Genomic DNA, 43,498 nt, shown 5'->3' with positions numbered 1-43,498 from the left:
GTCCTTCCAGGTGCCGGCGACGCCCTCCACGCGGGCCTGGCCACCGAGCTTGCCCTCGGTGCCGACTTCGCGGGCCACGCGGGTCACTTCCGAGGCAAACGAGCCGAGCTGGTCCACCATGGTGTTGATGGTGTTCTTGAGCTGAAGGATTTCGCCCTTCACGTCCACGGTGATCTTTTTGGACAGATCGCCCTTCGCCACCGCGGTGGTGACCTCGGCGATGTTACGCACCTGGCCGGTCAGGTTGGCGGCCATCAAGTTGACGTTGTCGGTGAGATCCTTCCAGGTGCCGGCGACGCCACGCACGCGGGCCTGGCCGCCGAGCTTGCCCTCGGTGCCGACCTCGCGCGCCACACGGGTCACTTCCGAGGCGAAGGAGCTGAGCTGCCCCACCATCGTATTCACAGTTTTGCCAATGCGCAGGAATTCGCCGCGAAGCGGGCGGCCATCGATTTCCAGCTGCATGGTTTGCGACAGATCGCCGCGCGCCACGCCACCGATCACGCGCGAGACTTCGACAGTGGGCTGTACCAGGTCGCCGATCATCGAATTGACTGAGGAGACGCAGGAATGCCAGCCACCGGTGGCGCCCGGCAGATCGCCACGCTGACTGATCTTTCCGTCCTTGCCGACTGCGGTGCCCAGCCGTTCAAACTCGCTTGCCATCATGGCATTCATCTGGACGACGTCGTTGAAGGCCGCGGCAATCTCGCCGTCGATCCCGGTCAGATCCTCGGCCAGGCGCACGGAGAAATCTCCGCGGCGAAAGGCGCGCAGGGCTGCCAGAAGGTTGCGCGCTTGCGGGTTGGGCAGGGTTGCTGTTTGCGACATGTCAGTCATCCAGGTGGGATCGGGCGGTGGAATCCCGAACACAGGAAACACAAGCGTCGAAGGCGTTGCATACAGTCACAGACGCTGTCGCGGCTAAGCAAGAAAGATTTCTCATTCGAGGGGCCATGCAACTTTCAATCCTGGTGATCGTCGCGGATATAAGCGCGGCGCTTGTGCGTCATGACAAAGAAACCCAGGCGGTCATGGTTGGCGTTTTTGTGCACACAGTATGCGGCCGGTGGAGGAGAATTCGATTGATAGCGGTCAATAATCGGCAGATTGTCCTGTCGGAGCGCGAGCTCACTGCGAATGCGCATAACCGAGGTACGCGCCATGGCTCTTAAACGCATTCTTTTCATCGATGATGAAATGCTCCTCCGCATGGCCTTGGTGCCAGGCCTGGAAGAGGCGGGATACGTGGTCGACGAGGCGAGTACCGGAAAGCGCGCCTTGGAAATCTTCCGTGATCGGTACACGGAGGTTTTCTGTGCGGTCATCGATATCGGCCTGCCCGATATGAAAGGCGACAGCCTGGTTGCGCAATTTCGTGCTCTGTCGCCCGGGCTGGGCGTGGTGCTGGCAACCGGATATGGCGATGTTGAACTGCGCAAAATTTTCGGCAGTGATCCGGGCGTGCATGTGATCGCCAAGCCGTATTTTACGGAAGAGTTGATTGCGGCGATCGAAGCTGTGGGGGCAATGCCGGGTCCGCCGCTGACCGCGGATGCCGAGGAAGCGGTCATCCGTCCGGCATGATGGCAGCGACGCGTGGCTGCCTGGCCGGCCATGCCAGTCCCGCGCTTTTCTTTAGCCCGCCTGTCTCTGGCCGGATATGCCATCCAAGCCTTCCCCCAAAAATCCGCGGAACTAGGAACGAGACTTGGCCGTAAGGGTTCCCAGGAAATTGGGAATTATTTTATGTATGTGATTCACATGAGAAATTCCGGCTCGGCCGGTCGGGTTACCGCGGTGGAATGGGGCTCGGCTGTTGAGCCGCGCGGGACAGCGGCCGGTCCGGCTAGGCACATCTGACCGGCCTTAACGTCTCCTGTCTCAAGATGCAAAAAAACCCGCCGGCGAGAGCCTGGCGGGCTTTGTTGCGATCAATGATACGGCGCGTATCAGCCGATCTTGTCTTTCAGGAAGGCCAGCGTGCGGCTGCGCGCCAAATCCGCAGCAGCGGCGTTATAGGAGCCGCGTTCGTCACAGTTGAAGCCGTGGCCGGCCTCGTAGACATGCACCGGCACGCCCGGATGAGCGGCCTTGAACTTCTCGACGGTTTCCATCGGGATCGACTGATCCTGATTGCCGAAATGCGCGAGCACGGGGCAGCGCGGCTTCTCGTCGAGCATGTTGCCGACGCCACCGCCATAATAGGCAACGGACGCCGAGAACAGATCAGTGCGGCAGGCCGCAGCCCAGGCCAGCGTGCCGCCCCAGCAGAAGCCGATGATGGCGACCTTGCCGGCGCTTTTGACATGCGTGGCGGCGGCGCCGATATCGAGCAGCGCCGTATCGATGCTTGACTGCTTCATCAGGGCGATGCCGGCGGTCATGCCGGCTTGGTCATAGGCCAGTTCGACATTCTTCTCGACGCGGTCGAACAGGGCCGGCGCAATGGCGAGATAGCCTTCGGCGGCGTAGCTGTCGGTAATATTACGGATGTGGTGGTTGACCCCGAAAATCTCCTGGCAGACCACGACGGCGCCCCGCGGCGTTCCGGCCGGCTTCGCGATATAGGCGGGAATTGTAGCGTTGTCGGCAGTCTTCAGGGAAACGAAATCGGTCATACGCGGGTCTCCTTAACCTTGCAGGACTTTGAGTGGGGTATCGGACTTGTGCTTTGCGCGCAGCACCGTGAGCGCCGAAGTCGCGGCATTCTCGATATGCTCCTTGCAGATCTTCCATGCGGCATCCGGATCGCGCGCCTTCAGGGCCGTGAGCAGGTTGCGGATTTCCACGATGGAATCCTTCGCCCGCTGCGGCAGCGACAGTGAAGTGGCGCGCAACTGCGACACGCGGATATGGATATTGCGCAGCATCTGGCCGGCGATCTCGTTGCCGGCGCCTTCGAGCAGGATGCGGTAGAAATCCGCCTTCGCGACCAGGAAGGCATTGGCGTCGAAATTCTCATAGACCTTGGCCAGGACCTCTACCGAGGCCTCCAGCGCGCGTAGCTGCGCATCGGTGGCGTTGGCGGCAAAGAGCCGCACCGCCAGTCCCTCCAGCACGGCACGCACCTGGTAGATCGATTCAGCCTGCTCGATGCTGACCACGGAAATGATCGGCCCCCGGTTGGGCACCACGGTGACGAGGCCTTCGGATTCGAGTTCGCGCAGCGCCTCACGGATCGATGTGCGGGACACGCCCATCAAGTCGCAGAGCTGACGCTCGATCAGGCGTTCGCCCGGGGCAAACCGTCCGGCGGCGATGGCTTCCCGCAGCCGCGCCGAGGTCATTTCACGGATGCTGGGGGAGGTCACTACTTTGAGGGATGTATCCACGGAGCGCTTCACTCTTCGATTGAGTTTTGTCGGCGGTGGCGTTGATAGATTGGGCGAGAAGTCTTTGCCATGACAAATTGGTTGACTCAGGAATAAAGATTGTATGACAGTATGTCAAGATTACAGTCATATGAAAGACAAGAGCGCCATGTCGAAATCCCCCCCGGATGCCCCGCGTGATCCCCTCTTCGAGCAGGGTTTACAACTACGCCGAGAAGTTCTTGGGGCTGAATACGTGGACGGATCGATGGCTGCGGCCAACGACTTCATGATGGCCTTCCAGGAGATCACCACGAAATGGTGCTGGGGCTACACTTGGGGGCGCGACGGGCTGGAGCGGAAGACCCGCAGCATGCTGAACCTGGCCATGCTGACGGCGCTGAACCGTCCGGCCGAGATCAGACTGCATGTCAGAGGGGCGATCGCCAATGGCGTGACGGTGGAAGAGATCAAGGAAATCCTCCTACACGCCACGGTCTATTGCGGCATTCCGGCCGGCCTGGATGCGTTCAAGGTCGCCAACCAGGTGCTGCAGGAAATGGGCGCGGTTCCCGCCGCGCCGAAGGCGTGATGGCCGTGCAGCGGCATGTCGAGATCGCCGGCGGCGGCATCGCCGGCTTGGCCGCCGGCATGATGCTGGCGCGCGCAGGCTGGAGCGTGCGCGTACATGAGCGCTCGTCCGAAATCCGTGAATCGGGCGCCGGCATCTATCTGCGCAACAACAGCCTGAATGTGCTGGACGAGTATAACCTGTTCGACCGCCTGGCCGTGCAGGGCACGCGACTGGAACGCAGCCTGTCGATCGACCGGGATGGCACGGTGCGCCAGAACGTGCCGGTGCCGAAGACGCAGCGCCTCTATGTCACACCGCGCCAAGCACTGGTGGATGTGCTGGCCTATGGCGCGCGTGAAGCCGGCGTCGAGGTTGTGCTGAATTCCGAGGCCGTCGCCGCCACGTCGGACGGCGAACTGGTCCTGAGCGATGGCAAACGCCTGCGTGCCGACCTGATCGTTGCCGCTGACGGCTTCAACTCGAAAATTCGCGATGGCCTGAATCTCGGAGCGCGACACCGGGAGCTGGATACGGCGGTTAATCGCCACTTCATTCCCAACCGCATCATCGCAGCGCGGCCGGAATCGATTCAGTACTGGTCGGGCAACCGGCGTATCGGCGTGTCGCCATCGGGCCCGGACCACACCTATGTCTTCACGGCCTTCCCGAACCGCAACCGTGCCGCCAAGGTACTGCCGATCGACTTGAATGACTGGGGGCGCGCCTTTCCACTGCTGCGCGACCAACTGCCGGTCATCGCGGCGGCACCGGTGACGCAATACCGCTATGTGCTGGTCGACTGCCCGCGCTGGTCCAGCGGCCTCGTCGCCATCATCGGCGATGCCGCCCATGGCCTGCCGCCCACGCTGGGGCAGGGCGCGGGCCTCGCCATCATGAATGCCAAGGCGCTGACCATCGCGCTGAGCGAAGAGGCAGATCCGCGCAGGGCGCTGCCTCATTGGGAACACAGCGTACGCTTCATCAGTGACCAGACGCAGAAATGGTCCTGCCGCTATGACTGGTTCACGCGCGGCTGGCCGACGCAGTTGGAGTTCCTGCGTCCGGCGATCTTCTGGGCGTTCAACAATTTTCCATCCTTGACCGAGCGCATGCGGGTGGCTGATCGCGGCCTCTCGCTGACGTCGCTCGATCCGAATGCGCGACTGGCCGGGTAAGGTATCATCGACATAAATATTGCCATCACTGAAGGGGACAGATCATGAGCAGGCTTGCATCCTTGTTATCGGCCGTATGTGCGGTCGCGATTACATTTACTGGCGTGGCGGCGGCCGCACAGGAGAAATCGACCTGGACCACCGTGCGTGAGCGCGGCACGCTGCGCATCGGCGTCGCCCAGGCCGAGCCCTATGCCTTCAAGGACCCGCTGACCAAGGAATGGGCCGGCATGGCTGTTTCCTATGGCCACAGCGTCGCCAAGGCGCTCAACGTCAAGCCTGAATTCGTCGAGGTGACCTGGGGCACCGCGGTTGCAGCGCTGCAATCGAACAAGATCGACATCATGCCGAACCTGAGCGTGACGCCCGAGCGCGCCGTCACCATCGAATACACCAACCAGCCGATCTCCTATTCGGCACTGTCAGTGCTGCTGCCCAAGGCTTCGAAGATCGAGAGCTGGGAAGAGCTGAACGACTCGAAGATCTCCATCGGCGTCAACCAGGGCTCCAGCCAAGACGGCTTTGTCAGTGAGCGCCTGCCCAAGGCCAAGATCCTACGTTTCGGTAGCTATGCCGAAGTGATCGCGGCCTACCAGAACGGCAACATCAATGCGGCGGCGATGTATTTCCCCACCCTGATCCTGCTGGCCGAGAAAGCTGGCGATGCCAAGGTGGTGATGCCCAAGCCGATCCAGAACCAGTTCTCCGACATCGGTCTGCGTCGCGAACCGGACAAGACGTTCCGTGACTGGTTGGCCACGGCGAACCTCTACTACTACAACTTGGGCAAGCCGCAGGAGTGGTATGAGGAATTCCTCAAGAGCCGTGGCGTGGATCCGAAAATCAGCCCGCCGATCCTGCGCGAACAGTGGAAGTAAGCTTGTCGCCAGGCGCCGCTCAATCGGCGGCGCCTGGCCGCAATACCTGCTAGTCTTGAGACAGATGCAATGAACTTCGTCTGGGATTTCTCTTCGGTCGTTCGGTACCAGGATCTGTTGTGGGTCGGGTTGGCCAATACGCTGCAGCTGACTGCGCTGGCTTATATTTTCGGCCTGCCGATCGGCGTCGCCCTGGCGCTCGCGCGTCTCTCTCGCATCCGCGTCGTCTCCATCGGTTTCGGCTTTATTATCGATTTCTTCCGCTGCACGCCGTCGTTGGTACAGCTCTTCTGGTTCTTTTTTGCCCTGCCGCGCATCATCGGCGTGCGGCTCGATCCCTTCGGCGCCGCACTGATCTGTCTGACCATCCTGTCCAGCGCCTTCGTGGCTGAAATCTTTCGCGGCGGCATCGCCTCGATCGAGCGCGGTCAATGGGAAGGCGCCCGCGCGCTCGGCATGAATTACGTGCAGATCATGGGACGGGTGATCCTGCCCCAGGCGGTCAAGCGCATGATCCCGGTTTTCCTGGAACGCGCCATCGAGCTGCTCAAGACCTCGACCATCGCAGCGGCGATCTCCTATCCCGATCTGCTGTTCCAGGCCAACGAGATTTCGCACCGCAGCTACCGGCCGCTGGAAGTCTTTACCACGGTTGCTCTGATCTTCCTCGTGGTGGTGACCATCGGCAGTCAGCTCACCCGCATGCTGGAGCGCCGCCTGGCGCGCAGCGGCGAATCGACAGTGCACTGAGGCGGCTATGAACGACCTTCTCCGCTACGCACCTGTATTCGCCGAAGGCCTCTGGGGCACGGTGCGCATCGCACTAGTCTGCCTTTGTGCCAGCCTGCCGGTCGGCCTCGTTATCGGCATGGGGCGCTATTCCCAGAAATGGTACTGGGCCATCCCCACGCGCATCTATGTCGAGGTCTTCCGCAATACGCCGGTTCTCGTCCTGATTATGTGGTTCTTCTTTGCCTTCCCGACGATCGCGCCCTTCGACGTGGATGCCTATACGGCGGCAACCCTGGCGCTGACTCTCAATTCCAGCGCCTTTTTCGCCGAAGTCTTCCGCGCCGGCATCCAGTCGATCTCACGCGGCCAATGGGATGCCGCGAAAGCGCTGGGCATGAGCTATCGCGGACAGATGCAGCGCATCATCCTACCGCAAGCAATCAAGCGCATGATCCCCGCCATCACCAATCGCTGGATCGAGTTGTTCAAGTTGACGTCGCTGGCTTCCGTGATCGCCTATCCAGACCTGATCCATACGGCCAAGTGGATTTCTAGCGCCTATTTCAATCCGGTGCAGATGTTCACCGTCGCGGCGCTGATCTATTTCGCGTTGATCTACCCGATGGTGCGCATGTTGTATTTTATCGAGCTGAAGCTCAAACGCAGCGAGTGAAAGAGATACCCGTATGAGCGAAGCGATCCGCATCGAAGGCCTGTCCAAGTCGTTCGGCGACCTTCAGGTCCTGAAGAATATCGACCTGACCGTGCAGAAGGGCGAGACCGTTGTCATTCTGGGTGCCAGCGGTTCGGGCAAGAGCACCATGCTCCGCTGCATCAACTTTCTGGAAATGCCTACCGGCGGACGGATCTACCTGAATGGCGGGCTGATTGGTACGCCGGCGAGCAAGGATGGTCAGGAGATGCTAACTTATCGGGATGCGGACCTGCAGAAGGTGCGTACATCAGTCGGTATGGTCTTCCAGCAGTTCAACCTGTTCCCTCATATGACCGTTCTGCAGAACGTCATGGAAGGTCAGGTCACGGTACTGAAGCGCGACAAGGCGCAGGCCGCTGAACGCGCCCAGACCCTGCTGGCCAAGGTTGGCCTCGCCGAGAAGGCAAAGGAATATCCGGCGCGCCTGTCCGGCGGCCAGCAGCAGCGTGTCGCCATCGCGCGCGCCCTGGCGATGGACCCGGATGCCATGCTGTTCGATGAAGTCACTTCGGCGCTCGATCCTGAGTTAGTGGGCGAAGTGCTGCGCGTAATGCGCTCACTGCGCGACGACGGTATGACCATGGTGATCGTCACCCATGAGCTGGGCTTTGCCTATCATGTCGCGGACCGGGTGATTTTCCTCAACCAGGGTGAAATCTACGAGCAGGGCCCGCCAGCCGAGGTGCTGGGCAAGCCGCAGCGCGAGAAGACCATCCAGTTCCTGCACGGCCATAACCAGTTCCGGCTGCCCTGATGGATCGGCGGTTGACGATTGGCGGTCTCGATTTTCGCTGCCGTGTCGAGGGGCAGGGCGAGCCTGTCCTGCTGCTGCACGGCGTCGGCAGTCATCTGGATGCCTGGGACGGTGTGGTGGTGGCACTGCCGGGCTGGCGGTTCGTCCGTTTTGACCAGCGAGGCCATGGTGAAAGCGACAAGCCGGAAGGCCCTTACAGTCTGGGCGATTTCGTCAATGATGCCCTCGGTGTCGTGGACCGGCTGGGTATTGGCCGTTTCCATCTGGCCGGCTTTTCGCTGGGCGGCCTGATCGCCCAGGCGATTGCGCTGCGCCACCCGGAACGCCTGCTCAGCCTTTCCCTGATCAGCACCGTGACCGGCCGCACGGAAGACGAGCGCCGGCGCGTCATGGAGCGGTTGGCCCTGGTCGAGCAGGGCATTCCCGGGGCGCATTTTCGGGAGTCGGTTATCCGCTGGTTCACTGATGAATTCGTCCGCGCCAATCCGGCGCTGATCGACGCCTATGCTACGCGCAATGCGCAGAACGATCCGCGCGCCTATGCCGCGGCCTATCGCGTGCTGGCGGAATCCGACCTGGCCGACGAACTGCACACCATCACGCTGCCGACCCTGGTAATGACCGGCGAGCAGGATCTTGGCTCGAATCCGCGCATGTCCCGCCTGATGCACGAACGGATCGCCGGCTCGGAGCTGCAGATTCTGCCGGGTCTGCGCCATTCGATTCTGGTCGAGGCTCCCGGCCAGGTGGCGGCGCATCTGAAAACCTTCCTCAGCAAACATGGATTGACGTCATGACCTTCCGGATCAAGAAGATCGCTATTTACAAGGAACGCCTCCATGTCGAGGGTGGTCGTGACCTGCCGAAGCCGATCACCCTGGTCGGTGCCGCCGCCGTGATCGAAAACCCCTGGTTCGGCAGCTTTGTGGACGATCTGCGTCCGCATCAGCTCGATGGCTGTGCTCATATCGGCCGTGTGTTGTCCGAGGAAGTGCTGCGTGAAACCGACGGTGAGCCGCTGGAAGCCTATGGCAAGGCGGCCGTGGTCGGCCTGTCGGGTGAGATCGAGCATGCCGCGGCTATCATCCACAACCTGCGTTTCGGCAACGAATATCGCAAGGCTGCGAATGCCCTGAGCTTTTTGTCATTCGCCAACAAGCGCGGGCCAGCCGGATGCTCGATCCAGATCCCGATGAAGCATCTGCACGAGATTGGCACTCGCTCGCATTTCATCACGCTGGAGATGTTCATTCCGGATGCGCCTAATGCCGATGAGATTGTCGTCGCCCTTGGCGGCTCGACCGGCGGGCGGCCGCATGCCCGCATCGGCGATCGCGAGCAGGATCGCAAGGAGCTGGGCAGCGACGCTCTGGTCTGACCGGGCGAAGCTGTCGAAACCACCTCGGTCTTGTGGAGCGGCGAACGCTCTACGAGATCGAGCCCTCGGACCATCCGGATGATTTCGTGGTCAGGTCGGAAATTCCTGACGTGACCGTGGGGCGTCCTGCCGGGGCTTACCGCATGAAGGGATGCTGGCTTCAGGCAGCTTGCCAAAGACAGAGTGTTGGCACTGGGCGAGACTCTTTCCGATAAGGCATTGTATTTCAATAATAAATAGCACAGTGGAGTGCATCGAGCGGGCCGGGTTCGGGCCCCAATCTGAAGAACGGGGAGGCAGAATCCCCTGTAGCCAAATGCAGAAACCTGCCGGCGGAATCCTGGCATCTTTTTTCGTTCAGGGCGTGAACGAAGACTGTGATTTTCCCCTCAATTTTGTTATAGCTGCACCCCATTGCATGGCAGTCCTGCCAGCATGGTTTAGATGCGCTTGGCGGTGGTTTTCACCCCGGCTGTGGTAACGTTGGCTGCGGCTGCATACCCATCGGACAACTTGGTCCATCATCTGCTGCGCGGATGAGATGCGAACGCTGCCGCGACCTCCCGCCATACAGGCATCCAACCCATGCTCCCCGAACGGTCTGCGCGCCCTGGGGCGTATACGACCTAATGTCGGGAGGCAGCCATGTACGATCCGCGTGCGAGTGCAGAGTCTGGGGGATGTAGGGTATGAGGGCCGTGGCGCTAACTGTGGTTTATATGGGGGACTCGATCACCGAAGGACAGTATGTGGACCCTGCTCTGCGGTGGACGGACATCCTGTCGGCCCGGCTGACGAGGGAGTACCTGGAAACACCGGTCAATCTCCTGCTGGTCAACAGGGGGATTTCTGGCGAGACCACCCGCCAGGGGCTGGAGCGCTACAGCATGTCGGTGCAGGGCTTCACGCCCGAGGTGATGACGCTGCAGTTCGGTCTGAACGACTGCAACTGCTGGGTCAGCGATCGCGGTTTGCCGCGGGTGTCGCCCGATGCCTATCGGGCCAATCTTGTCGAGATGATCGACCGTGCACGGCGGTTCGACGCGAAACACATCATTCTTTCCACCAATCATCCAACCCTGCGCGAGAAAATCCTGCTCTCGGGCGATTCGCTCGAGGATCGGCGCAAGCGCTACAACGATATCGTGCGCGACGTTGCGCGTGGGACCGACGTGACGCTTTGTGACATCGAGGCAGGGTTTTCGCATCTCGCGCGCCCGGAACTGGAAGCCATGCTTCTGCCCTATCCCGACCACCTGCATCTCAGTCCGGCGGGCCATGAGCTGTATGCCGAATTGATGTATCCCCATTTGCGCGATGCGATCCGCGCCGTAATCAACTGATCTGCGAAAGATGGAACGATGACGAAATCAAATACCGACCTGCATTGGGATGACCGCGCTGTCCAGGAGCGCGACGACGCAAAGGTTAATATTGGCGATACGGCCCAGCGCGAGGTTGAGCTGCATTATATCCTGCCGCATTTGCGGCCCGAAGACCGGTTGCTTGAGGTCGGTTGCGGCAACGGCTATATCACCGACCGTCTGCGGCGCTTGGTCCGTCATGTCGATGCCTTCGATTATGCCGGAAACATGATCGAGCGTGCCAAACGGCTGTATGGCGAGACCAACAATCGTTTTTTCCATGACAACATCCTTCAGCCCGGGCAATTCGCCGGACCGTATGACGCCATCCTGTGCGTACGTGTCCTGATCAACCTGCGGAACCTTGCCGAGCAGCAACAGGCCGTGCGTAACATGGCCGCGGCACTACGGCCCGGTGGGCGTCTGATCCTGGCGGAAGGCTATCAGGATGGCTTCGAGGCCCTGAATACGCTGCGTAGCGGTGCCGGTCTGCCGGCGCTGGAACCGGCGGCGATCAACTATTACAGCCGCAAGGCCGAGTTGATGCCGGCGATCGAAGCGTTGTTCGCGGTAGAGGCGACGTTCCATAGCGGCATGTTTGACGTGCTGACCCGTGTGGCTTATCCGGCAGCGGTCGGGCATCAGAATGCGCAGACATCGGATTTCCATGATCGTATCCTTGCGCTTGCGACCAAGCTGAACACAGTCGATTTCCAGCCTTATGGCCGGATCCAGGGACTGGTCCTGGTCAAGCGGTGACGCCGCAGGCGCCAGGCAGCCAAGTGGTTCGGCGGGCGCGCGTCCGAAAATGATGTCAGACCTGTTCGTCCGGCCGTTCCGGAAAATCTATCAGAGTCGGCATCTGCTCGGCGGCACGACGTTGACTGAACTCCGTTCCCTGTACGCCGGCTCCGTTCTGGGCATCGCCTGGGTCTTTCTCGGGCCGCTGTTCCTGCTCGCCCTCTATGCCATCGTTTACGGGGCGATTTTTCAGGTGCGGCCACCATCCATGTCGATCGGACAGTACATCCTCTACGTTCTGTCCGGTCTGGTATCCTTCATGGCCTTCGCGGCGAGCCTGACAGCAGGGTCGACCGCGCTGATCCGCAACCGGCAGGTTCTGCTCAATACGGCATATCCGCCAGAGCTGGTGGCAATTCGCACGACGCTGGTCCAGTCCTTTCCCATCGCGACCGGACTGCTCTGCACGATTGTCGCGTTGATCTTTGTCGGCACCGCGAGATGGACTTTGGCACTGGTGCCGCTGGTGGTGATCTTCCAGGTGATGTTCACCTGCGGCCTGGTCCTGATCCTCTCGCTGGTTACCCTGGTGCTGCGCGACATTCAGCATGTCTTGCAGTATGTGACCTTCGCCCTGCTGATCGTCACGCCGATCGGCTATGACCGTGCCATGGTTCCGGCGGCGATCGAATGGGTGATGTATGTCAATCCGCTGTACTATTACGTCACCGCCTATCAGGACCTGATTGTCTTCGGCCAGCTTCCGTCGGTGCCTGTCATGGTCATCGGGTCTGTCGGCAGCGTGCTTTGCTATGTTTTGGCCTTCGGACTGTTCGAGCGTGTCAAACAGGTCTTTTTCGAATATGCCTGACCGCCGTCTGGCCATTCAATGCACGGATGTCCGCAAGGACTACAAGCTTTATTCCGGGCCCGGCGAGATGGCGCTGGAGCGCCTGGGTCTCGGTTCTCTGCTGCGCTGGCGTCGTGGCGGGTCGATCCCGGTCTACGAAGCTCTGCGTGGTGTCGATCTGGAAATCCACCGTGGCGAGCGCGTCGGCATCGTCGGGCAGAATGGCGCCGGCAAGACCACGTTGCTCAACCTGATAACCGGCCGCGCCACGGGGAATTTTTCACCCACCAGCGGGCGCATTCAGATCAATGGCCATGTGCAGGCGCTGATGCATGCCGGGCTGGGATTCCATCAGGAGGCCACGGGCCTGGAGAATGCCCGCGCCGCTCTGGCCTATAACGGCCTCGCGGCGGCCGACCTGCAGCGGGCGCTGGAAGATGTGGTGGAGTTTGCCGAGCTTGGCGACTTCCTCACGCAGCCATTCTCCACCTATTCGGCTGGTATGGCCGCCCGGCTCCAGTTCGCGGTGTCGACGGCGGTGCAGCCGGATATCCTGGTGATCGACGAGATTCTGGGGGCGGGAGATGCGTATTTCTCCATCAAATCCGCGCATCGTTTGCGCAAACTGGCTGACAGCGGCTGCACGCTCATGCTGGTTTCGCATTCCCTCACGCATATCCTGCAATTCTGTGAACGGGCGATCTGGCTGAAGGATGGCGCGGTCAAGATGGATGGCCCGGCTGCCGATGTCATGACGGCCTACGAGGCCGCCATGGAGCATGCCGCTCATAGCGGCAATGCAGCGGATGATGCGGACTATCAAGAGAGCGTGCTCGACGATGGCCGCCGGGTGCATCGCTGGCCCGGCCAGACCGGTGTGAAAATCCGCCGTATCGACCTGTTGTCCGATGGAAAGCCGCAAACCCGGTTCAACATGGGCGCGTCGCTCGAAATCACTTTCGAACTCGAAGTGGAAAAGGCGGCCGTCTTCGGCTGTCGCTACATGATTACCGCGTGGACAGAAAAAGGTCGCCGCGTGGCGCGGATAGAATGTGAACCGGACAGATTCGAGGGGCAGGTGGGAGGACGGCGCACAATTAGACTCGTGCTGCCGGAACTGCTGCTGGGAGGCGGAACATATCTCCTCACCTTTTCGGTCTATGATCAGTTGAACTATTCGACGACCAGCGGCGGACATGAATGCCGATACGACGTCATATCCAAGGGTGTAGAACTGGAGGTGCTGTCAGCAGGCGATCAGACACCGGTCATATTCAGGCAGCCTGCGTCGTGGTCGATTCTCAGTGAGGCTTAGCGTGTTTTGGGTGATCGTAGATAGACTGGCAAGTCGTCCTGCTTGGCATGGCCTTCTGATTAGGGCGGCGGCCTGCCTGAATGGCGTTGGCATAGGGCTGATTGCACGAGCCAGAATGATCGTGCAGACGATCAACCGCCGGCTCACCGACGAAAATTCGGATCGGTTTATCAGTGAGCTACCGGCGCTGCACGGGAGAATTGCCGATATTCTCAAGCGGCAGCAACGGGAGTATCCGCATCATGCCTATTTCCACGGATATCCGTACCAGTCTCTCGGAATTCTCGGCATTTTCGGCGAGCGTGCGACCGAAGAACGCTTCGATCATTACGGTCTCTCCGACCTGATCGGGGCGAATGACACGGTTCTTGATGTCGGCTGCAATTGCGGCTTCATGGCGATCCTGACGGCATACCGCACGGGATGCAAAGCTGTCGGGATAGATATCAATCCGTATATGATCGAGATCGGCCATGAAGCGGCGGCTTTTCTGCGCCTGAGTGACCGTATTGATCTGGTTGCCGCGCGTTTCCAGGATTTTGGCGCTGGTCGGAAATTTTCTGTTGTATTTTCTTTTGCCACGCACTGGACAGACGACGGAAATTATCGCGTCGCTCTTTCGGAGCATTTTGAGCGTATCGCGGCACTTCTTTCCGATAACGGCTTGCTTGTATTCGAGACTCATTGCGCGGATGTTGGGCAGGAAAGCTTTTACAGAGCCATGGATGAAGCGCGTAGCATCTTCGATTTTGACGGCTACAGACAGACTGATAACGGCACGCGCGAACTGTATCTCATGCGCAAGCGGTCATCTTGAAGCGCGCTGTATTTGTTGATGGCATTCAACGTTTGCGCAGCCTCGGCACGCCCTGGTTTCGGCGTCGCCGGTTCGACATCCTGTTCTACGCACAGTCCTGGATCGATGAGACCTGGATGCGGTCAACGATTCTGGAATGCCGTCAGCGCGGACTTGCTTGCGGGATCGTTTCCGACGGGCCGGCGGATCGTCATGGCGGTCAGCTGCTGACGGATGCCGGCGTGTCGGTCATCGAAAGTGCCGATGGCGGAATGCGTCAGTGGCTGCGGGCTCCGGTCATGGTCTCGGCATCCAGCGGCGTACGGCGGGACGCGTTTTCGGATGAAGTCGGCCTGCGGGTCCATATGCCGCATTCGATCGTCAGTCTGCACATGATTTATGCCGAAGACAGTTTCGATGGCTTCGACGTGCTCTTTGCCGTCGGCCCGCATCATGTCCGAGAGTTCGACGCGCTGTCGGCGCAGCGCGGACTGGTCGGCCGCCACAGTTACGCGATTGGTTACGGTAAAGCGGATCTGCTGCCCGATGGCGATGGCGCCGCGACAGCAGGCGCCGACCCGCATGTTCTGGTGGCGCCGTCATGGGGGCCAAACGGCCTTCTGCCGCAGGTCGGCCGTGCGTTGATCGCCGCTTTGCTGGGGGCAGGCATGCGTGTCACCTTGCGCCCGCATCCGCTTCATATCCTGGGCGGCGATCCGGCATTTGCCGATATCCGGGACGCCTATGGCGGGCATCCGTCCTTCACGGAAGAATCCCCTGACGTCGCCCCGGAATCGATGCGGACGGCCGACATCCTGATCACGGACTATTCCGGAACGGCATTCGAATTCGCGCTGTCCCGACACCGTCCGGTGATCTTCGTTGACGTTCCCAAGAAAGTTATGAACCCGGCATGGGAAAGCCTGGGCGTGACCCCTGTCGAAGTCGGTTTGCGCGACCGCATCGGGATGATCGTACCGCCCGAAGCAGATGCCGTCGTGGCCGCCGTCAGGCAGGCCTGCATGGAGGCAGGGCCCTGGCGCCAGCGTATTGCCGATGTCATCGGTCAGTTCCTGTTCCGCCGGCAGGGATGCGCGGTGGTTGCGGCAGACGCCCTTGAAGGGTTTCTGCGGGACGCGCAGCGTCAGGCGGTGGGCCGTTGAGCGAGGTGTGTGCCATTGTCCTGGCTGCCGGTTTCGGATCTCGTCTGCAGCCGATGACCACGGATCGTCCGAAATCGATGGTCCCGCTGGTTGGACGCACCCTGCTTGACCGGCAGATCGAGGTTTTCCAGGCCTGCGGTGTGCGGGATATGGCCATTGTGGTTGGCCACGGTGCCACTGCGGTGACCGACAACCGCCTGCGCCGATTCCATAATCCCGACTATCACGCGACAAATATGGTGGCCTCACTGATGTGTGCCCGGGAGCTGTTTGACGGGAGCCGGGATATCGTCGTCAGTTACGGGGACATCGCTTATGAGCGCCGCGTGCTGAATGCGGTGCTCGACGGCAGGTATGCGATCTCTGTGGCCGTCGACCGGGGCTGGCGCCGCCTCTGGGATCTCCGGATGGAAGACCCGCTTGCCGATGCCGAGACCATGCGGCTTTCTGTCGACGGCCATATTCTTGAGCTTGGCAAAAAGCCGACGTCGTTGGCTGAGATCGAGGGCCAGTATATGGGACTATTCCGTATCGGCGCGGCGGTGGCCCCGGCGGTGCGTGCATTTCACGACTCCCTGGATCGCGACCGCCTCTACGATGGCCGCGATGTGCCAAACATGTTCATGACGTCCTTCCTCCAGGCCCTGATCGACGCCCGTTTCGATGTTGGCGCCGCCCTGGTGGGGAATGGCTGGCTTGAAATCGATACCCTCTCCGATCTCGAGCGCTATGAGGCCCTGGCGGCGGACGGGCGATTGGCTGAGTATTATGACGATCGCCTTTGATTCTGACGGCCTTGCCGGCTGGCGCGCCGATCTGCCGGCACCGCGGAGTCTCGATGGTACATTTTCCGTCGAGCCATACCTGGCTGCGCTCGATCCGGCCCGGCTTGGCGACCCTGCCGTCAGGCAGGTGCTGGAGGTCCTGCGCCGCAAGGTTGAGATTGCGCGGCGTCTGGCTGCGCATTACCAGCCCGATATGCGCCGGCCCCATGGCGACGCAGTCATTGCTCCGGCTTATGCTAGGTATCTGTGCATGCTGTATCTGGCGATTGCCGAACAGGACCGTGACTGGCGATCCCTGAATACGGCACTGAAAATGCTGGGTGGAATTCTTCCGGAGCCATTACCTGCCAGCGCGCCGCTGGAAGTTTGGGCTGAACGGCTCCTCGAGACGATGCGGCTCCCCGATGCGTGATCTTGCCCTCACGGTGGTGGCGGCCCGGCATTGCTCGACCAGCCGCACCTATCTCACATATTTGAGACAGGCCGGCCTGCGGCCAAAGAAGGTCATCCTTGTCGATTTTGTCTGGAACGATGGCCGCTTTTCCAGATTGCAAAAATGGCTGGGGCGTGATTTCGCGTGGCGGCTCACCCGTCGCGGGCGCGCATCCTGGCCGCCCTACTCGGCACGGTTCGCGGCCTTGTGCACGCTGGTGCAACGAGACGTGCCGTTGCCCATAGATTACTTTGCAGCCTTCGATTACGCCGCGCATGCGGAGGCGGTCGAGAGCTTTGTGGCAAACGATTATGACGATCCGGGCCTGCATGCGCTGCTGCGCCGGCAGAACAACCGGGTCTTCCTTTATACCGACGGCGGTCGCGTACCGGCTGCACTGCTGGACGATCCACGGCTTGTTTTCCTGCATATTCATCCCGGCGTCGTCCCCTATGTGCGGGGATCCGATGGCCTGCTGTGGTCTCTGTTGCTTCGCGGTCGGCCAGGCGCCAGCTGTTTTTACATGGACGCCGGTATCGACACCGGCCGGCTGATCCGGACGCGCGAATTCGAGCGTCCGCGGTTTCCAGGTCTCGCGGCGGCCCTGGACGAGGATTTCGCAGCGGCTTATCGAGCCCTGCTATACGCCTATGACCCCCATCTGCGGGCACAGCTTTTTACAGATGTCATGCGCGACAGCGTGAATGACGATTTAAGCCGGCTGCGGGCAACAGTGCAGCCTGCGGAAGGAGCTTTGTCCTTCACGGCCATGCATCCGCGCCTTCAGGCCCGCGTCATGCGAAAGCTCGATCCGTGAGTGCGGTGTCAAAGATTTCCACCGGCGTCGCCGGCACTGGCGGGGTGCAGCGCCACCGTCTGGTGGTGCTGGGTGCAGGCAAGCCGCTGGCGGGGACTGCGCCGAGCGCTCTACGGCTTGTCGATCGCGGGCGCAAGGTTCTGGATTGGATCCTGAGTGCTTTCTCGCAGACCACCACGGATGTCACCTTCGTCGGCGGCTACGACATGAATGACGTTGTCGCGACCTACCCGGATATCCGGTTCGTTGTGAATGCGGCCTGGGCGCAAACGGGAGCGACGGGATCCCTGATGGCGTCAGCGCCGGAACCCGACGGCGACCTGTATGTCTGCTACAGCGATATCGTATTCCGGCCGGAACTGGTGGCACGCATGGCGGATCAGCCCGGCGATACGGTTCTCATTGCTGTCGACCGACACCAGGCCGCGGATGCAGCCGAGCGAAAGCGTATGCAGCGTTCCGGTCGCGAAACCGTGACTGTAGCCGATGATCGGGTGGCAGTTGCGAATGCCGATGGAGTGGTTGCTGAGTTCATCGGCCTGATCCGTATGCCGGCTTCGGTGGTCGCGTTGCTGCCCGAGCTGATGGCGACGGGGGGTACAGAGTTGCGCCGGCAGCATCTGTCCGGTCTTGTCGTAGCACTCGTGCGCCGTGGTATTGCGGTGGTGACGGTGGATGCTCATGGGCAGTGGTCGGACCTTGAGGATGACCGGGCGTTGACCCATTTCGCATTCGGCAGCAAGGCCGATACGCTGGACCGTCTCAGCGGACGTCTGAAGCACGCCTTGGTACCGAAGCAGGTGAGTTTTACGGTGCATCGCTGGCGGGATGAACCGGAAAGGGTTGTCGCAGAACTTCTGCCGGCCCTTGGCGAGGGTCTGCTGGCGGTTCGTTCCAGCGCTATGACGGAGGATGGCTTCACGCAAAGCAATGCCGGCCGGTTTGAAACAGCGCTGAACGTGAAGCCCGGGCTGGCTGAAGTGCAGCGGGCAGTCGACCAGGTCATCGCATCCTATGGTGATGATCGTGGCGATCACCAGGTTTTCGTTCAGCCGATGATCCCCGATATCGCCTGGAGCGGTGTGCTGCTGACGCGCACCGGCCAGGTTGGCGGGCCATATATCACGGTGGCATGGTCTGCCGACGGGACAGATGGGGTGACGGCCGGCAAGGCAGGGGACCAGCGGACCTTTGTCATTCATCGCGACCGCCGTCACGTTCCGGCATCTGCACCGGCTGGCTTGATCGCCCTGCTGGATGCGGCCAGCGAAATCGAATACCTCAGCGACAATGACGCTCTCGATATCGAGTTTGCTGTCGATATTGCGCAGCGGGTTCATATCCTGCAGGTGCGGCCGCTGGTGCTGCAGCATGAGCGGACCGGAGCCACCGATGGCGAAGTCGCGACGGCCCTTGAGAATGCGCAGGTGCGGTTGCGTGCCCTGTCAGTCTCATCTGGTGCCTTGCTGGGACAGCGCGCTATCTGGGGGCAGATGCCAGACTGGAATCCGGCCGAGATTGTCGGCGCGCGCCCCAGCCGCTTGGCCTGCAGTCTTTACTCCCATCTGATTTGCGATGAAGTATGGGCGACCCAGCGTGCCGAATACGGGTATCGGGATCTGCGCCCTTATCCGCTATTGAGGGTGTTTGCCGGGCATGCCTATGTCGATGTCAGGGCGAGTTTCAATTCCTTCGTGCCAGCTGCGCTAGATCGCACCGCAGCTACATGGCTGGTTGATGCCTATCTGGAACGCCTGGCAGCAAGCCCCGAGTTGCACGACAAAGTGGAGTTTGAAGTTGCGCTGACCTGTTGGTCTTTCGACCTGGATGATCGTTTTGCTGCCTTGAATGGACCGGGACAGCATGGCGGTGCGATCCTGGATGCTTTACGCCCATGTTTGGCCGAGATCACGCGAAACGGCATTGCGCGGCTTTCCGGTGATCTCGAACAGTCGGCACGGTTCGAACGGGAGATGCAGCCACTGCTGAGGACTGAACGACCGTCTCTCGATGTCGCGATCCGATTGATCGAATTGTGCCGCCGGAACGGTACCCTGCCGTTTGCGCATCTCGCCCGCGGCGCCTTTGTGGCAATGAGCTTGCTGCGGTCCGCGGTGCGGACTGGGCTGGTGCGGGCGGGAAGCGCCGAGGCTTTCCTGCGGTCCATTCGCACGGTCAGCCATGACTTCGTCGACGATGCGTGCGCCGTGCGGGATGGCAGGCTGTCTTTCGACACCCTGGTGGCGCGCTACGGCCATCTGCGACCGGGAACCTATGACGTGACGTCGTTACGTTATGCCGATCAGCCAGAGCTTTTCCTGCGGCCGATGGTCGAGCGGGCGACTCCGGCCGCAGAGGAGCTGTTTGACTGGAGCGACGACGAAATGCGGGGGCTTCTCAAGGGCCTCGAAGCGGCCGGCATCGAGCTGGATGCCGGCGCCCTGGACAGCTTCCTGCGTGGCGCCATCGAGGGGCGCGAATGGGCGAAATTCGTCTTCACCCGGTCGCTGTCGCGGGCACTGGACGGCATGGTGGAATGGGGTCGCGGTATCGGCCTGTCGCGCACCAATCTTGCGCATCTGACTTTTTCGGACCTGGTCGCAATTGCGCAGGGCACTTTGCCGGGCACGCTGTCCGGGCTGCGAGCGCGGCTGGACGAGGGGGCGGCGGCGGCCCATCTGTCTGAGATGATCGCACTGCCACCGCTGCTTCTGCAGGACAGCGACATTTACGGGTTCGAGCATCCTGTAACGGAACCAAATTACATTACGCAGCATGCCGTCATTGCTCCACCAGTCGTTGTTGATAATCCCGTTGGCAATGAAAGCCTCGCGGGCCGCATTGTTCTGATTCCACGGGCTGATCCGGGCTTCGACTGGTTGTTCAGCCAGTCGATTGCGGGTCTGGTGACCGCTTACGGGGGAGCCAACTCGCATATGGCCATACGTGCTGCCGAGTTCGGCCTCCCGGCGGCCATCGGAGTCGGTGAACAGCGGTTCCGCTTGCTGCAGACCGCGCGGTTGATCGATCTGGATTGCCGGGAGCGGCGCCTGCGCGCGCTGGAAGTGACGTGAGCCGCAGGCTTCGCATCGGACTGACCCAGCGGGTTGACGAGATCGCCGGGTATCACGAGCGTCGCGATGCGTTAGACCAGAACTGGGGGCGGTTGATCGCGGCACTGGGTCATATACCGATGCCGCTGTGCAATGCACTGGACGATCCGCAAGGCTATGTCAGTGCCATGGCGCCCGATGCATTCGTGTTGACCGGAGGAAACGACGTGGCTCGCCTGCCTGACGCGGTCAAGGCGGCGCCCGAACGTGATCGCCTGGAGGAGGCGGTCATTGACCATGCCCGCCGTAATCGCCTGCCGCTCATGGCGACCTGTCGCGGCCTGCAGATGCTCAACCTGGCCTTGGGCGGCCGCCTCGTACGGGTATCCGGTCATGTGGGGGAGGAACATGGCCTGACCCGCATGGTGAATGGTATAGCTGAAGTGAACAGCTTTCATGACTGGGCCATACCGGCCGATGGGCTGGCTCCAGAACTTGCAGTTGTTGCTGCGGCACCGGATGGAACAATCGAGGCCGTGCACCACCGACAGCTCCCCTGGATGGGAGTCATGTGGCACCCCGAGCGCCGAATCGCAGAGCCGGCGCGGCAGGTGGCTCTTGTTGCCGCCGTGATTGAAGGGCGCTGGCAGAATGAGGGGGGCGTATGACCGCCGCACCCGCTATCTGGTGCGAGAATGTTCGCAAGGTCTATCGGCTTTACAACAGTGCTCTAGACATGATGCTTGATCGCATTGGCCTCGGACGGATCGTGCGCTGGCGGCGCGGTGGGTGGCCGCGGGAATTCGAGGCCTTACAGGGTATCAACCTGGAGATCCGGCGCGGAGAGCGCGTCGGCATTATTGGCCGGAATGGGGCAGGCAAGACGACGCTGCTTAAACTGCTGGTCGGTTCGGCGACCGGTAACCTGCGGCCGAATGCCGGTTCCATCAAGGTCGATGGCACCATTCAGCCGCTGATGCAGATCGGGGCCGGATTCCATCCGGACCTGAGCGGTTTCGAGAATGCCCGGGCCGCATTGATGCAGAGCGGCCTCTATGGTCGGGCGCTGCAGGTAGCCCTCGATGGTGTGACGGCGTTTGTCGAACTCGGTGATTTCCTCGGCCGGCCTGTGAAAACCTACTCTCTCGGCATGGAAATGCGGTTGCAGTTCGCCGTTGCGACCGCAGTCAGCCCGGAGATTCTCATTATCGACGAAATTCTTGGCGCCGGGGATGCCTATTTTCTGGCGAAGTCGGCGGAACGCATGCAGCAGTTGGCGTTTTCTGGCTGCACCCTGCTACTGGTATCCCACTCTGCCGAGCAGATCCTCCAGTATTGCGAACGGGCAATCTGGCTGCGAGATGGTATGGTTGCCATGGATGGCAAAGCTGAACTGGTTGTGGCGGCGTATAACAGTTTCTCTTCTGCTCTGGCGGGAGCTGAGGATGGTGCCATGCCGTCGGTGGGTGCCGGACGGGTTGCGGTTGTTCCACAGGTGCGACGTTTCACGCCCGAGCCGCCAGCGCATACAAGAACTGCATTTATCGACGGCATTCTGGCGCATGCCGAAGGCGTCGAGACCGATTCCACAGTGTCGGTCACTTTACCATCCGGACGCCACGCCCTGCGGCGCAGCGTGCGCGGCGGCGCAAAGGTGACCGATGTGCGGATATCCGCATGCAGTGATGTTCAGGATATTCTGCGGGTTGGCGATCCGGTGCGCCTGGAGGTGGATATTGCCTTCGAGGTTCAGGGCCCCGCTAAACTATGCTGCGTGGTGGAATTGTATACGCTGGCAGCAGACAGGGTGACGCGCCTGACAAGCCCGGCCATCAGCCGCCCTGTCAAAGGCGAGACAGTCTGTGCCATACTCGACATTCCGTTGCCCCTGCTAGGTGGTCGCGAATATCTGGGGACGGTCTCGCTTGTACCGGCGGAGACTGTCGGCGACAAATCTGCGGCTTATGACATGCTTTCACAGGTCGTCTATCTGCCAGTTGCTTCTGCCAACGATGCTGACCCGCCGCTATTCCATCATTCCGGGGACTGGTTCTTCGGCGATGCCCGGGCATCGGTCCCGGCGAGAATCAGTTCAGTCCAGTAGTGCGCGGAAAGGGCAATACGACGTGAACGATAATAGTTTTACCTGTGTCGAATGCGATTGCGGGGATCTGCGGAATATCAAAACCTATAAGCGCATCTGGCATATCTGTCCTGAATGCGGCGCAGCCTTTCCCCGACAACGGGACCGGTACCCGTTGTCATTTCTGCCGGTTCCAGAGTTCAAGCGTCAACCGCAGGACGAGCAATCGATATATGATTACTTCGTGCAGCCGGCCAATATTGCGCTTTCCACGTCCCTGGTTCAGGGATTCATCGACCAATACATCGTTCCGCATGGGATCTCATTCGCTGGACAGCGAGTGCTTGACGTGTCCGGTGGGAACGGGCATTTCGCGAAGGGGATCGAGGCGCTGGGGGCGTCGGTCGTCCTGACGGAAATCAATCGCCTTGCCATCGAATATGCCCGCAAAACACACGGCTTCGACGTGCATGAGTTCAACTTCAATCGCGATCGCCTTCCCGAGATTGTCGACGGTGATTTCGATATTGTGATGCTGCGTGCCGCAATCATGTTCTGCCGTAACCTTCCGCAGCTGGCGGCTGATCTGGCTCGGGTCACGAAACCGTCCGGCCTGGTGATCGTCAACCATAGCGTCATTCCGACACTTGGGGTCATGCTGCGTGTTCAGCTTGACGAGTATAGCTATTATGCGTTGCGACAGCCCGAGAGCGTTATCCGGCATTTCGAGAAGCACGGATTTTCCCTGGTCGCTCGCAATGACGAGATCGATCCAACGCTTTATATCTGCGACTACGATCTGAAGGACTCCTGGCTGCTGGCCAGGGTTCTGTATGAGTTACCGGCGGCGCGTAAAATGCGTGCATTACGTCAGTTTGCTTTTCCCGCGCGCGACCGGCGTCGCTCTACCATGATATTCCGCAAGATCTGACGCATCCATTATGTGTGGCATCGTTGGTATTCTGACGCCTGTCCCCGATCTGGACCGCCATATCGTGGATACGATGCGGGACCGGCTGGCACATCGCGGTCCAGACGGTCGTGGTTCCTGGCAGGAGGCGACGCCGACGCAGGGTAGCATCGCGCTCGGCCACAGGCGGTTGTCGATCATCGACCTCAGTACTGCGGCCGATCAGCCGATGTTCAGTGACGATGGCCGCTATGTGATCGTCTATAACGGAGAAATCTACAACTACGTTGAACTCCGTGAGGAGTTGCGGCAGTACGGGGCGACCTTCCGCACAGGCAGCGATACGGAAGTCCTGCTGGCGGCCTATGCCCGATGGGGCGTTGAATGTCTGGACCGACTGAATGGCATGTTTGCCTTCCTGCTGTGGGACCGGCGCACTGGCACCCTGTTTGTGGCCCGGGATCGCTTCGGCGAGAAGCCGCTCTACATGGCCCAGTTGCCTCGGGGTGGATTGGCCTTTGCCTCGGAGGCCAAGGCGCTGTTCGCCTATCCTGGTATGGGAGCCGACGCGAATCAGACGATGTTGGGCCATTTTGTCGCCGGTGGCGCATTGGGGCATGGTGAAGAGACGCTTTTTGCCAATGTCCAGCGGCTTCCTGCAGCGACCGCGCTGACGCTCGATGCGACGGGGCGTGAGTTGCGCCGCTGGCGCTACTGGACGCCGGACTACACCAAAATCCGCAAAGGTGTCCGCCCGGCCGTTGCCGCCGAAGAATTTGCCGAGCGCCTGCAGGCCAGCTTGCGCCTGCGTCTGCGGTCGGATGTGCGGGTTGGTGCCTGCCTGTCCGGTGGCCTTGATTCTTCGACGCTGGTTGGCTTTCTGTCGCGGTTGCAGGTGGCCGGTGAGCAAATGCCTGCGATCACCTATTCGGCGCGATTTGACGACGATCCTACCGTTTCGGAAGGCGACTATATTGATCAGGTTCTCGCCCATGTCGGTGCGGAATCGCACTCGGTGTCGCCGCGTGGCGACGAATTCGCCGCCGACGCGCGCCAGCTATACTGGCATCAGGAAATCCCATTCCTGTCGATGTCGATATATTTAGAATGGCGGGTCTTGAAACGAGCCCGGGAAACCGGCGTTACGGTCATGATCGATGGCCAGGGGGCGGACGAACTGTTGGGTGGGTACCCTTCCTTCTTCGCTTTGCGACAGCGCGACCTGGCGGAGCGGGGGCGACTCCTGCGATTGTGGCAGGATACCACGGCGTTGAATGAGCGACTGGAAGCGGCGAGCCGGCGCTATGTCGACAGCGATAGACGGTTCAATGCGCATATTGCGCTTGGTGCGCAGACGCTTGGTGCGATGGCGATCGCTCACCTGCGACAGCGAATATTTATGACTGGTGTCGGAAGGAATATTGCAGTTCAAACGCCTCTCCGTGCCGGAGAGGCGTTTGGGTTAAGCCATTTCCGTCGACAACTGGCGGGATATCTGCTGCACGATAGCCTGCCGGATCAGCTGCATTCGGCGGATCGTAGCGGTATGGCGTTTGGTGTGGAGACGCGCTTCCCGTTTCTGGATCACGAGCTGGTGGACTGGTGTATCGGGCTGCCCGATGATGTCATGATTCGGGATGGTTGGCAGAAATGGATATTGCGCGAAGCGGCCGGCGATGCCATTCCCCAGGATGTACGCTGGCGTGCAGACAAGGTGGGGTATCGGGCGCCGCAGGACCGCTGGATGAGAGAGGGCGTGAAAGATTGGATCGCAGAGCGCCTGTTCGACAGTCGTAGTTGCCGCCTGCCGAATTTCGACAGGTCTCTGGCCGAAACCACCTGGCAAGAGCATATGGATGGCCGCGTCGATCATTCCTGGCAGCTGTTCCGTTGGGCCAGCGCCGTGGAATGGTGCGGTTTTACTGATGACGGCATCTGGTCCAACGGGTTGACCGGCAGCCCTGATACCGCGCGGGATGCTCGAATCTCCGATCCTTTGGAGAGGGTCTGATGGTTGTGGTTGTCGACTATGGCATGGGCAACCTGGGTTCCATTATGAACATGATGCGCCGCCTGGATATCCCTGCGCAGCTGACGCGCGATGCGGCATCGATTGAAAGCGCTGATCGCATTATTCTTCCTGGCGTTGGTTCTTTCGATCAGGGCATGCGTGCGATCGACGGGTTCGGTTTGCGGAAATCGCTGGATCGTGTTGCTCTTGAGCGCCGCCGCCCCGTTCTGGGGGTATGCCTTGGCATGCAGTTAATTACGGTGGACAGCGAAGAAGGTCGCGAAAGCGGGTTGGGATGGATCGATGCGCGCGTGCGGCGATTCTCCCCTTTGCCCGAAGCGGATGGGCGGCTGGCTAAAGTGCCGCATATGGGCTGGAACTACGTCAGATCGTCGTCGCATCACCCGCTATTCTCAGGTGCAGGCGAGGATACCCGCTTTTACTTCGTGCATTCCTACTACGTGGAAAGTAGACGCACAGACGATGTCGTCGCAGTGTCGTGGTATGGCGGTGCCTTCTTTGCGGCGGGCATCGCTTCTGCGAATATTGCCGGCGTGCAGTTTCATCCTGAAAAAAGTCATCATTTTGGTATGCAGCTGTACAGGAATTTTGCGGCCTGGCAACCGGAGGCATCCGGCTGATGCAACCGATGCGGAAGATGCGGCCGCGGGTTATCGTGGCCCTATTGCTTCGTGATGGCCAGCTTTACAAGACTGTCCGCTTTGGAAGTCCGAAATATGTGGGCGATCCGCGCGTGGCTGTGAAGATCCTCAATGATAAGGGATGTGACGAGCTTGTGCTGCTGGACATTTCAGCGACGCCGCAGGGGCGTGAGCCGGATTTCCGACTGCTGGAGGAAATCGTAAGTGAGAGTTTCATGCCGGTTGCATATGGTGGTGGAGTTTCGTCTGTGGAGCAGGCGCGGACTGTTATTTCCCTAGGTGTCGAGAAAGTTATTCTCAATACCGGCGCAATCACTGATCCCACATTGATCAGTCGGGTCGCCGATCTGGCCGGATCCTCAAGCACAACAATCTCCATGGATGTCGCAAAGGATTGGCTGGGGCGTAACCGGGTCGTCACAGCCTGCGGTCGGCGTCGCACCAGCTATGCTCCGGTAGAGTGGGCCCGCAAGGTCGAAAGTCTCGGCGCCGGTGAAATCATTGCCTGTTCCATCGACCACGATGGCATGATGATGGGGTATAACCTGGCCTTGGTGCGGGATGTGGCTGCGGCCGTCAATGTGCCCGTGGTGGCGCTTGGTGGTGCGGGAACGGAACAGCATCTGCGCGACGCCATCGATGCTGGTGCCGCGGCGGCTGCGGCAGGATCGCTGTTCGTTTTTCAGGGACCGCATCGTGCCGTCCTGATCACCTATCCCGACGATGCTCGACTCAATGCCCTCATGTGAATCAGTGACTTGTTCCGTGACCCCATCTTTACCCCCTGTGCTTACCCTCCGAGCCGTTGGTGCCTACCGCATCTGTACACGCTGTGTCATGGACACAACGGATCCGGAACTGACTTTCGACGATCACGGCGTTTGTCACCGATGCCGGACCTATGACCAGGTCATCGCGCAGTATGTGATGGAACCAGTGGAGGGGTGGCGCTATCTGGAGGCCTTGGCGGAACGCATCCGCGAGGAAGGCCGCGACAAGCGGTATGACTGCATTATCGGGCTGTCTGGAGGAGTGGATTCCACTTATGTAGCTTATCTGGTGAAGATGCTGGGCTTGCGGCCTCTCGCTGTCCATGTCGATAACGGTTGGAACACAGAGATAGCGGTCCGGAACATTGAGAGCGTCGTCAAGACGCTGGGCATCGATCTTTACACTGTAGTGATAGACTGGGAAGAATTCCGCGATTTGCAGAAGGCATTTCTGCGAGCCTCTACACCGGATAGCGAAATTCCGTCAGATCATGCCATTGTATCGGCGCTGCATCACGCGGCGGTGCGCCAAGGCGTTCGTTACGTGATCAGTGGCAGTAATTATCAGACCGAGCAGATGGTGCCGCGCACGTGGTCGTATGGACACAGCGACTGGAAGTACATCCGTGGTATAAACGAGCGATTTGGCGGGCGCAGGCTGAAAACCTATCCGCACGATACGCTGTTCCAGCGCAAGTGGTGGTATCCTCGTGTCAAAAAACTGGAAACGATAGCGGTTCTGAATTACGTCGCTTATGACAAGAAGGCCGCAATCGAACTCATGAAAGAGAAGCTGGGCTGGGTCAGTTATGGCGACAAGCATCACGAGTCGCTTTATACCCGCTTCTATCAGATCTACATTCTTCCAAGGAAATTCGGAGCAGATAAGCGACGTCCGCATTTGTCCAGCCTGATCAATAATGGCGAGATCAGCCGTGACGAGGCTGTCGCGCTTCTGCAGCAACCACCTCTTGGCGATGATCAGGTGGAGCAGGATCGCCGGTTTGTCCTGAAAAAGCTCGGTTTCAGTGATTCCGATTTTGAGCAGATCATGAACGCAGAGCCACGATCCTATTGGCAGTACCCAAACTACGACAACAGTCCACCGCTGTATGATAGCTTGCTGACGGCGGCGGCGCGTTTGCCCAGCCGGGCATACGGATATTCGCTGCATGGCATTTATCGCGCAGTACAAGCTGCGCGCGCTGTGGCGGTTGCGATTCGCCGCGCAGTCCTGCGCAGGTGACGCTGGAAATCCTCGTGACATCAGTGGAAACCATGTCTTCCGGTATCGACTCTGTTTATTTTCTGGCTTTCGATGGCTGGCGCACCGAATTGCGCGGCAACCGCTGGCATTTTGCGACGCGCTGGGCTCGTGAAGTGCCGGTGGTTATCGTTCAGCCCAAATCCGATCTCGGCGGCACGTCAGCCTGGGCCGAACCGGATGATCGAATGCCGGGCATCGAGTGCCTGCATCTGCCTGCTCATTGGGAGGATGCACCGTTTCTGCGTGCGACCCGGCAGGCCCACGATATTGCAGGCCATATGGAGCGCCGTGGTCACAAGAAGCCGCTCATATGGATTTATGATCCCCGGCTTTTCGATGCGTCAGCTTTCCTGCCTGCGGCCAGCCGGGTTTTCCATGCTACGGAGAACTATTTTGATTTTAACGGGCTGGATAACGAGTTCTATCAGCACCTGAGGTCGACGCTGCGGTTCTCGGATGCAGTGATTGCCGCAAGCAGTGGTGTTGCGGCAGCCTATACTCCATTCGCGTCGAAACGCGTCATCGTATCCAGTAACGGATGTGACTGCGCGGCGTTTTCTGATGGGGAAGCCGATGCGGAACTGACGGCGCTGGCGAAACAGTGGAGCCGTCTGTCCGTGTATGCCGGCAATATCAACGGACGCATCGATTTTGGCCTGCTGGAAGCGGTGGCCCGTGAAAATCCTGACACCTTGCTTGCCCTGTTTGGTCCGGTCTCCGGGCTTACAGTTGACCAGGAGGCAGAGTGGAACACTCTGCTGACGCGCAGCAATGTCCGGGCCTTTGGCGCTGTTTCTCCTGATCGCCTGCCAGGGATTTACAGGGCGGCACAAGTTGGGATCATTCCATATCGACAGGATCGCTTGATCGCGGCTAACGGGTTTCCATTAAAGACTTTTGAAATGATAACTACCGGCCTGCCTGTGGTTTCCACATTCATGCAGCCGCTATTATCGCATGTCGCGTCTTGGCTTGCTGTGACGGCGACGCGGGGAGATTTCCTGAAGGCTTTCAGACAGATGGCGCGCAACCAGCTGGATGCCCAGGACAAGGTGGATATGCAGGGAGCGGCAAGGCAGCAGGATTACAACGAAAAGTTTTCGGCGATGCGGGCTCTGGTGCTCGAGAGCGTGGAGCACCGTGCCAAAAATCCGTTTTCAATGACGGCCTTTGCTGAGGTAATGGCCAGCGATTGGGAACGTTCCATTATCACCCGCTTTGTGCCGCTTAGCGTTCCGGATCGCATCAGAGGGCGTTTGAATTCCTGGCTGGACCAGATCGGCCGGGTCACGGAAGCGGCTATTGCGACGTTTGCAAAAGAGCGGTCGGCAGCTTTTAAGGCAGAGCCGGAGGCGGAGCCGCAGAGGAACGAGCCGAGTGGACAGGACGGCGAGAAAGTAGACAGACCGCTTAACCTGCTTCTGATCTGCGATTATCATTCTGGCACCGCCTCTACGATCATCGATCATATCTACGGTATTCGCGACCTGTCCCGGCACAATATCACGGTGTTATCATCGGTCGGGGATTTGCCGAGCCGCCTTGACCTCAGCCGGTTTGACGGCATCATCATCCATTACTCTTTGGTTGCGTGCATTGAGCACTTTATCAGCCAGAGTGCCAGAAGCATGATCAGGAGCTTTCGGGGGCTCAAGATCGCATTTGTCCAGGACGATTACCGTTTTATCGACAAGACCGTCGCCGCTTATCGCGACCTTGGCATCCATGTTCTGTTCGGTTTGGCGCCTGAGGATATCATTGATGATGTTTATTCGCCCGAGGCGCTACCGGGTGTGCTGCGCGAAACTGTACTGGCCGGTTATGTGCCCGAGCACCTGACCCGGATTCCTGTGCCACCCTATGCAGGTCGACCGCTTGATATCGGATATCGGGCCCGCCACCTGCCGGCATGGCTGGGCAGTCATGCGCAGGAGAAATGGATCATTGCAGAGCGCGTGATGGCGGATGCTCCGAAATACAATCTGCGCTGCGACATCTCCACTCGCGAGGCGGATCGCATATACGGGGATCGATGGATTGAGTTCATCACCAGCTGCAAAGCCATGTTGGGTGCCGAAAGCGGTTCCAGCGTCTGCGACTTTACCGGAGAGATACAAGAGAGGGTCGAGGCACATGTTGCCCGGGATCCGACCGCGTCTTTCGAGGTCCTGAGAGAGCTCTACTTCAAAGACGCGGATGGCCGGCTGATGATGAATGTTATATCGCCGCGCTGCTTTGAAGCGGCGGCGCTGCGAACGTTGATGATTCTTTACGAAGGACACTACTCGGGCCGGCTGCAGCCCTGGCGGCATTATGTGCCGTTGCGCAAGGATCATTCGAACATGGAGGAGGTCGTCGCTGTACTCCGAGATCCGGTTCGGGCGCAGGAAATTATTGACCGCGCTTATCAGGAAGTTGCGCTGAACCAAGAGAATTGGTTTGCCGCTATGGTGCGGCAGATGGATCGTGCGATCGACCGCCGGTTCGAAGTTGGCATGCTGGCGGCTCAAGAGCCTTATAACGCCGCCGCTTTCGATGCGGTGTTGCGCCAGGCAGCCAGAAGGGCGCGCTGGATGCGCCTCCTTCATTCTCTCGCCCCGCGCCTCGGGCTGATATTCGACAGCGCGATCCAGCTTGTCCCTGAACGTATGCAGGGGGGGATGAGGTCCGGCATTCGGGTCCTGTGGAGGTCGGCGCTGGGCGTTGAGACCAATTGGCTGAGGCGGATGCGGACATATCACAGGCTGCTGCGGCATCGAGGCCCGGTTCATGCGCTGCGGGCAGCCCGCCTGCATCGAAAACACCCGGATGTTCTGGTGGCCGATCTTCACGTTCTGAGCGCTCTGATCGCGTCTGGCGCCCATGGTCTGTCGGTTAGTTACGATCCGGCCGAGCAGGCACTGGAGATCACCTTCGGCCGTCGCCGCGGAGGCCCTGACAGTATTGGTGCTCTCTGGCTGAAAGAGCTCGTTCGGAGTGGAGTCCTTAAATCGATCCGATGGACTGCCGGTGATATCCAAGTTATTGGCATGCCTGGCGTATTTCACGGGACTCTTACAGGACTAACAGCATTGAGCCGGCAGGGCACCCACGATATTCTGACCATTCTCTCATGGATTTTCTCTGATTTAAGGGCAGTGCGCAGCACCCCCGCCAAAGGAGTTGTCTGATGTGTGGCATTGCCGGCGCGGTGAGCCGGGTTGGACACAGAATTGCGGGATTGGACCGCCATCTGGCGGTCATGAACGATCTGTTGCGGCACAGGGGACCGGATGGTGACGGCGTCTGGACCAGCGCTCGCGGCGATGTCGGACTGGCTCACCTTCGCCTTGCCATTATCGACTTGAGCGAGGCTGGCCGGCAGCCGATGGCCGGGCCGAATGGCAGCGTCATCAGCTATAACGGTGAAATCTACAATTTTGTCGAATTGCGTAATGCACTGTCAGCCCATTGGTCCTTCGTATCGTCGTCCGACACCGAAGTGATTCTGGCCGCCCATAGCCGATGGGGCGATGCTTGCCTGGATCACTTGCGCGGGATGTATGCGTTCGCGCTATGGGATGAGTCGCAGAAACGCCTGTTCTGTGCTCGCGACCGGTTCGGCATCAAGCCCTTTTATTATACGATTGTAGACGGAGTCTTGTATTTTGCGTCGGAGGCGAAGGCGCTGTTGCCCTTCCTGCCGGATATTTCCACGGATGCCTCCGCCCTCGCGGAGTATCTGACATTCCAGTATACGCTCGGCGAACAAACCCTATTCAAGGGCATCAAGCAGTTGATGCCTGGACATGCCCTAAGCTTCCAGGATGGCGAGCTGAAGGTCTGGCGATACTGGGATGTGCGCTACGAGATCGACTTCAGTCACAGCCCGCATTATTTCGAACAGCGCTTGGCCGAGCTGATCGAGGATTCCCTGAGCCTGCATTTGCGTAGTGACGTGCAGGTCGGGGCTTACGTATCTGGCGGTATCGATTCAAGCCTGATCGCCTTGCTGGCGAATCGTTCGACCAAGGGCGGGCAGCCGAGTTTTCATGGCAGATTTACCGATTATCCCGGCTATGACGAGAGCCGCTACGCCCAGATTGTGGCGGACCGGATGGGTAGTGATCTGCATGTTGTCGACATAACGTCGCAGGACTTCCGCGACCATATCCGCGATGTGATTTACCATTTGGATTTTCCGGCGGGTGGGCCCGGCGCATTTTCGCAGTTCATGGTGAGCAAGCTCGCCGCTGAACATGTGAAGGTCGTGCTTGGTGGGCAGGGCGGTGATGAGGTCTTCGGCGGGTATGCGCGCTACCTGCTTGCGTATTTCGAGCAGTGCATCAAGGCGTCGATGAATGGGACGTCAAAAAACGGGCATTACGTTGTCACAATAGAATCGATCGTTCCCAATCTCGGTCTGCTGAGGGAGTATCAGCCCCTCATGCAGGAGTTCTGGCGCGAGGGTTTGTTTGGCCCTCTCGATGAGCGCTATTTCCGCCTGATCGATCGTTCGACCGATATGCAGGACGAAATCGCCTGGGATGCGCTTGACCGGAGAAAGGTCGTAGAGGATTTCAAGGCAATTTTCAACAACAGGGCGAATGTCCACAAGGAAGCGTATTTTGACAGCATGACGCATTTCGATTTCAAATGCTTGCTGCCCGCGCTGCTCCAAGTGGAGGATCGCATGAGTATGGCGCACGGTCTGGAAAGCCGTGTTCCGTTGCTCGATCACCCTGTGATCGAATTCGCGGCAACGGTTCCCGCCGACGTGAAATTCGAGGGCGGCAAGATGAAGCGGCTTCTGAAGACCGCCTTTTCTAACATTCTGCCGGACGAGATTGCCCATCGCCGGGACAAGATGGGTTTCCCGGTGCCATTGAAAGAATGGTTTGCGGGAAGCCTGCATGATGATGTTGCGGGCATATTCAGGAACCTGAAGGATCGGCGCCGCGAGTTCATCAATGCGGATGCGGTCTTGCGCAATTTTGACAGCGCGGGCCGTTTCTCGCGTAAAACCTGGGGCTTGCTCAGTCTCGAATTGTGGCACCAGGCCTTCCACGACCGCGCCGGCGATTACCGCGCGTTGCTATCAAAACCAGTCTCTCCCAAAGCTGAGGTTATTCGAGTATGAAGGCGTTTATCACCGGGGGCTGCGGCCAGGTTGGCTCGCATGTCGCTGAGTTTTTACTGGAGCGCGGCGATAGCGTTCTTGCGATCGATAACATGGCGACCGGCCGTCGGGAGCATCTGTCGAAACATGATCGCCTGCAATTTGTTGAAGGGTCGATTGCCGACAGGGACTTGATCGATCAGCTGGTTGGGGACTTCAAGCCTGACGTCCTGATTCATACAGCAGCGTCCTACAAGGACCCGGACGACTGGTATGGCGATACGCTAACCAACGCTGTCGGCGGAGCAAACCTGATTAAGGCTGCGAAGGTGAATGGGGTCGGCCGCTTTATTTATTTCCAGACGGCGCTCTGCTACGGAGTAAGGCCTCTGCAAAGCCCGATCCGGCTGGACCATCCGAAGAATCCTGCCAACTCCAGTTACGCGATATCGAAGACCGTGACCGAGGATTACCTGACGATCTCGGGACTCGATTACGTGACCTTCCGGCTGGCGAATGTCATTGGCCCGCGCAACGTTTCCGGTCCTCTGCCGATCTTTTTCCAGCGATTGTCTGAAGGAAAGAAGTGTTTCGTGACCACGGCGCGCCGTGATTTCGTTTTTGTTAAGGATCTGGCTCGCACGGTACTTAAGGCGGCGGATGGGCGCGGAAGTGGCGCATATCATTTCTCATCCGGCGGCGACGTTGCAATCAAGGAGCTTTATGACGCGGTTGTGGATGCCATGCAGCTGAATGTCTATCCCGATCCCGATATCCGGCCGCTTGGTCCGGACGACGCTCCGTCTATTCTGCTCGATCCGTCCCGTACTTTTGCCGATTTTGGCGACATTGCATTCACGCCCCTTCAGGAAACAGTCAAAGCCGCTATTGATTATTACAGGACCTTTGGGGTTGTAGGTGGATACACCCATCTTAAAGTCGAAAACAGGTAGTACGACACGTGCGCATACTCATTACGGGGGGAGCGGGGTGTCTTGGCTCGAATTTGGTTGAGCGCTACGTCCCGGCCGGCCATGATGTTCTGGTTATCGACAATTTTGCGACCGGGAAACGGGAGGTCTTGCCGCCGGTTGCCGGTTTGCGGCTGGTCGAGGGCAGCATTGCCGATCGGTCACTTGTCGATCGGTGTTTCGACGAGTTCAAGCCGACGCATGTGATACACAGTGCCGCATCCTATAAGGATCCGGAGAATTGGCGGGAAGATGTTGCATCGAACATCGATGGCAGCATTAACGTGGCCAATGCAGCGCAACGGCATGCGGTTGAGAGGTTTGTGAATTTCCAGACGGCCTTGTGTTACGGCCGCCCGCGGGAACTGCCGATCCCGGTCGACCATCCGGTGCAACCGTTCACCAGCTATGGCATATCGAAAACGGCCGGCGAGGCATACTTGATGATGACCGGTCTTCCGGTTGTCTCGTTGCGTCTGGCCAACGTAACCGGACCCAGGTTGGCCGTTGGTCCAATTCCGACGTTTTACAAGCGTTTGAAGGCTGGCCAGAAATGCTTCTGCTCTGACACGCGGCGCGATTTTCTCGACATGGAGGATTTTTTGAGCGCCATGGATCTGGTGATGAAGGCGGGAGCTCCCACGGGGCTTTTTAACCTCTCTACGGGTGAGAGCCGCAGCATCAAGGATATATTCGACGTGGTGGTCAGTCATCTCCGCGTGGAATTGACTGAACCGGCCCCCGTTGTGCCGCCAGGTCCGGACGATGTGCCGGCTGTCGTGCTCGACCCGTCTCGGACGGAGGCCGCTTTCGGATGGAAAGCCAGATATGGTTTCGACGAGACAATGCGCCGGATGCTGGCATGGTATGACATGCACGGCGTTACCGACATATACAGTCATCTGACAAGCCAGAAATCGTAGAATAGCCGGTATCAAGAGGCAGTCATGAACGATCTTTCACTCGACGGGCGTAAACTGCTTGTTGTTGGTGGTGCAGGCTTTGTCGGTAGCAACCTCGTTCTGCAGATCCTGGAGCATGGGCCCCGCGAAGTGATTATTGTCGACAATCTGCTGTCGTCGGATGTGAGCAATCTTCCGGCTGATCCGCGCATCAGGTTTGTGTTCGGCTCGATCACCGAAGACAGGGTGTTGAGAGAGTTGCCGGATGATCTGGATTTTGCTTGGCATTTGGCCTGCTATCATGGCAACCAGAGCTCGATCCAGGATCCACTAGCTGACCATGAAAATAACACGCTGACCAGCCTCAAGCTGTTTAACAGGCTCAAAGACATCAAGTCGCTGAAGAAGGTTGTTTACGCCGCCGCCGGTTGCGCCGTTGCTGAGAAGACGTTTGATGCAGCTTCAGCAACGCAGGAAGATGCCCCGGTTTCGTTGTACCATGACAGTCCTTATTCCATCAGCAAGTTGATCGGCGAGCTTTACGGAAATTATTTCTGGGGGCGGTATCAGATGCCTCTGGTGAAGGCGCGGTTTCAGAATGTATACGGCCCTCGCGAGATTCTGGGGGCGGGTCGTTGGCGCGGAACCGAGCACACAGTGTGGCGCAATGTGACGCCGACTTTCATTTGGAAGGCGCTGCATCAGCAGGCATTGCCCCTGGATAATGGCGGGCAGGCGAGCCGTGATTTCATCTATGTTGAAGACATGGCGAGGGGATTGATCCGTTGCGCTGTCGCCGGTCAGCCCGGAGAGGTATATAACCTTGCCTCCGGTGTAGAGACATCAATTCTTGACTTGGCCGGTTTTATTAACGATCTCACTCAAAACCCCACACCGGTCGATTTGCGGCCGGCACGCGACTGGGATCATTCTGGAAGGCGGTTTGGCGCCACTGAGAAATCAAAACGGCATCTCGGTTTTGAAGCAAAAATGTCGCTGCGGGACGGTGTTGCTAAGACGATTGCTTGGACGCGGGACAACAAAGCCGTTATTGAGCGATGCATCGGCCAGCACGCTTATTTCATGGCGCCGAAATAACTCGCTCACTCTCATGAGAAACCATCCTAGCTTTGCAGCCGATCACGGCAGTCTCTGCGTGGTTGATAAAGATATCTGTTATTATTGCTTGTCTCCGACTATTCTGCAGACTGACGAGTGTGGCTTGATTGCATTGTGTAAAGATCGGGTCGTAGCTCAGAATGCTGGGCTATGCTGTCATATCCGACGGCCGCGAACCCTGAATGAGGAAAGTGCGCGGAGCCTGGCAATGATTCTGGGCGAGACAGAGTGATGCGGAGTGCTGCAAAAACAGTAGTGCTATACGCGCATTATACAACGCGTCTGAGTTACTATGACGACTGGCTGGATGCCTTCCGCACATCCCGCCACTTCGATGTCACTGCAATTAATATATGTGAAGAGGGTGTGGCTGGCCGAATTCGTGCGGTTGCCCGGGATGCCGATCTCCTGGTCCTGCTGCACTCGACCAATGGCGACACAACCATGTACCTCGAACCTCTTATCGATATTCTGGCCGATCGGCGGGGACGGCTTGTTGCCTTTATCGGGAATGAGCTCAACCTGCCGGGATCTCCAATTTCGGCTAAGCGGCAGATCATGAAGTTGATCGGGCCAGATTGTATCGCCACGCAGCTTGTCAGTGACAGCGGTGAGTTCCTGTGGGGCGATGTTGTTAAATCCAAGGTCCTATCCATGCCGCATGCACTGAATGCGGAGGCGTTCCGGATCGAAGCACCTGCCGCTCAGCGGCCAATTGATATTGGCGTTCGTGCGATCAAGTATATTCCTCATCTTGGAGACAATGACCGGAACCACTTGCATGATTTTTTCGCTGCTCACGAATTCTGGCCCGATTTGCGTGTCGATATAGGGACGGAACGACTGGAGCGTACGGGCTGGGCGAAGTTTCTAAATCAATGCAAGGGGACGGTGTCGAGCGAGGCCGGCTCATGGTTTCTGGAGAAGGATGATGCAACCATTGAGGCCATCAGGCACAATGTCATGCAGCGGCATGACGGATGGCTTGTAATCCCCAATGACTCACCCTTGCGGCGTTTCGGTCACAAAATGCCATGGTGGTTCCGCGTGGTTGCGCGCAAAATCCTGAGCCGTGGGTTCATTCAACATGAATCGACCATCAACGAGCGGCTGAAGTTTTCCGAGATTTATGATGAGTATTTTAAAGACCGCACTCTGCCGCAAGTATATGGGAAGTGTATATCGTCTCGTCACTTCGATGCGATCGGAACAGGGACGTGTCAGATTCTTCTTGCGGGTCGTTATAATGACGTATTGGAGCCTGGCATCCATTACCTCCCGCTAAATAGCGATTTCTCCAATATTGATGAAGTGATGGCGCGTTTTATGGATCCGGCAGAGCGCAAAAGCGTGACGGAAGCAGCGCTGAGTTTAACAATGGAGCGGCACACCTACGCCCATCGCATGGCATTTCTATATGAGCAGTTGAGCGAGCTCTGATCTGCGAGTGCCGAATTCCTGACTCGCAGAACCGGCATCGCGAGGCGTCCGAGTGTGGTCGCAGGTTATTGCGGGCGCCGCCTTGTTCAGTGGATGAACGAGAGCGTTGGAATATTCGACTGTTTAAGTATTATGGTTCGTCATCCGGATGCTTTTGCAATACGGGTCGTCATGGGAGCCGGTTTCCTGGGACAGGAAACCGGGAAGAATGAAACTGGGATTGTGTAGCTGAAAAGCTTTGCCGGAATCCCGATCGTGAGAGTGAGATGATGTCCTCGTCGGATAATGGCAAGCGCTTCGCGTTAATTGGAGCGGCCGGTTATATCGCGCCCCGGCATATGCGGGCGGTCAAGGATACAGGCAATGCCCTGGTAGCGGCGTTTGATCCGAACGACAGTGTCGGCATTCTGGATAGCTATTTTCCGGATGCGAACTTCTTCGTGGAGTTTGAACGTTTTGACCGGCATATAGACAAGCTGCGCCGGCGCGGCGATGGCGTCGACTATATGGCGATCTGTTCACCCAATTACCTGCATGACGCGCATATCCGTTTTGCGCTGCGCTCGAGTGCGCATGCGATATGTGAAAAACCGCTGGTTCTCAATCCATGGAACATCGACGGCTTGGCAGAGATTGAGCAGGACAGCAATCGCCGGATATACAATATCCTGCAGCTGCGCCTGCATCCTGCGATCCGCGCTTTGCGCGAGCAGGTTGCGGCTTTGCCCAAGGATAAAAGCGTTGATGTCGACCTGACTTATCTGACGTCACGCGGAAACTGGTATCATTCGAGTTGGAAGGGCGCGACGGAGAAGTCTGGGGGTATCGCAACGAATATCGGGGTGCATTTCTTCGATATGCTGGGCTGGGTTTTCGGCAAACGGACCCGTTCTGTCATGCATCTGCACGAGGCTGACGTTGCGGCAGGTTTCCTAGAATACGAGCGTGCGCGAGTGCGCTGGTTCCTCTCGATTAATGCGGACCACCTGCCTCCTGCCGCTGTGGCTGCCGGAAAGCGGACTTACCGCTCGATCCTGATCGGAGGACAGGAGTTGGAGTTCAGTGAAGGATTCACAGACCTTCATACTGACAGTTATAGAGATATCCTTGGCGGCGGCGGCTTCGGTCTCGAGGAGGCGCGGGCAGCCATCGAGGCGGTCTATGATATACGACAGGCGAAGATCTCCGCGCTGACGGGTGATTACCACCCGATTCTGAAAACCCTGAAGCTTCCAGTGTAAAGAGTAAGGGAATGAACTGGTTCAAGCATGATACCGCCATCGTCGACGAAGGGGCGCGCATCGGCGAAGGAACCCGCATATGGCACTGGACCCATGTATCCGGCGGCGCGATCATCGGGCAGGGCTGCTCGCTCGGGCAGAATGTATTCATCGCCAACCGCGTGGTACTGGGTGATCGGGTCAAGATTCAGAACAACGTCTCGGTTTATGACGATATTGTTCTGGAGGACGGCGTCTTTTGCGGCCCATCCTGCGTCTTTACAAATGTGATCAACCCGCGTGCGGAGATTGAGCGTAAAAGCGAGTATCGCAAGACCGTGGTTCAGCGCGGCGCTACCATAGGCGCCAATGCGACCATCGTTTGCGGGTATGTACTGGGGCGTTATTGCTTTATTGCCGCAGGGGCGGTGGTTACCCGCGATGTTCCACCCTATGCACTTATGGCAGGTGTAGCCGCGCGGCAGATAGGCTGGATGAGCAGGGCCGGTGGTCGCTTGGGTGATGATCTGATCTGCCCGATCGATGGCACCCGGTACCGGCTGATCGGTCCAGGCAGTCTGGAGGAAATCGGCTAGATCGGTTATCCCCGCGGCAGCCGGGTTGACCGATGTCTGTAATGCAGGGCTTCGGGCAGTGGCCGAAACCCTGGGATATCGTTGCGGCCTGCTTCACCAATGCGCGCCCTCTCAGGGGCATGGCCACTGCCGTTTACCCATTATTGGGGTTTCTGACGTCTATTTAGTCTACCCCTGCCTTATGAGGGGAGGGTTGGTGGCCTGTCTTCCAGCCAATTCTCAACTGTTGCAGGCTTCATCCTATGTCTGACCCCGAAGTCGCCCGCTTCTTCCTTGCGTTGCTAGCTTTGCTGTCGGTCGCCTTGGCCTGCGGGCAGTTATTCGAAAGCTGGCGCCTGCCGCGCGTTGCGGGGGAGATTGTCGGAGGGCTGCTGCTGGGCCCGACGTTGCTGGGACGTGTGTTGCCGGACTGGTATCGCTGGCTGTTCTCGGATTTCCCAGCGCAGACAATGCTGCTCTCGGCCTTTTACTGGCTGGGCCTGATCCTGCTTATGTTCACGGCCGGCTTCCTGGTCAAGTCTAGACTTGATCGACATGAAGCCCGGCTGGCCGCCGCCTTGGTCGCCGGTGGGTTGGTTCTGCCGTTTCTGTTCGGCTGGCTGGTCGCACCGCTGGTCCCTGCCGCGCCTGGCGCAAACCCGCTTGCCTTCATCCTAGTCATCGCCATTGGCACCGCCATCACCTCAATTCCGGTGATTTCGCGCATCTTCATCGATCTCAAGCTTATGGACACTGCTCTCGCCCGTGTGGTGCTGATGGCTGCTACGGTCCAAGATCTGATCCTATGGGCCGTGCTTGCGGTCGCCGCCGCCGCCCAGCAGGGCCGCACGGCCACACCATTCGACTTCGGCCGTGAGATCGCTACAACAGCGATCTTTACCCTATTGGCCTTGCTGCTCGCTCCAATGGTCCTGCGTTGGGCCGGTCGAACCCTGCTGGCGCCCCGGCATGAGAATGCAGCGCTCACCGGCTATGTTCTGCTGGTCTGTCTGGCGACGGTCGGTCTGGCAAGCCTGCTTGGCGTGAACATCATTTTCGGCGCGCTAATGGGTGGATTGATCATTGGTCGGTTCCGGGCGGAGGGCTTTCAGGAAGTCAAGCAGCGCATCCAGGGCATCGCCATGTGGTTTTTTGTTCCAATCTACTTTGCTCTGGTTGGTCTGAAGATCGACCTGCTGACGCAGTTCGATTTGATGCTGGTCGTCGGTTTCTTGGTCGGCTCGTCATTGGTCAAGGTGGCGAGTGTATATCTTGTACTGCGACTGATCCGGCAAGACAGTGCCAGTGCGCTTGATTACGGTATTATTATGAATACGCGCGGAGGGCCTGGCATCGTCTTGGCGAGTATCGCGCATGCACTTGGTATTATCGCGGATTCGACAGCTGTCATGCTGATTATGGCGTCGATCGTGACGGCGCTGATGAGCAGCGCCTGGCTGCGCTGGCGGCTGAGTCGTGGTATGATTTACGCGTCATAATATCCCGGCATTCTTGAGGTGAGGAGAGTGGAATGGTGCTGTGGTTCACCGGATTGTCGGGTGCCGGGAAGACGACAATCTCGCAGGCCGTTTATGAGATGGCCAAGCCGAAAATACCTGCATTGGTGATGATTGATGGCGACATGGTACGGGCTTTGTTCGGCGCCGGGCTCGGCTACGATGAGGCGTCACGCTTCCAGCAGATCAGCCGCATCCAGCGGCTGGCATTCATGTTGTCACAGCAGAATATCCCGGTGATCGTTGCCGCCTTGTACTGTCACCCAGACCTGATGCGCTGGAATCGCGAGAATCTGTCAGATTATTTCGAGGTCTATATCGACGCGCCCTTGGCCTTGGTCGAGAAGCGGGATGCCAAGGGTATGTACGCCAGAGCACGCGCTGGTGAAGCCCGGGATGTTGTCGGCATCGATGTGCCATGGCATGCACCGGTGGCGCCCGACATGGTCATCGACGCTGCAGCTGGTCTTGGCCCGGCAGCGATCGCTACCAGTGTCGTGGATACGGTGCCGTGGCTGAGGGCAAAGATCAAGGGAGGCGAACAGGTGTGACAGACCAGGCCTCTATCGCGCTGAACCGCGACCAGTATCTCGAGCTCGAGAAGATCGGCCTGGGCGCCTTCTCTCCATTGACCGGATTCATGACGGAAGCCGAATTCCGATCCGTTGTCGAAACCATGCGGCTGCCATCTGGCGCGGTCTTTTCCTTACCGGTCGTTCTGGATATCGACGAAGGTAACGCGCGTAGACTGCGCAACGAGGAGGTTATAGGCCTCAGTTATGGCGGCGCGTTGGTTGGCCGGATTTGGCCGACGGATTTCTATCGTTGCGATCGACGAACTACAACGCAGCATGTCTTCGGGACAACCGATGAGGCTCACCCAGGTGTGGCGTATTTCTATAGCCTGAAGCCTGTTTTTGTTGGCGGACGCGTCGAGCTGCTGCAAAGAGCGAAATTTGACATTTCCGCGGATGAACTTACGCCAGAGGAAGCTCGGATAATATTCCGCGATCGCGGCTGGACGCGTGTCGTCGGTTTCCAGACCCGTAATGTGCCGCACCGGGCGCATGAATATCTGCAGCGCGTGGCGCTTGAACAGGTGGATGGCCTGTTTATCCAGCCCTTGGTGGGGCGCAAGCGGCGTGGCGATTACACGCCGCAGGCCGTAATGAGTGGTTACCGCGCGCTTGTCGGTTCGTTTTTGCCGCAGGACCGGGTCGTACTCGGGATCCTGTCTACACTTATGCGCTATGCCGGGCCGCGCGAAGCTGTGTTTCATGCCGTGATCCGGCGCAACTATGGTTGCACCCATTTCATTGTCGGGCGGGACCATGCCGGCGTCGGCGACTGGTATGGACTTTACGACGCGCACGAACTGACTCGGCAGTTTGAAGGCGATCTCGGCATCGAGATTATGCGGTTGCATGGCCCGTTCTTCTGCCCGACCTGTGACGGCATCGCTACCGAGAAGACTTGCCCGCATGCCGGCAGCTCATCAGTGCGCCAGATCAGCGGTACCGATATGCGCCACATCCTGGTTGATGGCGAGCGACCCGACCCGCGGCTGATGCGACCTGAAATCGTCGACGCCCTGAAAGGCGTGCCGTTGTTTATCGAGGACTGATATGAACCGCACCCGTATCGTATGTACCATCGGACCTCGTACCCTGTCGGAAGACATGCTGCAGAAGCTGCATGAAGCGGGTATGATGATTGCGCGTCTGAACGGGTCCCATGCCGATCTGACTTGGCATCGCAACGCCATTTCGGAAATCCGACGCGTCCTGCCTGGCCTGCCCATCCTGCTGGACATCCCCGGGCGCAAAATCCGTACCGCCCAGCTTGCACAGGAGCCGCGTTTCAAGGCTGGCGATACCATCATTCTGACCAGCGATGCCGCCGACGGCAGCACCGGAAAAGTGCCGGTAAATTACCCCAATCTGCATGCTGATCTGAAGCCCGGTAATATTATTCTCGCCGATGACGGTACTCTAAAATTCACAGTCATCTCGATCGAAGGGCGTGACATTCGTTGCCGGGCAGATACGGCAGGGCAGCTCAAAAGTCGCAAAGGCATAAATGTGCCGTTTGTGACGCTGAACACGCCGCAGGTGAC

General features: G+C 59.0%; 42 protein-coding genes (1 of these 42 cut by a window edge). 38 read left to right on the top strand and 4 right to left on the bottom strand.

Features of this window, described 5'->3' with window-relative positions; all coding sequences use genetic code 11:
• Both AC1ROT_RS07340 and AC1ROT_RS07335 read right to left on the bottom strand, forming a co-directional pair.
• A partial coding sequence (locus tag AC1ROT_RS07340; RefSeq protein WP_492998094.1) for a HAMP domain-containing protein occupies positions 1-831 on the bottom strand: 831 nt, incomplete at its 3' end.
• Positions 832-965: 134 nt separating this feature from the next.
• Positions 966-1,166, bottom strand: coding sequence for a hypothetical protein (locus tag AC1ROT_RS07335; RefSeq protein ID WP_492998092.1), 201 nt, complete (start codon positions 1,164-1,166; stop codon positions 966-968).
• On the opposite strand from AC1ROT_RS07335, the gene AC1ROT_RS07330 reads away from it, so the two are divergent.
• On the top strand, positions 1,165-1,587 hold the full coding sequence (locus AC1ROT_RS07330) for a response regulator transcription factor (RefSeq protein WP_492998091.1): 423 nt from the start codon (positions 1,165-1,167) through the stop codon (positions 1,585-1,587). The genes AC1ROT_RS07335 and AC1ROT_RS07330 overlap by 2 nt on opposite strands.
• Positions 1,588-1,952: 365 nt before the next feature.
• Here AC1ROT_RS07330 and AC1ROT_RS07325 read toward each other — a convergent pair whose 3' ends face one another.
• Positions 1,953-2,621, bottom strand: coding sequence for a dienelactone hydrolase family protein (locus tag AC1ROT_RS07325; RefSeq protein WP_492998090.1), 669 nt, complete (start codon positions 2,619-2,621; stop codon positions 1,953-1,955).
• Positions 2,622-2,633: 12 nt separating this feature from the next.
• Positions 2,634-3,314 (bottom strand): GntR family transcriptional regulator, encoded by a 681-nt coding sequence (locus AC1ROT_RS07320; protein ID WP_492998088.1) that lies wholly within the window; start codon positions 3,312-3,314, stop codon positions 2,634-2,636.
• A gap of 151 nt (positions 3,315-3,465) precedes the next feature.
• Between AC1ROT_RS07320 and AC1ROT_RS07315 the strand changes: the two genes are divergently transcribed.
• The 37 genes from AC1ROT_RS07315 to pyk all read left to right on the top strand — a co-directional run.
• Positions 3,466-3,906, top strand: coding sequence for a carboxymuconolactone decarboxylase family protein (locus AC1ROT_RS07315; RefSeq protein ID WP_492998086.1), 441 nt, complete (start codon positions 3,466-3,468; stop codon positions 3,904-3,906).
• Complete coding sequence (locus tag AC1ROT_RS07310) at positions 3,906-5,063, top strand: FAD-dependent oxidoreductase (RefSeq protein WP_492998084.1); 1,158 nt, start codon at positions 3,906-3,908, stop codon at positions 5,061-5,063. Before AC1ROT_RS07315 ends, AC1ROT_RS07310 begins: the two co-directional genes overlap by 1 nt.
• 104 nt (positions 5,064-5,167) lie before the next feature.
• Positions 5,168-5,941, top strand: a complete 774-nt coding sequence (locus AC1ROT_RS07305; RefSeq protein ID WP_492998082.1) for a transporter substrate-binding domain-containing protein — start codon at positions 5,168-5,170, stop codon at positions 5,939-5,941.
• A 69-nt stretch (positions 5,942-6,010) separates the two neighbouring features.
• Complete coding sequence (locus AC1ROT_RS07300) at positions 6,011-6,691, top strand: amino acid ABC transporter permease (RefSeq protein WP_492972026.1); 681 nt, start codon at positions 6,011-6,013, stop codon at positions 6,689-6,691.
• 7 nt (positions 6,692-6,698) lie between these two features.
• Positions 6,699-7,346, top strand: a complete 648-nt coding sequence (locus tag AC1ROT_RS07295; protein ID WP_492998080.1) for an amino acid ABC transporter permease — start codon at positions 6,699-6,701, stop codon at positions 7,344-7,346.
• 13 nt (positions 7,347-7,359) lie between these two features.
• Positions 7,360-8,142: an amino acid ABC transporter ATP-binding protein gene (locus AC1ROT_RS07290; RefSeq protein ID WP_492998078.1), complete on the top strand. Its 783-nt coding sequence runs from the start codon at positions 7,360-7,362 to the stop codon at positions 8,140-8,142.
• Positions 8,142-8,939, top strand: a complete 798-nt coding sequence (locus tag AC1ROT_RS07285; RefSeq protein WP_492998076.1) for an alpha/beta fold hydrolase — start codon at positions 8,142-8,144, stop codon at positions 8,937-8,939. The genes AC1ROT_RS07290 and AC1ROT_RS07285 overlap by 1 nt, the downstream gene beginning before the upstream one ends.
• Positions 8,936-9,520 (top strand): amino acid synthesis family protein, encoded by a 585-nt coding sequence (locus AC1ROT_RS07280; protein WP_492998074.1) that lies wholly within the window; start codon positions 8,936-8,938, stop codon positions 9,518-9,520. The genes AC1ROT_RS07285 and AC1ROT_RS07280 overlap by 4 nt, the downstream gene beginning before the upstream one ends.
• Positions 9,521-10,209: 689 nt before the next feature.
• Entirely contained in the window at positions 10,210-10,863 is a 654-nt protein-coding gene (locus AC1ROT_RS07275; RefSeq protein WP_492998072.1) for an SGNH/GDSL hydrolase family protein, read from the top strand.
• A gap of 18 nt (positions 10,864-10,881) precedes the next feature.
• Positions 10,882-11,643: a class I SAM-dependent methyltransferase gene (locus tag AC1ROT_RS07270; protein WP_492998071.1), complete on the top strand. Its 762-nt coding sequence runs from the start codon at positions 10,882-10,884 to the stop codon at positions 11,641-11,643.
• Between the two features lie 49 nt (positions 11,644-11,692).
• Complete coding sequence (locus AC1ROT_RS07265) at positions 11,693-12,496, top strand: ABC transporter permease (RefSeq protein WP_492998070.1); 804 nt, start codon at positions 11,693-11,695, stop codon at positions 12,494-12,496.
• Complete coding sequence (locus AC1ROT_RS07260; protein ID WP_492998068.1) at positions 12,489-13,790, top strand: ABC transporter ATP-binding protein; 1,302 nt, start codon at positions 12,489-12,491, stop codon at positions 13,788-13,790. Before AC1ROT_RS07265 ends, AC1ROT_RS07260 begins: the two co-directional genes overlap by 8 nt.
• Positions 13,791-13,905: 115 nt before the next feature.
• Positions 13,906-14,607 carry an SAM-dependent methyltransferase gene (locus AC1ROT_RS07255; protein WP_492998066.1) on the top strand — a complete coding sequence of 234 codons (702 nt, stop codon included), beginning with the start codon at positions 13,906-13,908 and terminating at the stop codon, positions 14,605-14,607.
• Complete coding sequence (locus AC1ROT_RS07250; protein WP_492998065.1) at positions 14,604-15,749, top strand: CDP-glycerol glycerophosphotransferase family protein; 1,146 nt, start codon at positions 14,604-14,606, stop codon at positions 15,747-15,749. Before AC1ROT_RS07255 ends, AC1ROT_RS07250 begins: the two co-directional genes overlap by 4 nt.
• Before the next feature lie 5 nt (positions 15,750-15,754).
• The gene (locus AC1ROT_RS07245) at positions 15,755-16,534 is read left to right on the top strand and encodes a phosphocholine cytidylyltransferase family protein (RefSeq protein ID WP_493001135.1); all 780 of its coding nucleotides are present in this window, start codon (positions 15,755-15,757) and stop codon (positions 16,532-16,534) included.
• Positions 16,518-16,946 (top strand): hypothetical protein, encoded by a 429-nt coding sequence (locus AC1ROT_RS07240; protein WP_492998064.1) that lies wholly within the window; start codon positions 16,518-16,520, stop codon positions 16,944-16,946. The genes AC1ROT_RS07245 and AC1ROT_RS07240 overlap by 17 nt, the downstream gene beginning before the upstream one ends.
• A complete protein-coding gene (locus AC1ROT_RS07235) occupies positions 16,939-17,784 on the top strand; it encodes a formyl transferase (protein WP_492998063.1) in 846 nt (281 codons plus the stop codon). The genes AC1ROT_RS07240 and AC1ROT_RS07235 overlap by 8 nt, the downstream gene beginning before the upstream one ends.
• Entirely contained in the window at positions 17,781-20,858 is a 3,078-nt protein-coding gene (locus tag AC1ROT_RS07230; RefSeq protein ID WP_492998062.1) for a PEP/pyruvate-binding domain-containing protein, read from the top strand. The genes AC1ROT_RS07235 and AC1ROT_RS07230 overlap by 4 nt, the downstream gene beginning before the upstream one ends.
• Positions 20,855-21,505 (top strand): gamma-glutamyl-gamma-aminobutyrate hydrolase family protein, encoded by a 651-nt coding sequence (locus tag AC1ROT_RS07225; protein ID WP_492998060.1) that lies wholly within the window; start codon positions 20,855-20,857, stop codon positions 21,503-21,505. The genes AC1ROT_RS07230 and AC1ROT_RS07225 overlap by 4 nt, the downstream gene beginning before the upstream one ends.
• Positions 21,502-22,941: an ABC transporter ATP-binding protein gene (locus AC1ROT_RS07220; RefSeq protein WP_492998058.1), complete on the top strand. Its 1,440-nt coding sequence runs from the start codon at positions 21,502-21,504 to the stop codon at positions 22,939-22,941. The genes AC1ROT_RS07225 and AC1ROT_RS07220 overlap by 4 nt, the downstream gene beginning before the upstream one ends.
• Positions 22,942-22,963: 22 nt before the next feature.
• Positions 22,964-23,851 carry a class I SAM-dependent methyltransferase gene (locus tag AC1ROT_RS07215; protein ID WP_492998057.1) on the top strand — a complete coding sequence of 296 codons (888 nt, stop codon included), beginning with the start codon at positions 22,964-22,966 and terminating at the stop codon, positions 23,849-23,851.
• A 10-nt stretch (positions 23,852-23,861) separates the two neighbouring features.
• On the top strand, positions 23,862-25,841 hold the full coding sequence (gene asnB, locus AC1ROT_RS07210; protein ID WP_492998055.1) for an asparagine synthase (glutamine-hydrolyzing): 1,980 nt from the start codon (positions 23,862-23,864) through the stop codon (positions 25,839-25,841).
• The gene (hisH, locus tag AC1ROT_RS07205) at positions 25,841-26,482 is read left to right on the top strand and encodes an imidazole glycerol phosphate synthase subunit HisH (protein ID WP_492998053.1); all 642 of its coding nucleotides are present in this window, start codon (positions 25,841-25,843) and stop codon (positions 26,480-26,482) included. Before asnB (AC1ROT_RS07210) ends, hisH begins: the two co-directional genes overlap by 1 nt.
• Positions 26,482-27,252, top strand: coding sequence for an AglZ/HisF2 family acetamidino modification protein (locus AC1ROT_RS07200; RefSeq protein WP_492998051.1), 771 nt, complete (start codon positions 26,482-26,484; stop codon positions 27,250-27,252). The genes hisH and AC1ROT_RS07200 overlap by 1 nt, the downstream gene beginning before the upstream one ends.
• Positions 27,227-28,519: an N-acetyl sugar amidotransferase gene (locus tag AC1ROT_RS07195; protein WP_492998049.1), complete on the top strand. Its 1,293-nt coding sequence runs from the start codon at positions 27,227-27,229 to the stop codon at positions 28,517-28,519. The genes AC1ROT_RS07200 and AC1ROT_RS07195 overlap by 26 nt, the downstream gene beginning before the upstream one ends.
• Complete coding sequence (locus tag AC1ROT_RS07190) at positions 28,516-31,710, top strand: glycosyltransferase family protein (protein WP_492998047.1); 3,195 nt, start codon at positions 28,516-28,518, stop codon at positions 31,708-31,710. Before AC1ROT_RS07195 ends, AC1ROT_RS07190 begins: the two co-directional genes overlap by 4 nt.
• Positions 31,710-33,659 (top strand): asparagine synthase (glutamine-hydrolyzing), encoded by a 1,950-nt coding sequence (gene asnB / locus AC1ROT_RS07185; protein ID WP_492998046.1) that lies wholly within the window; start codon positions 31,710-31,712, stop codon positions 33,657-33,659. The genes AC1ROT_RS07190 and asnB (AC1ROT_RS07185) overlap by 1 nt, the downstream gene beginning before the upstream one ends.
• A complete protein-coding gene (locus tag AC1ROT_RS07180; protein ID WP_492998044.1) occupies positions 33,656-34,591 on the top strand; it encodes an NAD-dependent epimerase/dehydratase family protein in 936 nt (311 codons plus the stop codon). Before asnB (AC1ROT_RS07185) ends, AC1ROT_RS07180 begins: the two co-directional genes overlap by 4 nt.
• An 8-nt stretch (positions 34,592-34,599) precedes the next feature.
• Entirely contained in the window at positions 34,600-35,532 is a 933-nt protein-coding gene (locus tag AC1ROT_RS07175; protein WP_492998042.1) for an NAD-dependent epimerase/dehydratase family protein, read from the top strand.
• A 24-nt stretch (positions 35,533-35,556) separates the two neighbouring features.
• The gene (locus AC1ROT_RS07170) at positions 35,557-36,609 is read left to right on the top strand and encodes an NAD-dependent epimerase/dehydratase family protein (protein WP_492998041.1); all 1,053 of its coding nucleotides are present in this window, start codon (positions 35,557-35,559) and stop codon (positions 36,607-36,609) included.
• Between the two features lie 252 nt (positions 36,610-36,861).
• Complete coding sequence (locus AC1ROT_RS07165; RefSeq protein WP_492998039.1) at positions 36,862-38,070, top strand: glycosyltransferase; 1,209 nt, start codon at positions 36,862-36,864, stop codon at positions 38,068-38,070.
• Positions 38,071-38,336: 266 nt separating this feature from the next.
• Positions 38,337-39,311 (top strand): Gfo/Idh/MocA family protein, encoded by a 975-nt coding sequence (locus AC1ROT_RS07160; protein WP_492998037.1) that lies wholly within the window; start codon positions 38,337-38,339, stop codon positions 39,309-39,311.
• A gap of 11 nt (positions 39,312-39,322) precedes the next feature.
• Positions 39,323-39,886: an acyltransferase gene (locus tag AC1ROT_RS07155; RefSeq protein ID WP_492998035.1), complete on the top strand. Its 564-nt coding sequence runs from the start codon at positions 39,323-39,325 to the stop codon at positions 39,884-39,886.
• Positions 39,887-40,128: 242 nt separating this feature from the next.
• A complete protein-coding gene (locus AC1ROT_RS07150) occupies positions 40,129-41,364 on the top strand; it encodes a cation:proton antiporter (RefSeq protein ID WP_492998033.1) in 1,236 nt (411 codons plus the stop codon).
• 32 nt (positions 41,365-41,396) lie between these two features.
• Positions 41,397-41,933, top strand: coding sequence for an adenylyl-sulfate kinase (locus AC1ROT_RS07145; RefSeq protein WP_492998031.1), 537 nt, complete (start codon positions 41,397-41,399; stop codon positions 41,931-41,933).
• Entirely contained in the window at positions 41,930-43,006 is a 1,077-nt protein-coding gene (sat, locus tag AC1ROT_RS07140) for a sulfate adenylyltransferase (protein ID WP_492998029.1), read from the top strand. Before AC1ROT_RS07145 ends, sat begins: the two co-directional genes overlap by 4 nt.
• A 1-nt stretch (position 43,007) precedes the next feature.
• Positions 43,008-43,498: the 5' portion of a pyruvate kinase gene (pyk, locus tag AC1ROT_RS07135; protein WP_492998028.1), read on the top strand. It continues 940 nt past the right edge of the window; 491 of the gene's 1,431 nt are visible here — the first part of the coding sequence; its start codon is at positions 43,008-43,010; its stop codon lies beyond the right edge, outside the window.

It is taken from the genome of Ferrovibrio sp. GW821-FHT12E11 (assembly GCF_058806975.1).
This window is presented reverse-complemented; position numbering and strand designations above follow the sequence as displayed.

Excerpts from the sequence above, each read along its gene's own strand:
- AC1ROT_RS07330 (WP_492998091.1), top strand. The coding sequence starts at position 1,165 with ATGGCTCTTAAACGCATTCTTTTCATCGATGATGAAATGCTCCTCCGC.
- AC1ROT_RS07335 (WP_492998092.1), bottom strand. The coding sequence starts at position 1,166 with ATGGCGCGTACCTCGGTTATGCGCATTCGCAGTGAGCTCGCGCTCCGA.
- AC1ROT_RS07325 (WP_492998090.1), bottom strand. The coding sequence starts at position 2,621 with ATGACCGATTTCGTTTCCCTGAAGACTGCCGACAACGCTACAATTCCC.
- AC1ROT_RS07315 (WP_492998086.1), top strand. The coding sequence starts at position 3,466 with ATGAAAGACAAGAGCGCCATGTCGAAATCCCCCCCGGATGCCCCGCGT.
- AC1ROT_RS07310 (WP_492998084.1), top strand. The coding sequence starts at position 3,906 with ATGGCCGTGCAGCGGCATGTCGAGATCGCCGGCGGCGGCATCGCCGGC.
- AC1ROT_RS07300 (WP_492972026.1), top strand. The coding sequence starts at position 6,011 with ATGAACTTCGTCTGGGATTTCTCTTCGGTCGTTCGGTACCAGGATCTG.
- AC1ROT_RS07295 (WP_492998080.1), top strand. The coding sequence starts at position 6,699 with ATGAACGACCTTCTCCGCTACGCACCTGTATTCGCCGAAGGCCTCTGG.
- AC1ROT_RS07290 (WP_492998078.1), top strand. The coding sequence starts at position 7,360 with ATGAGCGAAGCGATCCGCATCGAAGGCCTGTCCAAGTCGTTCGGCGAC.
- AC1ROT_RS07285 (WP_492998076.1), top strand. The coding sequence starts at position 8,142 with ATGGATCGGCGGTTGACGATTGGCGGTCTCGATTTTCGCTGCCGTGTC.
- AC1ROT_RS07280 (WP_492998074.1), top strand. The coding sequence starts at position 8,936 with ATGACCTTCCGGATCAAGAAGATCGCTATTTACAAGGAACGCCTCCAT.
- AC1ROT_RS07275 (WP_492998072.1), top strand. The coding sequence starts at position 10,210 with ATGAGGGCCGTGGCGCTAACTGTGGTTTATATGGGGGACTCGATCACC.
- AC1ROT_RS07270 (WP_492998071.1), top strand. The coding sequence starts at position 10,882 with ATGACGAAATCAAATACCGACCTGCATTGGGATGACCGCGCTGTCCAG.
- AC1ROT_RS07265 (WP_492998070.1), top strand. The coding sequence starts at position 11,693 with ATGATGTCAGACCTGTTCGTCCGGCCGTTCCGGAAAATCTATCAGAGT.
- AC1ROT_RS07260 (WP_492998068.1), top strand. The coding sequence starts at position 12,489 with ATGCCTGACCGCCGTCTGGCCATTCAATGCACGGATGTCCGCAAGGAC.
- AC1ROT_RS07255 (WP_492998066.1), top strand. The coding sequence starts at position 13,906 with ATGATCGTGCAGACGATCAACCGCCGGCTCACCGACGAAAATTCGGAT.
- AC1ROT_RS07240 (WP_492998064.1), top strand. The coding sequence starts at position 16,518 with ATGACGATCGCCTTTGATTCTGACGGCCTTGCCGGCTGGCGCGCCGAT.
- AC1ROT_RS07235 (WP_492998063.1), top strand. The coding sequence starts at position 16,939 with ATGCGTGATCTTGCCCTCACGGTGGTGGCGGCCCGGCATTGCTCGACC.
- AC1ROT_RS07220 (WP_492998058.1), top strand. The coding sequence starts at position 21,502 with ATGACCGCCGCACCCGCTATCTGGTGCGAGAATGTTCGCAAGGTCTAT.
- asnB (WP_492998055.1), top strand. The coding sequence starts at position 23,862 with ATGTGTGGCATCGTTGGTATTCTGACGCCTGTCCCCGATCTGGACCGC.
- hisH (WP_492998053.1), top strand. The coding sequence starts at position 25,841 with ATGGTTGTGGTTGTCGACTATGGCATGGGCAACCTGGGTTCCATTATG.
- AC1ROT_RS07200 (WP_492998051.1), top strand. The coding sequence starts at position 26,482 with ATGCAACCGATGCGGAAGATGCGGCCGCGGGTTATCGTGGCCCTATTG.
- AC1ROT_RS07195 (WP_492998049.1), top strand. The coding sequence starts at position 27,227 with ATGCTCGACTCAATGCCCTCATGTGAATCAGTGACTTGTTCCGTGACC.
- asnB (WP_492998046.1), top strand. The coding sequence starts at position 31,710 with ATGTGTGGCATTGCCGGCGCGGTGAGCCGGGTTGGACACAGAATTGCG.
- AC1ROT_RS07180 (WP_492998044.1), top strand. The coding sequence starts at position 33,656 with ATGAAGGCGTTTATCACCGGGGGCTGCGGCCAGGTTGGCTCGCATGTC.
- AC1ROT_RS07170 (WP_492998041.1), top strand. The coding sequence starts at position 35,557 with ATGAACGATCTTTCACTCGACGGGCGTAAACTGCTTGTTGTTGGTGGT.
- AC1ROT_RS07165 (WP_492998039.1), top strand. The coding sequence starts at position 36,862 with ATGCGGAGTGCTGCAAAAACAGTAGTGCTATACGCGCATTATACAACG.
- AC1ROT_RS07160 (WP_492998037.1), top strand. The coding sequence starts at position 38,337 with ATGATGTCCTCGTCGGATAATGGCAAGCGCTTCGCGTTAATTGGAGCG.
- AC1ROT_RS07155 (WP_492998035.1), top strand. The coding sequence starts at position 39,323 with ATGAACTGGTTCAAGCATGATACCGCCATCGTCGACGAAGGGGCGCGC.
- AC1ROT_RS07150 (WP_492998033.1), top strand. The coding sequence starts at position 40,129 with ATGTCTGACCCCGAAGTCGCCCGCTTCTTCCTTGCGTTGCTAGCTTTG.
- AC1ROT_RS07145 (WP_492998031.1), top strand. The coding sequence starts at position 41,397 with ATGGTGCTGTGGTTCACCGGATTGTCGGGTGCCGGGAAGACGACAATC.